Source organism: Chryseobacterium sp. CFS2, assembly GCF_036543225.1.
GTDB lineage: Bacteria > Bacteroidota > Bacteroidia > Flavobacteriales > Weeksellaceae > Chryseobacterium > Chryseobacterium culicis_A.
Window position 1 is genome coordinate 634,387 of record NZ_JAZHQU010000001.1, and the last position, 57,671, is coordinate 692,057.

General features: G+C 36.0%; 55 protein-coding genes and 1 tRNA gene (2 of these 56 only partly in view). 38 read left to right on the forward strand and 18 right to left on the reverse strand.

Features of this window, described 5'->3' with window-relative positions; all coding sequences use genetic code 11:
• Both dnaG and ODR02_RS02795 read right to left on the reverse strand, forming a co-directional pair.
• On the reverse strand, positions 1-1,713 hold the 5' portion of the coding sequence (gene dnaG / locus ODR02_RS02790) for a DNA primase (protein ID WP_309511551.1). The gene continues 276 nt to the left of window position 1, outside the view; 1,713 of the gene's 1,989 nt are visible here — the first part of the coding sequence; the start codon lies at positions 1,711-1,713; the stop codon falls past the left edge of the window.
• A gap of 125 nt (positions 1,714-1,838) precedes the next feature.
• Positions 1,839-2,159 (reverse strand): hypothetical protein, encoded by a 321-nt coding sequence (locus tag ODR02_RS02795; protein ID WP_309511552.1) that lies wholly within the window; start codon positions 2,157-2,159, stop codon positions 1,839-1,841.
• A 172-nt stretch (positions 2,160-2,331) separates the two neighbouring features.
• Between ODR02_RS02795 and tsaE the strand changes: the two genes are divergently transcribed.
• From tsaE to ODR02_RS02840, 9 genes are all read left to right on the forward strand, one after another.
• Positions 2,332-2,739, forward strand: coding sequence for a tRNA (adenosine(37)-N6)-threonylcarbamoyltransferase complex ATPase subunit type 1 TsaE (gene tsaE, locus ODR02_RS02800; protein WP_309511553.1), 408 nt, complete (start codon positions 2,332-2,334; stop codon positions 2,737-2,739).
• A gap of 67 nt (positions 2,740-2,806) precedes the next feature.
• Entirely contained in the window at positions 2,807-3,997 is a 1,191-nt protein-coding gene (locus ODR02_RS02805) for an alanine dehydrogenase (protein WP_114821220.1), read from the forward strand.
• Entirely contained in the window at positions 3,997-4,368 is a 372-nt protein-coding gene (locus ODR02_RS02810; protein ID WP_209785484.1) for a DUF4258 domain-containing protein, read from the forward strand. The genes ODR02_RS02805 and ODR02_RS02810 overlap by 1 nt, the downstream gene beginning before the upstream one ends.
• Positions 4,369-4,387: 19 nt before the next feature.
• Positions 4,388-5,161: a histidine kinase gene (locus ODR02_RS02815; protein WP_209785485.1), complete on the forward strand. Its 774-nt coding sequence runs from the start codon at positions 4,388-4,390 to the stop codon at positions 5,159-5,161.
• The gene (locus tag ODR02_RS02820; protein WP_309511554.1) at positions 5,136-5,846 is read left to right on the forward strand and encodes a LytR/AlgR family response regulator transcription factor; all 711 of its coding nucleotides are present in this window, start codon (positions 5,136-5,138) and stop codon (positions 5,844-5,846) included. The genes ODR02_RS02815 and ODR02_RS02820 overlap by 26 nt, the downstream gene beginning before the upstream one ends.
• Positions 5,847-5,956: 110 nt before the next feature.
• Complete coding sequence (locus ODR02_RS02825; protein ID WP_309511555.1) at positions 5,957-6,346, forward strand: hypothetical protein; 390 nt, start codon at positions 5,957-5,959, stop codon at positions 6,344-6,346.
• Positions 6,347-6,442: 96 nt separating this feature from the next.
• A complete protein-coding gene (locus tag ODR02_RS02830) occupies positions 6,443-8,731 on the forward strand; it encodes a cation:proton antiporter (RefSeq protein WP_309511556.1) in 2,289 nt (762 codons plus the stop codon).
• 103 nt (positions 8,732-8,834) lie between these two features.
• The gene (locus tag ODR02_RS02835; RefSeq protein WP_309511557.1) at positions 8,835-9,326 is read left to right on the forward strand and encodes a hypothetical protein; all 492 of its coding nucleotides are present in this window, start codon (positions 8,835-8,837) and stop codon (positions 9,324-9,326) included.
• Positions 9,327-9,353: 27 nt separating this feature from the next.
• The gene (locus ODR02_RS02840; protein WP_209785489.1) at positions 9,354-9,896 is read left to right on the forward strand and encodes a hypothetical protein; all 543 of its coding nucleotides are present in this window, start codon (positions 9,354-9,356) and stop codon (positions 9,894-9,896) included.
• An 8-nt stretch (positions 9,897-9,904) separates the two neighbouring features.
• Here ODR02_RS02840 and ODR02_RS02845 read toward each other — a convergent pair whose 3' ends face one another.
• Positions 9,905-10,552: a hypothetical protein gene (locus tag ODR02_RS02845; protein WP_209785490.1), complete on the reverse strand. Its 648-nt coding sequence runs from the start codon at positions 10,550-10,552 to the stop codon at positions 9,905-9,907.
• 446 nt (positions 10,553-10,998) lie between these two features.
• On the opposite strand from ODR02_RS02845, the gene ODR02_RS02850 reads away from it, so the two are divergent.
• The 12 genes from ODR02_RS02850 to ODR02_RS02905 all read left to right on the forward strand — a co-directional run bounded on the left by ODR02_RS02850 (position 10,999) and on the right by ODR02_RS02905 (position 22,469).
• The gene (locus ODR02_RS02850) at positions 10,999-12,021 is read left to right on the forward strand and encodes a LysM peptidoglycan-binding domain-containing protein (RefSeq protein WP_309511559.1); all 1,023 of its coding nucleotides are present in this window, start codon (positions 10,999-11,001) and stop codon (positions 12,019-12,021) included.
• A gap of 1 nt (position 12,022) precedes the next feature.
• Entirely contained in the window at positions 12,023-12,874 is an 852-nt protein-coding gene (locus tag ODR02_RS02855) for a DUF4280 and LysM peptidoglycan-binding domain-containing protein (protein WP_309511560.1), read from the forward strand.
• Positions 12,875-12,877: 3 nt separating this feature from the next.
• The gene (locus tag ODR02_RS02860; protein ID WP_309511561.1) at positions 12,878-15,586 is read left to right on the forward strand and encodes a peptidoglycan-binding domain-containing protein; all 2,709 of its coding nucleotides are present in this window, start codon (positions 12,878-12,880) and stop codon (positions 15,584-15,586) included.
• Positions 15,573-16,475, forward strand: coding sequence for a hypothetical protein (locus ODR02_RS02865; RefSeq protein WP_309511562.1), 903 nt, complete (start codon positions 15,573-15,575; stop codon positions 16,473-16,475). Before ODR02_RS02860 ends, ODR02_RS02865 begins: the two co-directional genes overlap by 14 nt.
• A 116-nt stretch (positions 16,476-16,591) precedes the next feature.
• On the forward strand, positions 16,592-17,008 hold the full coding sequence (locus ODR02_RS02870; protein ID WP_309511563.1) for a hypothetical protein: 417 nt from the start codon (positions 16,592-16,594) through the stop codon (positions 17,006-17,008).
• A 65-nt stretch (positions 17,009-17,073) separates the two neighbouring features.
• Positions 17,074-17,925, forward strand: coding sequence for a hypothetical protein (locus ODR02_RS02875; RefSeq protein ID WP_309511564.1), 852 nt, complete (start codon positions 17,074-17,076; stop codon positions 17,923-17,925).
• A complete protein-coding gene (locus tag ODR02_RS02880) occupies positions 17,926-18,549 on the forward strand; it encodes a hypothetical protein (protein WP_309511565.1) in 624 nt (207 codons plus the stop codon).
• Positions 18,530-19,705 carry a hypothetical protein gene (locus tag ODR02_RS02885; protein WP_309511566.1) on the forward strand — a complete coding sequence of 392 codons (1,176 nt, stop codon included), beginning with the start codon at positions 18,530-18,532 and terminating at the stop codon, positions 19,703-19,705. The genes ODR02_RS02880 and ODR02_RS02885 overlap by 20 nt, the downstream gene beginning before the upstream one ends.
• 43 nt (positions 19,706-19,748) lie before the next feature.
• Entirely contained in the window at positions 19,749-20,306 is a 558-nt protein-coding gene (locus ODR02_RS02890; protein WP_309511567.1) for a hypothetical protein, read from the forward strand.
• Positions 20,307-20,328: 22 nt separating this feature from the next.
• Positions 20,329-20,781: a hypothetical protein gene (locus ODR02_RS02895; protein WP_309511568.1), complete on the forward strand. Its 453-nt coding sequence runs from the start codon at positions 20,329-20,331 to the stop codon at positions 20,779-20,781.
• 45 nt (positions 20,782-20,826) lie between these two features.
• Positions 20,827-21,381 (forward strand): hypothetical protein, encoded by a 555-nt coding sequence (locus ODR02_RS02900; RefSeq protein WP_309511569.1) that lies wholly within the window; start codon positions 20,827-20,829, stop codon positions 21,379-21,381.
• A gap of 245 nt (positions 21,382-21,626) precedes the next feature.
• Positions 21,627-22,469 (forward strand): prephenate dehydrogenase, encoded by an 843-nt coding sequence (locus tag ODR02_RS02905; protein ID WP_309511570.1) that lies wholly within the window; start codon positions 21,627-21,629, stop codon positions 22,467-22,469.
• Positions 22,470-22,580: 111 nt separating this feature from the next.
• Here the strand turns inward: ODR02_RS02905 and ODR02_RS02910 are convergent, their stop codons facing one another.
• Positions 22,581-23,999, reverse strand: coding sequence for an L-serine ammonia-lyase (locus ODR02_RS02910; protein ID WP_309511571.1), 1,419 nt, complete (start codon positions 23,997-23,999; stop codon positions 22,581-22,583).
• A 179-nt stretch (positions 24,000-24,178) separates the two neighbouring features.
• On the opposite strand from ODR02_RS02910, the gene ODR02_RS02915 reads away from it, so the two are divergent.
• Complete coding sequence (locus ODR02_RS02915) at positions 24,179-24,757, forward strand: Crp/Fnr family transcriptional regulator (RefSeq protein ID WP_309511572.1); 579 nt, start codon at positions 24,179-24,181, stop codon at positions 24,755-24,757.
• A gap of 59 nt (positions 24,758-24,816) precedes the next feature.
• The gene (locus ODR02_RS02920) at positions 24,817-25,440 is read left to right on the forward strand and encodes an FMN-dependent NADH-azoreductase (RefSeq protein WP_309511573.1); all 624 of its coding nucleotides are present in this window, start codon (positions 24,817-24,819) and stop codon (positions 25,438-25,440) included.
• 159 nt (positions 25,441-25,599) lie between these two features.
• On the opposite strand, the gene ODR02_RS02925 is transcribed toward ODR02_RS02920, so the two are convergent.
• The 6 genes from ODR02_RS02925 to ODR02_RS02950 form a co-directional block, all read right to left on the reverse strand.
• Complete coding sequence (locus ODR02_RS02925; RefSeq protein ID WP_209785508.1) at positions 25,600-26,943, reverse strand: ammonium transporter; 1,344 nt, start codon at positions 26,941-26,943, stop codon at positions 25,600-25,602.
• A 109-nt stretch (positions 26,944-27,052) separates the two neighbouring features.
• Positions 27,053-27,694, reverse strand: a complete 642-nt coding sequence (locus ODR02_RS02930; protein ID WP_209785509.1) for an alpha/beta hydrolase — start codon at positions 27,692-27,694, stop codon at positions 27,053-27,055.
• A gap of 98 nt (positions 27,695-27,792) precedes the next feature.
• Complete coding sequence (locus ODR02_RS02935; RefSeq protein ID WP_105683938.1) at positions 27,793-28,419, reverse strand: YceI family protein; 627 nt, start codon at positions 28,417-28,419, stop codon at positions 27,793-27,795.
• Positions 28,420-28,497: 78 nt separating this feature from the next.
• A complete protein-coding gene (locus ODR02_RS02940) occupies positions 28,498-29,064 on the reverse strand; it encodes a YceI family protein (protein WP_047377096.1) in 567 nt (188 codons plus the stop codon).
• A gap of 143 nt (positions 29,065-29,207) precedes the next feature.
• Positions 29,208-30,257 (reverse strand): glucokinase, encoded by a 1,050-nt coding sequence (locus tag ODR02_RS02945; RefSeq protein WP_209785510.1) that lies wholly within the window; start codon positions 30,255-30,257, stop codon positions 29,208-29,210.
• A 116-nt stretch (positions 30,258-30,373) separates the two neighbouring features.
• Complete coding sequence (locus ODR02_RS02950; protein WP_047377098.1) at positions 30,374-30,937, reverse strand: membrane protein; 564 nt, start codon at positions 30,935-30,937, stop codon at positions 30,374-30,376.
• Positions 30,938-31,324: 387 nt separating this feature from the next.
• Between ODR02_RS02950 and ODR02_RS02955 the strand changes: the two genes are divergently transcribed.
• A complete protein-coding gene (locus ODR02_RS02955) occupies positions 31,325-32,707 on the forward strand; it encodes a DUF1800 domain-containing protein (protein ID WP_309511574.1) in 1,383 nt (460 codons plus the stop codon).
• A gap of 166 nt (positions 32,708-32,873) precedes the next feature.
• The gene (locus tag ODR02_RS02960; protein WP_309511575.1) at positions 32,874-34,058 is read left to right on the forward strand and encodes a DUF1501 domain-containing protein; all 1,185 of its coding nucleotides are present in this window, start codon (positions 32,874-32,876) and stop codon (positions 34,056-34,058) included.
• Between the two features lie 377 nt (positions 34,059-34,435).
• On the opposite strand, the gene ODR02_RS02965 is transcribed toward ODR02_RS02960, so the two are convergent.
• The 3 genes from ODR02_RS02965 to ODR02_RS02975 all read right to left on the reverse strand — a co-directional run bounded on the left by ODR02_RS02965 (position 34,436) and on the right by ODR02_RS02975 (position 36,054).
• Positions 34,436-34,573: a hypothetical protein gene (locus ODR02_RS02965; RefSeq protein ID WP_165791691.1), complete on the reverse strand. Its 138-nt coding sequence runs from the start codon at positions 34,571-34,573 to the stop codon at positions 34,436-34,438.
• A 66-nt stretch (positions 34,574-34,639) separates the two neighbouring features.
• Positions 34,640-35,659, reverse strand: a complete 1,020-nt coding sequence (locus tag ODR02_RS02970) for a helix-turn-helix transcriptional regulator (RefSeq protein ID WP_309511576.1) — start codon at positions 35,657-35,659, stop codon at positions 34,640-34,642.
• 59 nt (positions 35,660-35,718) lie between these two features.
• The gene (locus tag ODR02_RS02975; RefSeq protein ID WP_105683933.1) at positions 35,719-36,054 is read right to left on the reverse strand and encodes a HopJ type III effector protein; all 336 of its coding nucleotides are present in this window, start codon (positions 36,052-36,054) and stop codon (positions 35,719-35,721) included.
• 741 nt (positions 36,055-36,795) lie between these two features.
• On the opposite strand from ODR02_RS02975, the gene ODR02_RS23560 reads away from it, so the two are divergent.
• From ODR02_RS23560 to ODR02_RS02990, 3 genes are all read left to right on the forward strand, one after another.
• Entirely contained in the window at positions 36,796-37,596 is an 801-nt protein-coding gene (locus ODR02_RS23560; RefSeq protein WP_408914927.1) for an RtcB family protein, read from the forward strand.
• A gap of 106 nt (positions 37,597-37,702) precedes the next feature.
• A tRNA-OTHER gene (locus ODR02_RS02985) sits at positions 37,703-37,814 on the forward strand.
• A gap of 243 nt (positions 37,815-38,057) precedes the next feature.
• Entirely contained in the window at positions 38,058-39,812 is a 1,755-nt protein-coding gene (locus ODR02_RS02990) for a hypothetical protein (RefSeq protein WP_309511578.1), read from the forward strand.
• 408 nt (positions 39,813-40,220) lie between these two features.
• On the opposite strand, the gene cobC is transcribed toward ODR02_RS02990, so the two are convergent.
• Both cobC and ODR02_RS03000 read right to left on the reverse strand, forming a co-directional pair.
• Positions 40,221-40,775: an alpha-ribazole phosphatase family protein gene (cobC, locus tag ODR02_RS02995; protein WP_309511579.1), complete on the reverse strand. Its 555-nt coding sequence runs from the start codon at positions 40,773-40,775 to the stop codon at positions 40,221-40,223.
• Positions 40,760-41,542: an adenosylcobinamide-GDP ribazoletransferase gene (locus ODR02_RS03000; RefSeq protein WP_309511580.1), complete on the reverse strand. Its 783-nt coding sequence runs from the start codon at positions 41,540-41,542 to the stop codon at positions 40,760-40,762. The genes cobC and ODR02_RS03000 overlap by 16 nt, the downstream gene beginning before the upstream one ends.
• Before the next feature lie 178 nt (positions 41,543-41,720).
• Between ODR02_RS03000 and ODR02_RS03005 the strand changes: the two genes are divergently transcribed.
• Positions 41,721-42,713, forward strand: a complete 993-nt coding sequence (locus ODR02_RS03005) for a hypothetical protein (RefSeq protein ID WP_309511581.1) — start codon at positions 41,721-41,723, stop codon at positions 42,711-42,713.
• 55 nt (positions 42,714-42,768) lie between these two features.
• On the opposite strand, the gene cobT is transcribed toward ODR02_RS03005, so the two are convergent.
• A complete protein-coding gene (gene cobT, locus ODR02_RS03010; protein WP_309511582.1) occupies positions 42,769-43,776 on the reverse strand; it encodes a nicotinate-nucleotide--dimethylbenzimidazole phosphoribosyltransferase in 1,008 nt (335 codons plus the stop codon).
• A gap of 248 nt (positions 43,777-44,024) precedes the next feature.
• Here cobT and ODR02_RS03015 point away from each other — a divergent pair, with 248 nt between their 5' ends.
• The 3 genes from ODR02_RS03015 (at position 44,025) to ODR02_RS03025 (ending at position 46,657) form a co-directional block, all read left to right on the forward strand.
• Positions 44,025-44,774: a nucleotidyltransferase domain-containing protein gene (locus ODR02_RS03015; RefSeq protein WP_309511583.1), complete on the forward strand. Its 750-nt coding sequence runs from the start codon at positions 44,025-44,027 to the stop codon at positions 44,772-44,774.
• Positions 44,775-44,785: 11 nt separating this feature from the next.
• Positions 44,786-45,430: a hypothetical protein gene (locus tag ODR02_RS03020; RefSeq protein WP_309511584.1), complete on the forward strand. Its 645-nt coding sequence runs from the start codon at positions 44,786-44,788 to the stop codon at positions 45,428-45,430.
• A 132-nt stretch (positions 45,431-45,562) separates the two neighbouring features.
• Positions 45,563-46,657, forward strand: coding sequence for a nucleotidyltransferase domain-containing protein (locus tag ODR02_RS03025; protein ID WP_309511585.1), 1,095 nt, complete (start codon positions 45,563-45,565; stop codon positions 46,655-46,657).
• 100 nt (positions 46,658-46,757) lie between these two features.
• Here the strand turns inward: ODR02_RS03025 and ODR02_RS03030 are convergent, their stop codons facing one another.
• The gene (locus ODR02_RS03030; protein ID WP_209785523.1) at positions 46,758-47,099 is read right to left on the reverse strand and encodes a TfoX/Sxy family protein; all 342 of its coding nucleotides are present in this window, start codon (positions 47,097-47,099) and stop codon (positions 46,758-46,760) included.
• A gap of 167 nt (positions 47,100-47,266) precedes the next feature.
• On the opposite strand from ODR02_RS03030, the gene ODR02_RS03035 reads away from it, so the two are divergent.
• The 6 genes from ODR02_RS03035 to ODR02_RS03060 all read left to right on the forward strand — a co-directional run bounded on the left by ODR02_RS03035 (position 47,267) and on the right by ODR02_RS03060 (position 55,298).
• Positions 47,267-47,782 carry a DUF2975 domain-containing protein gene (locus ODR02_RS03035; protein ID WP_209785524.1) on the forward strand — a complete coding sequence of 172 codons (516 nt, stop codon included), beginning with the start codon at positions 47,267-47,269 and terminating at the stop codon, positions 47,780-47,782.
• A gap of 1 nt (position 47,783) precedes the next feature.
• Positions 47,784-47,987: a helix-turn-helix domain-containing protein gene (locus ODR02_RS03040; RefSeq protein ID WP_002980904.1), complete on the forward strand. Its 204-nt coding sequence runs from the start codon at positions 47,784-47,786 to the stop codon at positions 47,985-47,987.
• A 226-nt stretch (positions 47,988-48,213) separates the two neighbouring features.
• Positions 48,214-49,086, forward strand: a complete 873-nt coding sequence (locus ODR02_RS03045) for an ABC transporter ATP-binding protein (protein ID WP_309511586.1) — start codon at positions 48,214-48,216, stop codon at positions 49,084-49,086.
• Between the two features lie 2 nt (positions 49,087-49,088).
• Entirely contained in the window at positions 49,089-52,313 is a 3,225-nt protein-coding gene (locus ODR02_RS03050) for a M1 family aminopeptidase (protein WP_309511587.1), read from the forward strand.
• A 120-nt stretch (positions 52,314-52,433) separates the two neighbouring features.
• The gene (locus ODR02_RS03055; protein WP_209785527.1) at positions 52,434-52,874 is read left to right on the forward strand and encodes a MarR family winged helix-turn-helix transcriptional regulator; all 441 of its coding nucleotides are present in this window, start codon (positions 52,434-52,436) and stop codon (positions 52,872-52,874) included.
• Between the two features lie 6 nt (positions 52,875-52,880).
• Positions 52,881-55,298: a TonB-dependent receptor gene (locus ODR02_RS03060; protein WP_309511588.1), complete on the forward strand. Its 2,418-nt coding sequence runs from the start codon at positions 52,881-52,883 to the stop codon at positions 55,296-55,298.
• Positions 55,299-55,449: 151 nt separating this feature from the next.
• On the opposite strand, the gene ODR02_RS03065 is transcribed toward ODR02_RS03060, so the two are convergent.
• A protein-coding gene (locus ODR02_RS03065) for a polyribonucleotide nucleotidyltransferase (protein ID WP_209785529.1) crosses the window boundary here: on the reverse strand, positions 55,450-57,671 show its 3' portion. It continues 37 nt past the right edge of the window; the window shows 2,222 of its 2,259 coding nt (coding positions 38-2,259); the start codon falls outside the window, past its right edge; the stop codon is at positions 55,450-55,452.

Genomic DNA, 57,671 nt, shown 5'->3' on the forward strand with positions numbered 1-57,671 from the left:
CTCATCCAACGGAATTAAAGCATCTACAACCTTCGTGGTAATCTCTTCATCCATAAAAGATACAAAAAAGTTTCCACTTCTCAACTCATCTTTTTGAATTCCTTCTCTCACCTGAGTGATAATGATTTCATTGCCTTTAACTAAAAATGCATACTGCTCTTCTTCAAAATGATGAAGTATTTCTTCAATTACTGTAATCTGATATTCTTCACCTTGTTCATTTCTACGTTTCAGAATAATATCCCCAAATGCCAGCATGTGTTCTACAAGCTTATTCTCCATGAACAATACATCATACAGAAAAGGATCTTCTTTTTCCTGATTCAAAGGAACAATCTCCATCTTGGGAGCGGCTGCTTTCTCCTTCTGCTGTTGCTGTACATGATGCGTCTGATTCTGCGTAATCTGCTTCTGAACATCCAGTTCATTGAAAAGACTCTGCTCGGAAAGTCCGAATTTGTTGGAAACCTCTTTAAGATACACCTCTCTTTTCAGGGCATTCTGTACAAAAGAAACAGATTTAACAATATCTCTGATGGCTTCAGCCTTTTTGATAGGATCATTTCCGATATCCTTTAAAAGAATTTCCGCTTTAAAGTCGATGAAATCCATCGCTTCATTTTCGATATACTTTTCAACGTATTCCTGCGGATGTTTTCTGGCAAAAGAATCCGGGTCATCTCCATCAGGGAAAAGTAACACACGGATATTCATTCCTTCAGTCAAAAGCATATCAATACTTCGGAAACTGGCTTTGATACCGGCATTATCACCATCAAAAAGAATGGTTACGTTTTCCGTAAGCCTCTTAATCAGTTTGATCTGCTCAGTAGTTAAAGACGTTCCGGAACTTGCCACCACATTTTCAATTCCGGACATGTGAAGTGAAATCACATCCATATATCCTTCCACCAAAAGACAGCCATTCTTTCTTGAAATGGCCTGTTTACTCTGGTTTAATCCATAAAGGACATTGGATTTATGATAGATCTCCGTTTCCGGCGAGTTGAGGTATTTTGCAGTCTTTACATTATTCTTAAGAATCCTTGCTCCAAAACCTAAAACCCTTCCTGAAAAACTATGTATCGGGAAAATAACCCTTTCCCTAAAACGGTCTACCCCTGCAGGTGTATTTTCAGGAAAAATAGAAAGTCCGGATTTTTCAAGAATTTCTTTGGTATATCCTTTTTCCAGTGCATACGCTGTGAAAGCATTCTTTTTCTCCGGAGAATATCCCAGCTGGAATTTTTTGATAATATCGTCCTTAAGCTCTCTTTCTTTAAAATAAGAAAGACCTATACTTCTCCCTTCATGATCATCCCAAAGAATCTCCTGAAAATAAGTATTGGCTACTTCATGAATCTTATACAACAGATCTTTTTCGGTCTGTGCATGTTTTGCTTCTTCAGAAATTTCACGCTGATCTTCCTCAATTTCAATTCCGTACTTTTTGGCAGCGTGGCGAAGTGCTTCAGGATAGGTAAAGTTCTCAATTTCCATAAGGAAAGAGATGGCCGTTCCTCCCTTTCCTGTTGAGAAATCTTTCCAGATCTGCTTACTTGGTGACACCACAAAACTTGGAGACTTTTCTTCATGAAACGGACTGAGTCCTTTAAAGTTAGACCCTGCTCTTTTCAACTGCACATATTCACCCACAATCTCTTCAACGCGGATTGTGGAGAATATCTTATCAATGGTCTGTTTGGAAATCATGCTGTAAAATTAAGTATTTTATGGAGAAGTTGGAAGGGTTCTAGGAAGAGAGTCGGAGGGTTTGAGAGTTTGGGAGTTTTGGGAGTCGTGTTGTGTTTGGTTTGAGAGTGTTCGAGATAAGAATTTCAACATTCGATTTGCCAAGTTTTGGGGTTTGAGAGTACGTATTGAGCTTCCAGCCTCCAGCTTCTGGCTTCCAGCTTGCAACCTCTCATTTCCAGATATACGAATTCGGTTTCAGATTTGTGATGTAGGTTTCGAGTTGATGGTTTTAGCATTTGAAGTAAGAGTTTCAAGATTCTATTTACCGAGCTTTGTGGGTTTGAGAGTACGAATTGAGCTTCCAGCCTCCAGCTTCTGGCTTCCAGCTTGCAACCTCTCATTTCCAGATATACGAATTCGGTTTCAGATTTGTGATGTAGGTGTCGAGTTGATAGTTTTAGCATTTGAAGTAAGAGTTTCAAGATTCTATTTACCGAGCTTTGTGGGTTTGAGAGTACGAATTGAGCTTCCAGCCTCCAGCTTCTGGCTTCCAGCTTATAATTTCTAATTTCTAGCTTCTAACCTCTCATTAAAGACTCATAAATCATTATTTTTGCAAAATAAATTTGGTAATATATGCAATTCACTATAGATAAAATTGAAGACTGGCAGGAAGTTGTCGACACCATCATTCCGGAATTAAAACATAATATCCTGTTACTAAAGGGAAATCTGGGAGCAGGAAAAACCACTTTCACTCAATTCCTGCTTAAAAGTATGGGCAGCAAGGATGAGGTAAACTCTCCTACCTACTCTATTGTGAATGAATACAATACGGAAAAAGGAAAAGTATACCATTTTGATCTTTACCGCTTGAAAAACATTGAAGAAGTGTATGATATCGGAATTGAAGAATACCTGGACAATTCTTTTTTATGCATCATCGAATGGCCGGAAGTGTATGAAGAGGAGCTTTACGGCCTTAACTACCACGCAATGAGTATTGTGAATACGGGTGAAAAAAGAGAAATTTCATTCGATTAAATATTATGTATCTTTGTTCATTAATTGAGTGTAAAAAACAATCTGTAAGACATAATTTAATTTAAGGATGAGTACAAATATTTTTACTCCTTTCACAGAAGAAGAATTAATGCCGAAAGAGGAAAAATTGGAGGTTATAAAAAAGGGAAAACAGTTCAGTATTGGTATTCCTAAAGAGACCTGTCTCAACGAAAGGAGAACCTGCATCACTCCTGACGCCGTACAGGTGTTGGTAGAGCACGGCCATGAGATCATTATAGAAGCCGGGGCCGGAGAAGGTTCATTTTTTACAGATTTACAGTATTCCGAATCTGGGGCGAAGATCACCAATGATCCTAAAGAAGCTTTCGGACAGGATCTTATCCTGAAGGTGAATCCACCTACAGAAGATGAGATTGAGTACATGAAACCGAATACTTATCTGGTTTCTGCACTTCAGATCAATCTCCGAGACAAGGATTATTTCTTAAAGCTTGCAGAGAAAAAAATAAATGCCATCGCTTTTGAATTTATCGTTGATGAATATAAGCAGCTGGCATTGGTAAGATTAGTAGGCGAAATTGCAGGAACTGTTTCTATCTTATATGCTTCGGAATTATTGGCCTTATCAAACGGATTAATGCTTGGAGGAATTACAGGAGTAAGACCTGCTGAAGTAGTAATCCTGGGAGCTGGTATTGTAGGGGAATTTGCTACAAAAGCAGCCATTGGTTTAGGAGCCAGCGTAAAGGTTTTTGACAACTCTTTATCCAAACTGAGAAGGCTTCATACAATTGTTGACAGCCGTGTTCCTACTTCCATTATAGATCCTAAAGAACTCAGCAAAAGCTTGAGACGTGCTGATGTAGTGATTGGAGCATTACCAAGATTAAATATGACTCCTATCGTTACCGAAGATATGGTCATGAAAATGAAAAAAGGCAGTGTCATTATTGACATCACCATAGATAATGGTAAAGTGATTGAGACTTCTGAACTTACTACCATGGAAGATCCTTATATTATCAAACATGGTGTCATCCATTGTGGGCTTCCCAACCTTACCTCAAGAATGCCGAGAACCACTACTAAAGCTATCTCGAATTTCTTCCTTTCCTATATTTTAAATTATGACGAAGAGGGCGGCTTTGAAAATATGCTGATCCGCAAAAACGAAATGAAGCAGAGCTTATATATGTACAAAGGAAGACATACCAAGAAAATCATCTGCGACCGTTTCGGACTTACGTACCACGATATCAATCTTTTAATTTTCTAATGAAAAAACTGAAATTTTATGCAATAGGCTTCGTTCCGGGGCTTTTACTCGTATTTTTTATTTTAAACAAAAAGGGCGCAAGCTGCAGCGGATATTTACCAAACAGCCGTGTGATTGCTGAAAGTCTTTCCAAGGAATTCAAATATTCTGAAGAGGCTAAAAATGCAATGACTGCCTATAAGATTGATGAGAAATTTATAAAAGATAGCATCATTACCAACGGAAAAGTAGATTTTGACCGTAGCCATGCCCAGAAAAAACCTTGCCCAAGCTATCTTATTACCTATCCTGAAAAAAATCCGTCTTACGAGATCACTTTTGAAAAGTGTGAAGAAACTGTAACGGTAAACGGTCTTAAGAAACTTAAATAGTTTTCAGCAACTACAAGCTATGGAAGGCAATTACTACATGATTCATGATTACCTGATATTCTTCGGAGTTTTTGCCATTTTCCTTTTTCTGACCACCAGTATTTATCTCTTCAGCCAGAATCAGAAACTGAAACAGAGAAATACCAAGCTATCGGAAACCAACAAACTTATTGAACAGCGTCTGAATGAAGTACGTTTGGAACATATCGGTACAAAGCTGAATCCGCATTTGTTTAAAAACATTCTCAATTCCGTACAGTCTCATGCCTATCAGACCTATATGTCACTGGATAAGCTGGCCAATGTACTGGATTATATTTTATATGAAAGCAACAATAAGTACGTTAGCCCGAAAGAAGAGCTCAATTTTGCTTTAAGCCTTATTGAGATTAATAAAATCAAGATCAATCCCCTTTTTGACTTCAGGATCAAATCAAGGATTAATAAATCTGATGCTTTGTATGAGGAAAAAGTATTTGCTCCGCTGATTTCTGTGGATCTTATTGAAAATGCCTTTAAACATACAGATTTCCTGGCTCAGGATTCTTTTATTTCCATTTATATGGAGCTTGAAAATGGTATTTTCACCATGAAAGTAAGCAATAAAGCTTCGTTAAAAAATATTCTGGAAAAGGAAAAAAGCGGTTTTGGAAGCCAGTCTTTTGATCAAAGGCTTAAAATGATCTACAGCACGTACTACCAGCTGGAAAGAAGTACAAAAAACGGAGTCTTCACTGCAGAATTAAAAATCAATTTAGGAGAATTCTATGATAAAATGCGTTATTCTGGATGATGAATTATTGGCCATCAGCTATTTAAAACTTCTATGCGAGCAAATCGACAATGTAGAAGTGGTAAAAGCGTTCAATGATCCTAAAATCTTTCTGAATGAAATAGATAACCTTGATTGTAATCTTTGTATTCTGGATATCGAAATGCCGGGAATGACAGGACTTCAGGTGGCCGAAATTATTTCCGGTTCCAAGAAAATCATCTTTACTACCGCTTATAAAGAATATGCAGCCGAAGCTTTCGACCTGAATGTGGTGGATTATGTAAGAAAACCGATCAAAAAAGAAAGACTGATTCAGGCCTTCGAAAAAGCTAAAGAACTAGTGGAAAATGCACCTAAAAAGGCTTTCATCGAATGGAACACCAATATCGGAAAAACGGTTATCTTCACAGAACAGATTTCTTATATCAAAACCTCTGAGATAGACAGCAGAGATAAAGACATCATCCTCAGTGACGGCACTACGATCGTATTAAAAAACCTGAATTTTAAAAACCTTCTGGAAATGCTTCCGGCAAAAGATTTTGCCCAGGTCAACAAAAAAGAGATTATTGCTCTTTCTTCCATTAAAGTATTTTCAACCAACGAAATTATTACTACCATTCCTACAGAAGATCACACTTTCCTGAAACTTCAGATTGGAGATGCTTATAAAAATTCATTGATGGAACTCTTCGGAAAATAGGTCTTTTTCAAATTTTTCCGGTTTCATTACAGAAATTAAGTCCTTCATTACAACTCCCCTTTTTCAGTAGGTAATCCCTTTACTTTTGCATAGAATTAATTGATTTTATAATGAAAAACTGTTTCTATGCTGCAGGAATTCTCATATCCGGCTTGTGTTTTTCCCAGGAAACACCTTCAAAACTGAAGGTCTCATTTTTCGACGGAATAGCAGTAGCCGGATATGTAGATAATGGTGCTTTTATCAACTTTACCGGTCCCAATGTAAGCCTTACCCACAAAAACGTAAAATTCGTATTGGGAATGCTTCCTTCTCTTAGAATTAAAGAAGACCATTCTTCCGGAACTAAAAACAGTCCTATTATGCCTACTTTAGGTGCGGGTCTTACTTTTGTATATAGAAAGATAGCCCTTCAGATCCCTGCTTACTACAATACCAAAACGGCTGATCAGAATGGCAGCTGGAAAATAGGAATCGGGCTTGGCTATTCTTTCAGATAGATTTTATTACATTTTTTAGAACATTCATTACATTTTAAAAAAAAGAATATTTAACATAACTATATTCTTATCAAATTTGCATAAAATATTGGAATCATGAATTTGGGGAAATACAAAAATATTATCTTTTACATCAGTACCATTGCTTTCTTTTCCTGCATTATGTACTGGTTTTTTATTCAGGGTAAAACACTGGAAATAGGAGAAAATATCACTCCGAGCAAAGCTACAGGAGCTACAATGTGGGAAAATTTCGTAGATTCTTTTCTGACAAACCTTCATCATCCTTTAGCACTTCTTCTTATCCAGATCGTGACCATTATTCTGGTAGCTAAACTTTTCGGATGGATCTGTATAAAGCTGAAACAGCCTTCTGTAATTGGTGAAATGATTGCGGGTATTGTTTTAGGACCGTCACTTTTCGGATTGTATTTCCCGGAACTTTCTGCCTTTATTTTCCCTAAAGAATCGCTTCCTAATCTACAGTTTTTAAGCCAGATCGGCTTGATTCTCTTCATGTATATTGTGGGAATGGAACTTGATTTGAGCGTTCTTAGAAAAAAAGCCCATGATGCCGTAGTGATCAGCCATGCAAGTATTATTTTCCCTTTTGCATTAGGGGTTGGGCTATCTTATTTTATTTATAAAGAATTTGCACCGGAAGGAATTCAGTTCAGTTCCTTTGCTTTATTTATAGCAATTGCAATGAGTATTACAGCATTTCCGGTTTTGGCAAGAATCGTTCAGGAACGAAACCTTCACAAAACAAAAATAGGAACCGTAGTAATCACCTGCGCCGCCGCTGATGATATTACAGCATGGTGTATTCTGGCAGCAGTAATTGCGGTGGTAAAAGCTGGATCTTTTTCAGGATCAGTATTCGTTATCTTAATGGCCATTCTGTATGTATTCATTATGATAAAGGCGGTAAGGCCATTCCTGAACAGAATTGCCGAATCACAAAAAGGAAAGGGGTTCATCAACAAATCGCTGGTTGCGATCTTTTTCCTGATTCTGATTATCTCTTCTTATGCAACAGAAGTTATTGGTATCCACGCTCTTTTCGGAGCATTTATGGCCGGAGCAATTATGCCGGAAAACATAAAATTCAGGAATCTTTTCATAGAAAAAATAGAAGATGTTGCACTGGTTTTATTACTGCCTCTGTTCTTCGTCTTTACGGGGTTAAGAACCCAGATCGGGCTATTGAATGATCCTCATCTTTGGAAAATCGGCGGACTGATTATTTTAACAGCGGTTACCGGGAAATTTGTAGGAAGTGCACTCACCGCAAGATTTTTAAGAATAAGCTGGAAAGACAGTCTCACAATAGGTGCTTTAATGAATACCCGGGGGCTTACAGAACTAATCGTTCTCAATATCGGTTATGATTTAGGAGTGCTGGGGCCAGAGCTTTTCGCGATGCTGGTGATCATGGCGTTATTTACAACGTTTATGACAGGGCCGTGCCTGGATTTTATCAATTACCTTTTTAAAGGAAAAAAATCAATGATTGAAGAAGATGAACAAGAGGATAATGATACAAAATACAGAGTTCTTCTCTCTTTTGAGACGGCAAAAGCAGGAAGTAAACTGTTGAAACTGGCAGATAATTTCACCCATAAAATGAACGGGAATAAAAGCGTAACTGCGATGAATATTGCTCCTGTAGATGAACTTCACGCCTTCGATATAGAAAATTTTGAAAAAGAGCAGTTTAAAAATGTCATTGAAACCTCTCATGAGCTTCAGCTTGAAGTAACTACCCTTTTCAAAGCTTCTACAGATGTTGAAAGTGACCTGACCAATATTACCAATAAAGGAAATTATGATCTTCTTTTGATTATGCTGGGAAAATCTATGTATGAGGGAAGTTTACTGGGAAGATTATTAGGATTTACCACCAAAATCATTAATCCTGAAAAATTATTGAACACTGTAAAAGGAAAAGGGAATATTTTCAATACCTCTCCTTTCGATGATCTGACGCTTCAGGTTTTGGATAAATCGACTATTCCTGTAGGTATTCTTGTTGATAAAGAATTTATAACAGCGGACAAGATCTTTGTTCCGATCTTTAACCTGAGTGATTTCTATCTTCTTGAATATGCAAAAAGGCTTATCAATAACAACAATTCACAGGTTATCATTCTGGATGCCGCAGGACAGATCAGGAACAATATTGAGGTGAAAGAGCTTATCAGAAGTATTGAACAGGTAGCACCCAATCATATCACCCTGTACAATGAGAAAAAGATTGAGAAAGAATTTTTGAACTCTCAGGATCTGATGCTGATCAGCAGCAAAAGCTGGAAAAACCTGATTGACACAAAAAGTCTCTGGCTTTCTGATATCCCATCCACCTTAATAATATCAAATCCATAACACAATAGCACACCGATATTTCTATTTCTATTTGAAGCTGTAAATATTATTCGTTGTCTGTAAAGAAAAAACGGGTATATTTATAGCTTCAATTTTTTGGGACATGCTGATTAACAGTGAAAATGGAGTTATAGAGCTTGAAACCTTCAATACAAGGCTCTATCGTGGAATGAGTCTTGATCAGCTGAAACAGACTGATTTCTATAAAGAAAAGTATCATTCGATTTGGAATGTAAAAACCGGATATTTTTGGTATTATTTTAAGAGTATAGAAATTACAGGTTATCAGGTATCTTTCAGTGTATGTTTTTTCGGAAATCATTTGGATATCATTCATATGAATACCTGGGAAAGCAGTGATGCCAAAGACTGGAAGGATTGGACAGAAGAAAAAGAAATGAAGGTATTCCACAGGAACAACACATTTCTGACACAGATTCTTGAAAGGCCGCCCACCCAAAAAAAGAAAATACCTTACCCAAGCTGCACCTTCAACTTTTCCTGGGGAAATGTATGGTCGGTCTACGATCCGAGAAGTGCCAGCAGCCTAATGGGAATCAATTGGAATGAAGAGGAAAAAACAAATAAAAAATAACTTATAACCAAAGAATAAGATAATACTATGTGCCGATACTCCATGATGGTTTACAAAGGTCATTATGCCTGTTTCAACTGCCAGAAAACATTCAAACGACGCCTCTTAGCAGATGCGAACCGAGATTCTAAAACCTCGGTAGAAGCCAAATGTCCGGAATGTGGAAACCTGATGGCCAATATGGGACTTGATTTTAAATCACCGGCAAAAAATGATGATAAACAGTGGGCTCATATCAGGGATTTGTATACTGTGGGAATCACGTTCCATTCCTGCGGATGCTCTGGCCCGGGATATATTCCTCAGGATCGCAAGGCTATTATTACTTATCTGGAAAAAATCCGTTCCGAATACATGCATGCTCTGGTATTCTGGAGATACCGTATAGAGCCTGAAAATAAAAAAGAACGGGAACTGGATTATCAAAAAAACAGCTCACACCTATGGGCAGTCAGCCGGAATGCTTTTAAAGAAACGGTGACCAATCAGGAAGGAATTAATTATTGGCTCAAAAGAATCAATGAGGTTGAAGAAAGACTTAATATTATCAAAGCTGATCAACAGAAATAAGGTAAGTATTATTCAGCCAGTTTCAGGAGTCTTTTAAAATCCTCTGTTATACTTTTCTCTTGTTCGGCCGGATAGTCTGCACTGATAGTAAATCCGCGCCCCGCAGTATTATTGATCAGAATTATATTTCCGTTTTCAAAATAATTCCGGGTTAAAGTAATTTCTGACTTCTTAAAATCAAAGGCTTCCGTATCCTTATTCTCTTTCATTGCTTTGGTATCATAAAAAAGCGGTCGGTTATACCTGTATTCTTTCTCCAAAACAAAAGATAACTGTCCATTCAACAGATAATATTCTATCAGTACCTGCCCCATTTCTCCGTAATGTCTGGCGATCACTTTTTCCAGGTTTTTATGGGTGTAATAAAATACAGCTTCCCCTCCTTCTGCTGATTCTCCTTCAATACTTCTATTTTTGACAGAAGTCCATTTTGTCATTGAGTTGATTCTTTTAAAATTGGCCTGAATAGGTTTCAACCGGTCTTTTAAATCTTCAGTTTTGGCAGTATCATTTTCGTTAAATGTTTCTTTAATTTTTACCGTATCTTTTGCTTTAGTGGTAAAAAAAACAGAAGACTGCTCTCTAAATTCCTGAGCATTTCCCAAACTTAAACCAGTCAATACAATGAAAACTCCGTATAAAAATCTATTCTTCATATTTGCTTTTTTACAGCTTTAAAATTAATAATAACTTTTGTTTGTATGGTATATCATGAAACCACAAAAGTCACCAAAGTTTCTTATTTGCTTATTTTAAGTTACAACTCAAGCTTTAAAAACCATTATAAGAGCTGAGATTTCTACGGAATGGCAAACTGTATGGATAAACCATCATTCCAATTATGTCATTCCGTAGGAATCCAGCCGCATTAAACCAATAAGAAAGCATCAACAAAAACTCCCATCCTGACTAGCATCACAACTGAAGACGTAAAAATTCCCCTTCTCTGGAGGGGGGCGAAAATTCAAAGAATTTTTGACGGGGTGGTTTTGCGTGTTTCTTAAAATTAAAGTCGTAATTCTACTACAATTTCTAAAATTTAACCCCTAAAATTAATTTCAAATTGAGTTTTTTAATAGCTTTATAGGATAATTCACATTGAATGGAAATTGATTTCTTACAATATCAGGTACGAAATGGAGACACGCTAACCTCTATCGCTTCCCGGCTGGGCATGACCAGTGAGGAGCTAAAACTCTTTCACAATTCTCATTGTCAAAAGATGGATACAGTCTGGTTTGAAAATCTTAATGATGTTAAAAAAATCTATGTTCCTACTGATTTCAAGACCGAAGCACAAAAGGAAAAGAAAAGGAAAGAAAACCTTCCTGCTCAGCTGTCAGATTCTTTTTTTGCTAAGACCTATACTGTTCAGGAAACGTTTGAAAGTCCATTTGAATCTCCGGTTAACATTCATTATACTGTTCACCTTGACCTTCACAAAAACAAAAATACGGATCAGTACATCCTGAGCTATCTTCAGAAAGATTTTACCTGTAATGAAAATACGCCCGATGATAAAGTAAGCAGTCTTTCTATTGCGTGTATGCAAAGCATTATGCCTCTTGAATTTATAATGAATAAACAAGGCACAATCACAGGATTTGCAGACCATAAGAAAATGGTAGAAACATTTTCCGGACAGCGCAAAGAACTTGAAGAATTTTACGTAGGCGAAGTTGCTCAAAACTATATGAATATTTTTGAAAGTGGTATTCAGGATGAATTATTTTTATTGCAGCAATTCAAGAGTACGCTCTTATTTCAGACGTTATTTCCGAAAACAGACTGGTTTCAGAAGAAAATAAAATGGAAAGAACCTTTTTATCTTTTACAAAACTCATTTCCTATACAGTGTGAAATCAATACTGATCAGGAAAATGAAGATGAAGATTCTGTTTTGACCATTTTAAAGGGTAAAATCATTGAATTATGTACGTCACAAGAGATCATGCGGGGCATTAAACTTCAGAAACCGGCTTCTGAACCTGCATCAGGAACTATTATACTGGAATACATCACTCACAAAAAAAATAAGAATCTTCTTCAGGCTAAAGCTTCGGTGTTACTCAGTCATGAAGAAGAGTTGATACACCAACATCACATCAATATAACACAAGGATAATATGAAAAATTATGTCACACAAAAAGGCGATACATTCAGTTCGCTGGCCCGACAGTTTAAGCTGAAAAATGAAGGCATTTTAAAAACCTATCATAATCTCCACTGCCCGCCGGAAGACGTTATGCAGGAACCTGTTCCCGGAAAAACCATTCTTATTCCGGAAGATCCACAGCTTATGACAAACGAAACTCAGAATCAGGATATTTCAGATTCTTCACAGGAAGAAACTACAGATGAGATGAGCTCCGGCGAAGAAAATCCTTCAGAACAGCAAATAAACAAAGAAGAGCAATCCTCTGAAAAAACGGATCAGCAATCCGATAAAGAGAAAAAGAAAGATACAAAAGAAGACAGCGGCTCCACTCCTCATGAAGGAAAATATTTCATTGTGCAAAAAGGAACAGTACAGTGTAATCAGGGTTTCAAATTTCCAAAATTTAAAGTTACCAGCCACCAGAAACATTACTGGAATGATGAAGAAGGAAATGCCGATTATCTGGCAGTAACAGAGGATGATCTTCAGCTTGATCCGGCTGCACAACCGTTTGGACAATGTAAACTAAAGCCCACTTCCGGCGGATATCTTCCCTGCGCCTATGCTCCTGCAGGAAAATGGCAGAAAACGTATGAGAAAGTAAAAGTCATGGGAAAAAGCTGCCTTACAGAGATTTCAGAACTGATGTGCAGCACGGGAGGGAAAATCACCATTCTCAAACATGGCCAGCAAAGTGAAACCAGCAAAAGCCAGGTTCGGAAAGCGAATACACAGGAACAGCAAGTCTACAACCCTGTTGTAGATTTTGATGCATTCAAGGAAGATACAAAAGGTACAGACGAACTTTATTACAGCTAAGCCATGACAGGAAATATTATCGGGAATCAGAATCCTATGGTAGGAAAAACCTATCCCTACGAAATACAACCTTCCGGCCTTTCATTCGGGTTGAAAGGAGAATATGAATGGCATCTTTATAAGAAACAAAAAAACGGAACCTGGAAAGACATTACCAGCCAGCCTAAAAAGGGAGAAAAAGTAAACTACAAATTTGGAGAAATAGCACTGGGAATAGAATTTCAGATGAAAGTCTATGAAAATAAAAAAGGGATTTTACCCGGACTTCCTGCTACCAAAGAACTGGCGGGTACTTTTATACTGATTCCTACCAGTGATAAAGTTTCAAAAATAGATAAAGTAATCCTTTTTAACAGAGGGGCAAAAGATGTCAATAAAGCCAGCTATCGTGATACTCTTATTGCACAGGCTCACTGCATCGCCATGTTCAATAAGGAAATAGAATTTCACCTTTGGGAAGATGATGCTCCAGGTAAAGGCCATGATCCGGTCATCAATAAAAATAACCGTCATACCCGCAGCTACAAAGCACGGGTAAATGAAAAAGGGATTGCAGAAGTGTCAATTCCTCTGATGTCTGATGAAAAAATTCTTCGTCAGATGGCCAATCAGTTTCTGATGAAAGGTGACAGGAATGAAGGCGCCAATCATGAATATTATGTTACAGCAACTTACTCCGGGAAAATCCAGGGAGCCAGCCAGGTGAATGTAGATGTGGCCAATCCGGATGATAAAGGACAGCCTCAAAATCAGCCCAAACCTAAGCCACAACCTGAGCAACACACTCCAAAGTTCACGCCCGCACAAGGAAGAGGTCCCAAGCAGCCCGATCCTAAAGGGAATATTATAGAAGCTGTTTTCATTGATGATACCGGAAAAGAGCTTTCCAAAGTCGCTGTAGGAGATAAAGTGAGGGTAAGAATTCACTCCAAAAATATGTTGGGGAAACACATCCAGTATGTAGTTTGGGAATATGACACTACTTCCAACGATGAAGTTTACAGAAGTGGAAATATTAAAATTCCTGCCGATGTATGTGACACTTCAGGGTTTATCATTAGCAAAGATATTTTTGGAAAAGGAATAGACTCTCGTATCGGCGATCCGGATGCAAATAAACAAAACTATTTTATAGAAATTATCTCCAAAGAACTATCCGCAGAATCTCAGAAATTTGGGGTAAATTCGGAGGGCTTGATGGAAGTGGAGAAGGTGAAGAGTGCGGCGGGGGTGCAGAAGCCACCGAAAGCAGACAAAGGATGTGGTGGTAAATATTGTATTGATAAAAACTCCCCTCCTAGCGAGCTCATTAGAGAAATAAATATTCGCTTAGCCGGTTTTGGAGGAAATGTACCTACAGATAAATTTACAGACAGAACTGAAAAAATGGTTAAGCAGTTTCAGAAAGATTATATGAAGGTCACAGAAACTGGAAAAGTGTGTGGCAATGTTTTGAGAGCTATTGATGAATTTACAACAAAATATCCTGTTAATATTAATGAAGGAAAATGCCCATGTGGTCAATGTTCTGGATTTGGGAATGGTTTATTTCCTGAACAAAAAAATAATTCTAAAATATCTGAGAAAACTAGAAAATATGAATATCCAGGAATCCATAGATCTTTATTATGGGTAGAAAAAGCAATAAAATTTTATTTATCAAATCAAGAGAAACAAAATGGTTTAAAAGTAGGATTAATTTTTTCTGGGTATAGATGCAATGCAAATAACAAAAAAAATAGAAGGAGTAGTACTAATCATATGGGTAAAGCTCTTGATCTTCATATTTATAAACTTTCAGATAGCATCAATACTGAAAAAAATGCAGATAAAGTAAGAGATCTTCTTGTAAAATATACAAATGCAGAATATAGATGGGGAGGAAAAAATGTTTTTGCCTTAGAGCCAAGTTCAAGAAATAGAATAGAGACGGAGTTTATTGCTACAACATGGGTACATTATGATGTAAGAACCTTCCATTTAGATTACCTTAAAGATGAATTTTTCGCAAAAAATAATAATGCTGTTAATGGAGAAAATATTATAGCTTTAGCAAATCGTCTTGGATTTCAAAATACTTGTTTATGTAATAATAGTATTTCTCAATCGAATAAAATTGAAGGAAATAGCAAGAGTAAACAAAAATGGTCTCATAGTGAGTTTGGTAATCTAATTGCAGTGCGTGAATCAAGTGATGATTATAATAAATGTAATCAAACTAAAGGAGGTCTCAAGGTTATCAATAATGTAAAAGTTATTGAACTGACAATAAAAGAAATCCAAGACAAACAGTCAAACAGAGACATTTTCGCTGTGGGTAGATATCAATTAATTCCAAATACTTTAAATGATGCAATAACAAAATTAGAATTAGATACCAATCAAAAATTAGATAAAGAAATGCAAGACAAGATTTTCGATGAATATCTAATTAAAATTAAAAGACCTAAAATCATTGCATATTTAGAAGGACAAGGAAGTGTTGAAGATGCCATGTATGATTCTGCAAAAGAATGGGCAAGTATAGGTGTTGAAAAGGGAAAACGAATAAGTGATAAAAAAATCAAAAAAGGGAAAAAAGTTATTTCAATAATTAAAAGATATGCTAAAGGAGGAGAGTCTTATTATGCTGGTGATGGTTTAAATAAAGCACATATAACTCCAGAACAAATTAAAACCGTTTTAATAAATTCAAAGAATGCAAATAAATAAAATTCTATTAGTAATTATCCTATTATCCATGATTGGATGTAAAAAGGATCCCCAAAAAACAACACCGAAAACTTCGGAAGTTCAATCAACTCAAAATATTTCAAACCCTCAAAAGACCAAAACAGAAAATAATAAATCTTTTGTTATTAGCTGCGGTTCTGGTTGTGCGATGACTTATACTGCTGAAAATATTTTACAGAATGGGACTGCTTCAATAAAAGTTAAGTTCAAAGTAGAAATGTATACTGATGAAAAGTTATCAGATACATATTATGAAACCTATTTTTTTTCCTATAGTAAAAATAAAGAAATTGAAAAAATAAGCCTTGAAGGAAAAAATGAAAACATTCTAAGCAATCTTATGCCCGATGCACAAGATTCTTTTAAAGAGTTTGCTACTGAAATTATCAAGGATAAAAATATTGATCATTCACAAATAAAAGAGGAAAATAATATATCTAATAATCAAAAATATAATTTTTGCGCTCTTCCTTTCGATTTTGATAATTACTATTCTATCTGTAATGAAAATGAGAGTGAGTGTCAAAATAGGTATCCTTCATACAAGTATCCTGAAAATAAGAATATTTTGGAATCATTTGGCATTAAAGATGCTCCAAGCAGTTATTTCCTACTTCCAAAAATCAATAATTTTCAGCCAATAATTCTCGCTTATACTGATTCAGATGTTGAAGGCTATTATTTAAAAGTTGTTGAAAAAAACAAACTAATTTCATCTTTACAGATAGCTAAATTTGATGGAGAAACAGTTGAAGATTTTGTAATCACAAAAGATTTTGAAGTTGAATTATATACAAGGAAAGATGCAAGTGAAAAAAGGATTTTAAAAAAGAAATATAAAATACAAGAAGATGGTTTTATCAAATAATTCTTATATCGATCACTAGTAAATATACCTTCAACGAGATGATGAAAAACTTTTTAATTTTATTATCATTCATATTCATTTCGTGCACAGATAATCAAAAAGGAAAAGACTGTGTATTGAAGAAAGAAAAAAAAGATGATCTTAATACTCAAGTTATTGAATCTGATTTACAGAAAATTGGAGGAAGTATTTCATCATCAAAACAACAGATTTCTATCCCATCAGGAGAATATTTTGCTACTAACGAGAAGTTGGATGATTATGGAATTTCATTAAAAATTGAGAAAGATTCTATCGTTTATACAGAATCTGGAAACATGGGGAAAATGTATAATCAATACCTACTTAAAGAAGATAAGACTATTGATGGAAAAATCTTTTTAAAATATTCACAATTAATTAATGGATATACAGGTGATGCAGATAAACCACTTTATTTTGGTAATCTTCGATATGATAAAGGTAAATTATTATTTGAAAGTGAATACACGGAGAAAAGATACGGATTAAAAAATCTAATATTAAAAAAATAATTATTAAAATTTAGTCTATCTAGGGAGTGTACCATTCTAATAAGACTAAAAAATAAACACAAATAATGAAAAACTTTACGGCTTTACTACTTTTTATATTCTTCTTTTTCAGCTGCAAAGGCCAGGATAAAGATGAAAAAAAGAAAATAGATACAAAAGTTTATGTTGCCAACTGTAAAGGCGAATATTCTACAAAAGAAAAATTAACTGAAAGAGACAAAGCATGGTCTCTCAATAATAATGATATTGAAAAAATCATGAATTTATCAGTTCCTATTACTGAAGAAGAATGGCATTTTTCATATCCGATTACACCATGTAATATTAATATAAAAGGTTATTTATATAAAGGAAAAAAATATGACTTACAAATTAATGGAGGTTCATATATTTCTTTTTTTGATGGAAAAAAAACACAAATCTTAGGATGTGAACTACCGGAATGCAAAAAATATTTTCTCAAATCTAAAGAAAATATGGAAGAAGAAGATCTACCCTCTTCTTCTAATTCAGAATCTACACAAACTAAAAATTATAGAGTTAACTTTAATAAAAGTGATAAAAATGACATCGTTTTTATAGAAAAAAATATAAATGACTATACTTTAAAAGCACAAACTGATAATAAAGTATTTTTTACCAAAAACATTAGCTGTGATTTTATAGAAATAGATACTAATACAAAAAACAAACAAGCTTTCAATTTAATCTTGGGTTACACTGATCAATATCAAAATACGTCTCGGAAAATAGTTATACCAGTATTTTTCAAAAATAATGATTTATTTATTGAAAAATTATTCATTGCAACGTTGGGAACGAGTGCTAAAACAGGCGAGGAAGAGTGGATACAAAAAGAGATTTCTGAAAAAACATCCCTTAAACAACTTGATTTGGATAAAATCCTATTAGAATAAATGAAAAAAATAATTCTATTATCCTTACTTTTCTTTATTAACTGCAAAGAGAATAATGTAAAAACTATCGATACAATTGAATCACAATGTGAAACATTATACTTTGATGATGATATTGGGGACAAAGCCGAAGCTAGGGCGAAACAAAATTCAGAACTCTCAAGTTTTATTTTATCCATCTATTTATCTTCTTTGAACAAAACGGTTGAAATCCCCATTATAAATAATAGTATTCTATATAACAATGCTGAATCAGATTATTATTTAAGTGATCCTATTATTAAAAATAAAATCATTACCATTCGAGTAGATTATGCAGATCTAGTTACAAAACCAAATATTTCTGGAGAAAGAAAAAATCTAATTGAAAAAATAAAATTTAGATATGATTCTAAAAACAAAAAAATACAGGTTATTGGATATGATCTAAACTATACAAAAGCTAGAAAAAAATACTCCAAAACATTTAATTTTATTACAGGTAAGTTTTATTCTTCATCATCCTTTGATGGTAAAAAAGAAGAGACATCTGGTTGGGCTTCAGAACTTCAAAACATATATATAGAAAATTGGAATAGTGATTTTATCGGTAAACTTTTACTATATGGAAATGAAATTGAATAAAAACACAATGATGAAACCCTTTTTAATTCTATTATCACTTATATTATTTTCATGTTCAGACAAGCAGAAAAACAAAACAGCCGAAAATATAAATAACGATATAGATTTAATAAAAAAACATATGAAGCTTCAAGAAAAAATTGAGCTTTCTGAAAATGATACAAATACATTAAATCAGTATAAGCTAACAGATAAAGACCTAAAATTAGGTGGAGAATTAACACTGCAAGGATTGAAAGAAAATGGCTATCAAGTTCCTGAAAAGAATTCTTTTTCACAGCAAATTAAAAATATTTTTGAAACCCAGGAAGATTGTTCTTGTACCTCAATAAAGGAGCATCAAAATTTCACTACCTATTTTGTCAATCCATCACAGGAACAAAATATTAAACAAACAGAATTTGATTATACTTATGACCATATATATGTTTATTCAAATCTTAAAATTTTATCTGATCTACCTCTTTTAAATGATATTGCGGAAATAAAGAATAATAATTTAAAAATAAATTTAAATCAAAATATTATTGCTAGAAACAAATATTTATTTAATAATAGTAAAGGAGACTTAGCTTGGTTATTAATTCATGATAAAGATTTCTTGAAAACATTACTTATAAATTTTGGTTTTGATAAAGAAGAAAAAATAAATGAAATAATTCTAAATGATTTATTTCAGGAATATTCCAAAGAAACACCGGAATCTTCTCAAAAAATAGGAAATATTTTATTTGTAAAAAATTGTGAAGGAAAACTAAGCATTAGAAAAAATTTACTTAAGTATATAGAAAAAAATACATCTAAAAATAATGATAAATACATCTCTGCTTTATCAAATTATGTAATTGATATACTTTATAATGATAGTATAAAATCTCCATTTTCACCTGATGAGAAGGCTGAGATTGTAGCAAATATCTCCAATATAGAAATTCCTGCATTCAATCAATACAAAGGATTAAGCACAGATTCTTGGAACTCACAAGCTACTACCCTATCCTATCTTCAAAATAAAAACACTATGAATCACCCTGAAGTACTAGAGATTTTAAAAAAACACAACTATTTTGGTTATCCATTTTTAAAAAAATATGTTGAAAGTGGTGACCTACAAAATGAGAGTACAACTCCACCCCAAGATAATGATTATCAATAACATTATTTAAATTATTAATAGGCAATTTGTACTAACAAATCAGATGATGAAAAACTTTTTAATTTTACTATCACTCATATTTCTATCATACTCATGTGAACAGAAAAAAGAGAAAGAAAGCATAACTGCAAAAGATAAGACAGAAATAAACAGAGTTAACTCTTTAATTTCTCAAAATGAAAATCAACCATCAACAGTAGTAAAAGAAACAGATTCTATAACCCTATCCAAATCCTCCATTTGGTCAACAGACTGCAATGCTGATAAATTTATTAGTATTAAGACAGATATTAACAATATACAATTTACAGTCCCAGGTAGATTTTCTATGAATGCTCAATTAAAAAAAGTAGGCAATAATAAATATGAATTTTACTTTACCGATTTTCCTCCGATTATTCCTCTTCCTGATGAAATGCAAAACTGGGAAAATTTAGATAACAAAAAGGCCGTTGGTTACATTCAAATAATTGATGAATCTAAAATAACCTTAACATGGTTTGGCTTCTATAATAAAAAAAATAAGAAAAATATACAAACTGAAAATCCTTTCAATAAGGAGCATAATTTTTCTGCAAACCTTATTAAGTGTTCTGAATAATATAAAATATTTGTAGTAAATTATGAAACACCTTTTAGCCTTTATATTTTTCTCAATTGTACTTTTTAGTTGCGAAAAGAAAATTGAAAATACGAAACCAAAGATTCAAAATATTCAGCAGACACAAAAAATTTCTACAACAACGAAAAATAATTCTGATTTTTGGACAGGAGAATATCATTTTGAAGCTTCAAATAGAGACGAAGCAAAAACAGTTTTTGATATAACGATAAATTCTTTGGAAAATATTTCTGTAGATGTTACTGAAGAAGGAACAACAAATAAATATTCTAAATTAAAGGCTGAAGAAGTTAATCATCAAAAAATTAAAATAAAATATGATAATTCTTCTGAAGATATGGGAGTTATTTACATTGAAAAATCTGATAACAATTATTTTATTTCAGGGAATCCAATATATTTTATCAATCCGGGAAATAATGAAATGCCACTACAAAAATTAAAAAATAAATAATTCTCTTTTTTTTAACGTTTGAAAGGCAATATTAATAAACACCAAATGATGAAAATCTTTTTAATTTTATTCTTTCTTATCTTTTTCTTTTATGGTTGTAAAGGTCAAAAAGAGAAAAATGATTACATAAATTTTCTGGATACTAAATATCAGTCAACCGGTTTTTTCATTCCAGATATCTCCAATCCCTATCCAACATACACTTATTCAGATAAAAAAATGGGTGTTTTCAGTGTAGATTTTATCGGGAAAAGTAATGAAACTCAATATTTTTGGAGCCCTAATAATTCGAAAGGTTTTTTTTCTAAATCTACTAATCCTGAAAATGATGCCCAAAATTCAAAAGCCATAAAAAACCTCATTAAAGAAAATGATTATTATGTAGTTGCTTCTTATTTACCTAGTGAATTCATCACTTATACAGGTGGAGAAGATGGAGAATTTGAACCAAAACAAAATGCAAAAACAATGTTCTATTTATATGAAAAGAATAAATGGAAACAAATAGGAGAAATTGAGACTTCAAAGATTCCAGAAGATATTTTATTGTTCGAAACCAACCTTGTTCAGAAATTTCAAATTCTCATTAATAAAAAATAAGCTGTTAACCCCGAATAGCAAGGCTAAAACCTAAACCCACACCACCAATTAATACCATCTATATATAATTTAGAAAAGAAATTTCGTTTCATTTGAAAAATATTTTTACCTTTGCCTTGTGAATTTTAACAACGGAACATATTATTATAGAATTTTTACCTCAGCTCTGGGATAGGAATTCTTATGAATATAATTTAAAACCTCGTCCTAGGGACGAGGTTTTTTTATTTTAAAAATGTAAAAAGATGAAAATAAGTATTATTGGAATAGGATTAATCGGAGGTTCGATGGCTTTGAAATTAAGAGAGAAAAACCTGGCCAGCTTCATCTACGGAATCGATAACAATACACAGCATATCAGTGACGCCTTAGAACTGAAAATAATTGATGCCGGGGTAGATCTGGAGCATGGAATTAAAAATTCGGATCTGATTATTCTTGCCATTCCTGTAGATGCTGCCAGAAAATTATTGCCTACTGTTTTAGACCTTGTGTCTGATCAGCAGACCGTAATGGATGCAGGCTCTACCAAAGCAGGAATTGTAAATGCTGTGAAAGACCATCCGAAACGCTCAAGGTTTGTAGCATTTCACCCGATGTGGGGAACAGAAAACAATGGTCCGAAATCTGCCATTGCAGAAAGTTTCTCCGGAAAAGCAGGTGTGATATGCAACAAAGAAGAATCTGCAGGCGATGCATTGAGTACTGTTGAAAAAGTAGTCAATGCCCTTGACATGCACATGATTTACATGGATGCGCAAGATCACGATGTTCACACTGCTTACATCTCTCATATCTCCCATATTACGTCTTATGCCCTTGCCAATACCGTATTGGAAAAAGAACGTGAAGAGGAAACTATTTTCCAGCTTGCCAGTTCCGGTTTCTCAAGTACGGTACGTCTTGCCAAGTCGCATCCTGAAATGTGGGTTCCTATTTTTAAGCAAAACAAAGAAAATGTATTGGATGTGTTGAACGAACATATCTCCCAGCTTAGAAAATTCAAATCTGCCCTTGAAAAAGAGAACTATGAATACCTTGAAGAGCTGATCACCAATGCCAACAGGATCAGAGGAATTTTAAGATAAAATCTCTTTATACAATACTAAAAGCCCAGTGGTTTTTACTTTTATTTTATTAAGAAACCCTTAGTCAGTAATGTCTAAGGGTTTTATATTTTTAAAACGGTGTTATTTCTATTAACATTCCGGAACGTTCACCGCAATGGCTAATCCACCTTCCGAAGTTTCTTTGAAACGGTCACTCATCGACTGAGCGGTTTCCCACATCGTCAGAATCACCTCATCCAATGTTACTTTAGCTTTGGTAGGATCACTTTCTAGGGCAATATTCGCGGCAGTAATGGCTTTCATAGCTCCCATGGTATTTCTTTCAATACACGGAATTTGTACCAATCCTTTGATAGGATCACATGTTAATCCAAGGTGATGTTCCATGGCAATTTCTGCTGCCATTAATACCTGCCCGACACTTCCACCCAGAATCTCTGTAAGTCCGGCTGCTGCCATTGCAGAGGAAACTCCAATTTCAGCCTGACAACCTCCCATTGCAGCAGAAATGGTTGCATTTTTCTTGAATAATGTCCCGATTTCTCCGGCTACAAGCAAGAATCTCACGATATCATCTTCATTGGTAAATGGGGTAAATGCCTGAGCATACATCAATACTGCCGGAATTACTCCACTCGCTCCATTGGTAGGCGCCGTAATAATCCTTCCGAAACTCGCATTCTCTTCATTCACTGCCAGGGCAAAACAGGCAATCCATTTGTTAATATTGGTGAAGTTCTCCTCAGTATCTACCACCTGCTGGAACCATTCGTCTTTATTTTTATAAATTTTGTCTCCCAGCAGCTTTCTGTTGATTCCTGCAGCTCTTCGGGTAACATTCAGTCCGCCCGGAAGAATTCCTTCCTTATTTACGCCTTTGTAAATACATTCTTTAATCTGCTGCCAGATGTAAAGCGCTTCCTGTCTCGTTTCTTCCTGAGTCCTCCAGCTTTCTTCATTCATGAAAATCAAATCTGAAATTTTATCAAATCCCAGTTTCTCACAATATTTTGCAATATCCGAAGCTTTATGACAAGGATATAATGTACGAACACACTGTTTCTGAATAGAGTTTTTTTCCTGGCTGGCAATAAAACCTCCTCCTACAGAATAAAAATCTTGTACAAGTTCAGTTCCGTCTTCAAAAACAGCTCTGAAAATCATTCCGTTGGGATGAAAATCAAGGCTCTTTTTCATATTCAGAATCAAATGATGTCCGTAAACAAACGGAATCACCTTCTCCCCTCCCAGATTAAGGGTTTGAGTACTTTTGATGTATTCTATTTTCTCATCAATTTTTGAAGTATTGATCGTCTTAAAATCTTCTCCATTCAAACCAAGCATTCCTGCAATATCAGTTCCGTGCCCAATCCCCGTTTTTGCGAGTGAGCCAAAAAATTCAAGAAAAACCTCTTTAACTTCTTCGATTGATCTTTCTCTTTTTATAATCCTGATAAATGCTGCAGCAGCATTCCAAGGTCCCATCGTATGCGAACTGGAAGGACCTATTCCTACTTTAATAATTTCAAAAACCGATATTGATTCCATAAATGATTCGTCATTTTCCTCAAAAACAAAGATACATGATAAATCTCTAAAAAAAGCATAGCTGCACTCCAGAATTATTGAGTTTTCATAAGCACTGAAATGAATTTATGACAAGTATTTTGTACATTAGCCTATATTGTTGAATCTATTGTTTAAGTGGTCTTCTTTAATCATTTTGAATGGAAACATTAATTAAAAATATTTCACAACACATTAAATTAAGCCCGGAAGAAATTTCCATTTTTAAAAGCTTCTGGACGGAAAGAACACTTGAAAAAGGAGAGTTTCTTTTAAGGAACGGGGAAATATGCCGCCATGATAGCTATATTGTTTCGGGTGTATTGAAAGCATTCTGCATCAATGCGGATAATGGAAATGAAGAAATTCTTTTTTTAGCGATTGACCATTGGTGGGCAACAGATATTGCCAGTTTTTCAAAACAAAAAGCTTCCATCTACAACATACAGGCTGTCGAAAAAACCCGCCTTTTACAGATCAGCCATCCGTCTTTTCAAAAAATGCTGAAGGAAATTCCATCTTTAGAAAAATATTTCAGGATTATTCTGGAAGGCTATCTCGGAACACTCGAGAAAAGAGTGGTATTTAATCATATGTACAAAGCTGAGCAAAAATATTACGATTTCCTGGAAACCTATCCCAATATTGCATCCAGAGTTCCTCAATACTTGATTGCTTCTTACCTGGGAGTATCTGCAGAATTTATAAGCAGAATTCGGAAAAAAAATAAATCCTCTTGAACTAGATCAATTTCCATGGCATAAATAATCAGGAATTTTGCTGGTATAAATGATAGCAAATGAAAATACTGATTATCAATGCAAGTGTAAGAAACGAAAGATCTTATAGCAGAAAACTCACCCAGTTATTTGTTGAAAACTGGAAAACCAAATATCCTCAGGATACATTTACCTGGCGGGAGACCGGAATTGACACTATTCCCAATATTGATGAATCCTGGATTGCAGGGGCATTTAAAAAACCTCTGGACAGGACGGAAGTCAGCCAAAAAGCTTTGCAACTCAGCAATGAACTGGTACAGGAGCTTAAAGAACATGATGTATATGTCATTGGAACTCCCATGTATAACTGGTCTATTCCTTCCGGGTTGAAAGCTTATATCGATCAGGTAATGAGGATCAATGAAACCTGGAAATTCAGATCAGGAGTTCCGGATGGAGATTATGTAGGGCTTCTAGAGCACAAGAAAATGTTTATCCTTTCCACCCGTGGAGATACAGGATATGGAGAAAATGAGAAAAACGGCCATATCAATTTTCAAACGACTTATCTGAAACATATTTTCGGAATTATGGGAGTAAATGATGTTACCATTCATTCCTTAGACAATGAAGAATTTGGTGGTGAAGTTTTTGAAAATTCAAAAAATAAAATCTTTGAAACGATCCATTCTATTCAATAAATCATTTTTGATCTGAATATATCCCTCAGGAGACTATCTTAAAAGTTCGATTATTTGGCATCTGTCATTCTGACGAAGGAAGAATCTTATTAATAACCAGACGCATAAGATTCTTCATTTCATTCAGAATGACATTTTTGAGAAAGCCTCCTGTTTTTATCAACTGAAACTTTCCTCATGCTGAGACAGATCAAGCCCTTTGTTTTCAGACTCTTCAGAAACTCTTAAGGTAATTATTGAATTGGTAAGTTTATATAAAATGAATGATCCAAAAAATGTAAAAACAGAAACCAAAACCAAGGCGGCCATATGATGAAGAAAAACATCTACTCCTCCATGAAGCAGACTGGCATTTTCCCCATGAGCAAAGACAGCCGTAAGAATCATTCCCATAATCCCTCCTACTCCATGACAGGCAAAAACATCCAACGTATCATCTATTTTCTTTAATCCTTTCCAGTTGACCATCACATTTGAAACGATAGCCGTAATAAATCCGATAAAAAGACTCTCCTGAATGCTTACAAAACCACATCCGGGAGTAATGGCCACCAGTCCTACTACAGCTCCGATACAGGCTCCCAAAGCCGAAACACTTCTCCCATTGATTCTGTCAAAAAAGATCCAGGTCATCATTGCTGAGGCAGAGGCAATAGTAGTTGTTCCAAAAGCTGTAGCAGCAGAGGCAGAAGCGCTCAAAGCAGATCCTGCATTGAATCCGAACCATCCGAACCACAACATTCCCGTTCCTAAAAGTACATACGGGATATTGGAAGGCTCATGATGCGGATTTTTTCGGTTTCCTACTACCAAAGCTCCTGCAAGTGCGGCAAAACCGGCACTCATATGCACCACCGTTCCGCCTGCAAAGTCTTTTACTCCAAAATATTTGTTTAAAAGACCATCAGGATGCCATACCATATGACAAAGCGGTGTATAAATAAAAATGCTGAAAAGAACGATGAACAGTAAATAAGAGATAAAACGAACCCTTTCCGCAAAAGACCCGGTAATAATAGCAGGAGTAATAACCGCAAACTTCATCTGAAACAAAGCAAACAGGATAAAAGGAATCGTAGGGGCCATCAACTTATGAGGTAGATTTCCTACTCCGCTAAAAAAGGGATAGCTTAACGGATTTCCGACAATCCCATAATGTTTTCCGGCAATGGTAATTCCCAGAGACTCACCGAAGGATAAAGAAAAACCGACTACTACCCAGACCATAGAGATGACTCCTAAAGCAATAAAGCTCTGCAACATCGTAGAAATCACATTTTTCTTCCCCACCATTCCCCCATAAAAAAAGGAAAGTCCGGGAGTCATCAGCAAAACAAGTCCAGCTGCAGCCAGAATCCAGGCTACATCGGCACCTACAATTTTATCTTCGCTTAAAAATTCTCCTGTATCAGGAATATTGGCAACCGGATTCCAGAACAAACCTCCAATGGCAACCAGTGTGATAACAGAGAATGAAACCATCCATTTTAATCCTATTTTCATAAAATTTATATTTAACCCTATCAAATTTAAATATAAATTCCATAAAAACTACATTTTAAAACAAAACACCCCTAAAAAAAACTCTATTTAATAAATAATATTGAGAATTTTAACAAAATACCTCTTTCAGTATTTTAGAAACTTCTTTAGATTTTGTAGCAGGAAAAAGATGGGTTCCTCCCTTCACCACATAATCCGGATGGGAATAACGGATGGGGAAAACGATGTCTTTATCACCAAGAATCTGAATCACGTCAGGATTTTCTTCAAACTTCCATTCAGAAACTTTTTCTACAGACCATTTCAGGTAATAAGGATCTCTTACTTTGAAATATTGTAACAGTTTTGGATTTTTGGGATCAAACAGCTTTCGGACAACAGCATATACATTGGCTGCTTTATCATTGAACAAACCTACAGGAAGTATCCTCGGGATTTTGGTCATCTCCCCGGTTTTTATGAATTTGGACTTTTCCTTATCGGATTTTATACTTCCAAGGATTACTACTTTCTCTGCTGGCTTTAATTGATTAATCTCCTGTACAATAATTCCTCCAAAAGAATAACCCAACAGGCAGAACGGCTCTGAGTCATCTACTTTCTCTGCCATTCTTTTAACATAGGCATCGAAAGGCTCATTTTTTTCAGGAATAAGCCAGTCTATAAAAATCAATTCACAGTGTTCGGGAAACTCTATTCTTTCAAGTACCTTGAAGTCTGCTCCCAGACCGCTTACGATATAAATTTTCATACTACTAATTTATAAAAATACCGGGAAACAGAGAATAGCTGCAAAAAAAATGAGACGTTCCCGGGAACATCTCATTTCTATATTGATCATATTGGATCTTATTTTTTCTTCTTCTGAATTCTATTTTCGTTATCCAGCATTTCAGTAGTCACTTTGAACTGAATATCCATTTCGTTCTTAATGAAATAATCTTTCAATGAAGACTGATAGAATACTTTAAAGTCTCTTCTGTTCAGAGAGAACTTTGCAGACTCAATAGATGTGGTAAACTGAGTAACGTATACATTCGCAGGGAAAGAGATTGTTTTTCTCACTCCTTTAAGGGTAAGGTCACCATATACTGTTGAATTGTATTCACTGTTTGCTAAAGGAATAATTTTAGTCAAATGGAATTTTGCAATAGGGAATTTTTTTACTTCAAAGAAGTTCGAGCTTTTCAAATCGTTAGTAAGCTTGATTTGATCTTCGTCAGAAACATCTCCCGCCATCATACTTCTCATATCTATTACAAACTCTCCATCTACCAGAACCGTATGGTCAAAGTTGAATTTTCCGCTTTTTAACTTTACTGTTCCTGAGTGGGAAGTTTCTTCGGTTTTTACCACTTTATACCCCCACCATCTGATCTCTGATGAAGTCACTTTAGCCACCTTATCAAATTTCTTTTGGGCAGAAACAAATGATATGCTTGCGCACACCATAGCAAACAATAGTAATCTTTTCATTCTTTTTTATTTACAATTCAACAAAAATAAAAAAAAGTGTAGAACTTCTACACTTTTAATAATCTTTTTTTGATTAATTTATTGAGCAGTTACCTTTACAAGCATATCAATATCATCTTTCACAAAAACATCCTGCATGGTAGACTTGTAAGCTACGTCAAATTTTTGTCTGTCGAAAGAGAATTTGTTTGATACTAAACTTACTACTCCTTTGCTGTAAGAAATCTTAGCAGGGAAAGAGATTGGGCTTGTTTTTCCTTTTACAGTAAGGTTTCCTGTTACAAGAGAGTTATACACTTTATCGTTGTTTTTCTTTACTCCTGTAATTTTGAAGCTTGCAGTTGGGAATTTTTCAACTTCAAAGAAGTCACCGTTCTTAAGGTGTCCGTTTAATTTTTGCTGATATTCTCCTGTAAGGTCAGTAGAGCTGATTGAAGTCATATCCAATACGAAGCTTCCGCCTACCAATTGGTTTCCTTTCATTACCATGTCTCCTGACTTTACTTTTACAGTACCATCGTGAGAGCTAGCCTCAGATTTTGCTACTTTGTATCCCCACCAGTGTACATCAGACGCTACTACTTTTTTTGACTGTCCGAAAGCTAAACCACCAGCTAAAACTGCTAATAAAAATATTTTTTTCATTGAATAGAGTTGTTTACTTATTTAACAGTACAAAGGTAGCATCTTATTCAATAGATTTCATTGATGTATATCAATAAAATTTATTATTTTCATGAATAATATCATCCCATAAAAAAACTCCGGAGAAATCCGGAGTCCTTATTTTATAGCTGATAGTAAGCAGTATAAAGCGCTATACCATTTAATGCTGTATGATTTTGCTTGACCAGATAGATGGGAGTATTTTTAAGCATCTCCTCCATTTTATCACTGATCTTGAATTTCTCATAGAATTTCGCTTTGTCTATATATTCTGCGATCATCTGTGGAATATCTCCGGCAATCAGTAGCCCTCCGGTAGCTTTTAATTTTAAAGTTAAGTTATTCGCTTCTCTTGCCAGAAACTCAAGGAAAGTATCTAAAGCGATTCTGCAGATCAGTACATTTTCCTCTACAGCAGCTTTATATAATTCCTCCACGAAATTTCCCTGTGCAAGACGTTCTCCCAGCCATTCCGGTTCAGGATGTCTTTTTACATCTCTTAAGAATCTGTAGATATTGAATAATCCTGATTTCGAAAGTACATTTTCCCAGCTTACAATACCATAGATATTATTTAAGAACTGGTAAAACTCAACTTCTACGTTGGTTCTTGGTGAAAATTCCGAATGTCCTCCTTCTGTTGCGAAAGGTCTCAGGTATTTTCCGTCAAAGAAATATCCGGCTTCCCCTAATCCGTTTCCGGGAGCAAGAACCGCTACATTTCCTTTTTCAAGATGTCCGCTGGTATAAATAGCTTCAAGATGATTATCTTCAAGAAGAGCCATTCCGTAAGCAGAGGCTTCCAGGTCATTCAGCATTTCTACTTTTTCAAACCCGAAATCACGGGCATATTCAGCTACATCTAAATTCCAGCCCAGCCTTGCAGGACTGCTTTTCCCGTCAAGTACAGGACCTGGCACTGCCATTCCCAGACGTTTTACGTTTTCCAGCTGATTATCCTGAATAAACTTCTTTAAAATATCCGAAAAAGAAGCATACTCTTTGGTTGCAAATTTATTTTCTACTTTTATCTCAAGACCTCCGTTACCGGAAACAAAATAGCCTAAGATTGTTATATCTTCACGAAGACTTGCTCCAATGATAGAAACATTATCATTATTACTGTTCTCTACTCCTGGTAAATAAAGTGGAAATTTTGGATTCAGAATCATAACCTCAAATTTTACCAAATATAATAATTGTTTTTGTAAATCCTGCACAGAACAAAAAAACCTTTCCACTTTCGTGAAAAGGTTTTGGTTAATAATTGTTTATATATTAAATCTAACTACTTTCCTAATGGAATATTGTAACCGAATCCTACACCGATATTCCCCACATTATAGTCCTGACCCGGCAAATCTCCTTTTGTCCCTACAAAAACCTTTTGGTATTGTACGAAGAAATTCCAGTCTCTGTTGTGATATCCGATCTCCGGTTTAAGGTAAAAACCTCCGCTTGCTCTTTCAACATTGGTGTTTGATGCCACTGTTTTGTCTCCAACAAGGAAACCATATCCTAAGTCTGTTCCGAAATAGAAACCTGTTTGTTTAGGATAAATTCTGATTAAAGCTGCTACAGGAACTACTCCTACATCATTATTTTTATATCCGTTGTTTTCTTTTCCAAAATAGTGAGTATATCCTGATGCAATACCTAATCCGAATCCTGGTGTAATCAGGTTCTGGTAAGCTACATCCACTCCTACTGCAGCGGAAAGATTATCTGCGGGAACTGCTAAACCAACATTTGCACCTACCTTGATCATATTATTCATTTGAGAACTTTGGGCGCTTGCGATACCTGCTGTTAAAATACCAGCCAGTACTATTGCTTGTTTAAACATTTTCATAACTCTAATTTTTTAATTTTACTAAACAAGAGGATGTAAAAATCATGCCAAGCACGGTTTTTTCTTTGGTTTTAACATTCAAAAAACTCATAAAACAATGAATATCAAATGATTATTTTTTAACAAAATTTAAATATTTGTTTAACAAAAATTATCAAAAAATGATAGCTAAAAAGTGAATTAATTAAAGGATGGAAAAAAGGAAGCTGGATACCGGAAGAAATACAACTCCATAAAGTCAACTCTAATTCTACGATACAAAACTTTCCGACCTCAATCTTCCTGCCTCCTGCTTCCAACTTCCAGCCTTAAAAACAATATTAACAAACATTAACCCGTTATTATTTTAACCTTTTTCTTCGAAATACATCAAAAAATAAATTCTTCATGATGGCTGATTCATTATTAAAAAACAAGCATCTTCTTTGGCGTGCAGGTTTTGGTGTTGGTATTCATCAAATTGATGATTTGAAAAATAAAAACATTAAAACGTTAATGAATGAATTATTTAAAGAAGAGCGCTTCAGCGAAATTACTTATGATACTCCTGATCCGGTTTCGGTGGCTGATTACATGAGCAGTACCACTCCTGCAGATAAGAAAAAAGAAATGCAAAGGATTAACAGGGAGCAGAATAATGAACTGAATCTGAACTTTCTGAATTCCATTGTTAACAGTAAGGAACAGATGAGGGAAAAGATGGCGTTCTTCTGGCATGGGCATTTCGCATCAAGAGTGATCAATCCAAGGTTCAATAAACAGCTTTTGAATACGATCAGGAAAAATGCACTGGGAAATTTCAAAGATCTGCTTTTTGAAGTAAGTCAATCACCAGCCATGCTTAATTTCCTGAATAATCAGCAGAATAAAAAGGATCATCCTAATGAAAATTTTGCCCGCGAAGTGATGGAACTGTTTACGATGGGCAGAGGAAACTACACTGAAAAAGATGTAAGAGAAGGCGCCAGAGCCTTTACAGGATGGAGTTATGATAAAGAAGGGAATTTTAAAGAAAGAAAAAATCTTCATGATGAAGACTTCAAAACTTTTTTAGGAAAAACCGGAAATTTCGATGGAAATGATGTTCTCAATATCATTCTGGAACAGAAAGCTACCGCACAGTTCATTACCACAAAGATTTATAAGTTTTTCGTCAATGAAAAACCAGATCAGGATATTGTCAATACATTGAGTGCCAATTTCTACAATTCAGGATACGATATCAAAAAACTAATGACGGAGATCTTCTCAAGCTCATGGTTTTATGATCAGAAAAATATCGGTAATCGTATAAAGTCTCCTGTAGAATTGATGGCAGGGATTATGCGGATTCTTCCTATGCACATCCAGAATCCGGAAAACCTTATTGTATATCAGAAATTATTGGGACAAATGCTGCTTTATCCACCTAATGTTGCGGGATGGCCTAGCGGAAAATCATGGATAGACAGCTCAACACTGATGTTGAGACTTCAGGTTCCGCAGATCTGGTCCGGACTTCGCCCTTTGGAATACAGTCCGCGACAGGATGATGATATTGACATGGGAATGAAATCCCGTGAAACTGCTTTAAATAAAAGTTTTAAAAATCCGAATATTACCATCGACTGGGATCGTATTGAGCAACTTTTCGCCAATAAAAACTGTGAAGACTACCTTCTCATGAGCACTCAAAGCCTTGATATGAACTCTGTAAAGAATTTTTCCGATAAGAGTATAAAAATGAATGTCATCAACCTGATGTCTACCCCGGAATACCAGTTGAGCTAGGTAGAAGATTTTTAGGTTGCAGGTAGCAGGTAATAGCTGTCGTAGTATAGCTTAATTACCATTTACTTATCTTTTACTGTTATAAAAATAAATGCCAGTAAAAATGCAGCCTAGTCCTACAACCTGCTACCTATCATCTGCCACCTTAAACCCTAAAAACAAAATTATGTTAATCAAAAGAAGAGAATTCCTCAAAATAAGTTCATTGGCTTCCGCTTCTATGCTAATGCCCAATTTCTTAAAAGCAATGGCGTTGGATGAAGCTCTGAATCCCAATCAGAACATTCTGGTGGTTCTCCAATTTACAGGAGGAAATGATGGCTTGAATACTATTATTCCAGCTAAAAATGACATTTATTTCAGGGAAAGGAAAACGTTGGCCATTCAGAACTCAATACCGCTTACCGATGAAGCAGGCATCAATCCTTCACTCTCTTATTTTAAAGAGCTTTTTGACAATGGGGAACTTTCTGTAATGAATAATGTAGGATATCCCAATCCCGACAAATCCCATTTCCGAAGTATGGATATCTGGCAGTCGGCAAGCAGAAGTGATCAGTTTCTGGAAACAGGCTGGCTTGGGCGTTTTCTGGATGAAGAGTGCTATCGTTGTGACCATCCTACCCAGGCATTGGAAGTGGATGATATGCTCAGCCTTGCTTTAAAAGGAGAAAACAATAAAGCTTTTGCATTTAAAGATCCTAAAAGACTCTACCAGACCAGTCAGGAAAAATATTTTAAATCACTCTACAACCATCATCATGATGATGAAACGGTATCTTATCTTTATCAGACATTAGGTTCTACTATCAATAATGCCGATTATATTTTTGAAAAAAGCAAAGCTAAAAAGACGGAACAGATTTATCCCAACTCCTCATTAGGAAAAGATTTTAAGACGGTAGCTTCTTTAATAAAATCTGATATCAATACTCAGGTGTACTATCTTTCTGTAGGAAGTTTTGATACCCATGTCAATCAGAATGACCGACAGAAAAAGTTGTTTGACGATATCAATGAAGCCGTAAAATCATTTGTTACCGATATGAAAAGTAATGGACTGTTCAAAAATATCCTTCTGATAACATTTTCAGAGTTTGGCCGCCGTGTTGCACAGAATGCCAGCAATGGAACGGACCACGGAACTGCCAACCAGATGTTTTTTATCAGCGGAAACCTTAAAAAGAAAGGTCTGTTGAATTCACTTCCTGATTTACAGAACCTGAATGAAGGCGATCTGATCTATAAAGAAGATTTCAGAAAAGTATATGCAACAATTCTTAAAAACTGGCTTAAGGCAGATTCCTCCAAAGTACTGGGATGGAAAGATGGAGTCTACGATTTTGTGTAACTGTAATTGAACCACAAAAGTCACAAAGTATTTAAATGCTTAAGTTTATTTAAAGTAACTACTAAATATTAAAAAGTACACTTAAGATTTTTAAACTATAGTAAACGGATATTTAGATTCCTGTGAATGACACCATTGTGATGGCAGTTTATCATTCCATAAGAATCCAGTCATCTTTTTTCCAAAACTACAATCCTAACCAATATCCAACTGAAGGTGTGAAAATTCACCTTCTCTGGAGGGGTGGCAAAAATTCAAAGAATTTTTGACGGGGTGGTCATGAAACATCATACCTCTCCATCATCCACAAAAAAAGAGACTGTACATCTTCATGACAATCTCTTTTCAATAATTTTAAATTTTAACTACTTTTACGTTTAAGCTGTAATCTGCTTTTTTTCGCTCTCTTTTTCTTCTTGTTTTTTATCTAATTTCTCAGATATTTTTTTAACAATATATTCTATTGCTATGGGTGCTATGATGGCAATTAATGCTTTAAATATTCTTGATTTCATAATATTATTAGGTATTGTTAGGTTATTAATACAATTTCCAAGCCAAGATAAAAATAGACAAAAAGTTTAGTTTTCATCCGGAACAATCAGGCTCTGGTAGTTTTTACTTCCGGCACTGAATTTTTCCTCCATCTTCACTCTTAATTTTCGGGGTTTATGAACAATCAGGCTATCACCAAATCCAAGCAGTAATCTTTCCAGTTCAAAATTGATCTGAACACAAATTTTAAAGAGGGTACCTTCAGGATCTTCCTTAATAATTTCCTGACTTTTATGCAGCGGCTTTGTTTTCACATAGGGTGCATTTCCCGCATCTACCCAGAAAATCACATTCCTAGGATCCATTGATTCTGAGACGGTAACTCCTACAATGTCCTTAAAGTATTCATCTCCATCCAGATCTTTATCAATATACTGAAGGCTGTCATCTGTTTCAATACGCTCCATTCTGTCCAGCGCCAGATTGTACATTTTCTGTTTGTAAAGGCAGATCAGAAACCAACGGTTGTTGAATTCCTTCAGCAGCTGCGGATGTACCGTAAATACATTGGATTCTCTGGCCGTAAAGCTTTTGTAAAGAATCTTCAGTACCTTTTTATTGGCAATACTTTCATACAGGATATCAATATGTTCCAGCCCTTTTAACTGTTCATTTTTATCTAAATGAATGATAGATTTTTGGTTGGTAGCATGAATAGAGTCTTCCAGTTTCTGAATAACACCGTTCATTTCTTTGAACATAGAAAAGTCCTTGAACTGTTTCAGAATCTGAACCGCATTATTCATAGCCTTCAGGTCACTTTCATTCACAGAGATATTATGAATACTGTATTCCGGATCTCTGTAACGGTAGTATTTTCTTTCGTAGACTTCAATAGGAGCTTCATATCCGAATTTTTCACTCCGCATATTCTGAAGATCAAGCTGAACGGTTCTTTTACTTACATAGGACTCTTTTCCCTCAAATTCAAATAATGCTTCTGAACATTCATCAATGAGATCTTCCAGCGTATATTTCCTGTATTTGTTTTTAAGACATTTATCTAATGTTTTATACCGGATCAGAGCATTTTTATTGGATGACATACCTTAGTGTTTAATGATGTGGTGTTTTTTAAATAAGAAATTTACTTTTTCCTTAAAAATTATTTTTCTTTTAAAGCGTTTTCGTCAAAAGTAATTCCTTCCCAGCCAGATTTCATGAAGTTTCGGATATTCTGGTGATCAGTTCCATCAGGATGTTTCAAAACATCATCTCTGTAATACTCACCAAAAAGCCAAAGAGTCTCCTCTTTTGTCAGATCCTGAATACTTGCGAAGCTGAACACTTTACACGAACCATTGTTCTGCCCTGCCTGATTGGTTGTATCACCGTTCTGAAAAGCGGTAGGAGTAAATTCATAATGTTCATCAATATGAGCGATAACATCATTAAACTGGATTGTTTCCGGGAAATGTTTTAATTGTTCTAATAATACCATGAGCCTTGTTTTTTTTAAGTTATAGAGTATTTTTACGAATCTGCAAAGCTGCTTTTCGTCTTGTTATTAAACTTTTTGTAAAAATAATTAAAATTTCTTTATCTACGCAAAACTATTGCGCAATAATGATATTACTTTGCATCATCAAAATGAAACAACATGGAATTTAATGGAAATCATTTAATCGAATTAGGATATAGACCCGCAAAATGGTTTAAAGATGCCATTAGCTATATCAACGAGAATAATCTGGGTGAACATGAGATCGCAGAATATCTGGTACAGTTCAAACAGCCGGATATTATTCCGCTTCATGAAACGGCTAAAGATTTTATGATCAACATACGAGCGGAGCATGAAAGTGAAAATGATAATGTGGAAAAAGTAATCAAAACGATGAAAGTTCTGATGAAAACCCCTACTCTGGTTGGCGGAGCTTTAATGCCTGATGCCTGCCCGACAGGTCCTGAAGGTCAGATTCCCGTAGGAGGTGTGGTAGTAGCACAAAATGCCATTCACCCGGGATTCCATAGTGCAGATATCTGTTGTTCTGTGATGCTGACAGATTTTGGAAAAACAAATCCTAAAGAGGTACTGGATGCAGCACATGCTATCACCCACTTCGGATATGGAGGAAGACCAAGAGGTGAACAGATGCCGATGTCTCAGGAACTGATGGATGCTTTCAGAGAAAACGAATTCTTAAATGATGAAAAACTGATCAGCATTGCCCGTTCTCATATGGGAACTCAGGGAGACGGAAACCATTTCCTTTTCGTGGGGATTTCTAAAAATACAGGAAATACCATGATGGTGACACACCACGGATCAAGAGCTCCCGGAGCTGCTTTATACGATAAAGGAATGAAGGTTGCCAACCGTTTCAGACAGGAAATCTCCCCTGAAACATTGAAAGAAAATGCCTGGATTCCTTATGATACTGAAGAAGGTAAATCCTATTGGGAAGCCCTTCAGTTAATAAGACAATGGACAAAAGAAAACCATACTTCCCTTCATGATGCCGTGCTGAATAAGCTGGAAATGGAAAAGGAAAACAGATATTGGAATGAACATAATTTCGTTTTCAAGGATGGAGATCTTTTCTATCATGCAAAAGGAGCCACTCCACTGGATGATAAATTCATGCCTGATATTACGGGACCAAGACTGATTCCGTTGAATATGGCAGAACCGGTACTGATTGTTCAGGGAAAAACAAATGAAAGAAACTTAGGTTTTGCACCGCATGGAGCCGGAAGAAATTTCAGCAGAAGCCAGCATAAAAGATCTTTGGCTCATAAAACAACCGAAGAAATTTTCAATGAAGAAACAGAAGGATTAGATATCCGTTTCTATTCCAATGAAGTTGATATTTCTGAGCTTCCGAGCGCTTATAAAAGTGCTAAGAATGTGAGAGCACAGATTGAAGAATACGGACTTTGCGAAGTTCTGGATGAAGTAATGCCTTACGGGTGTATCATGGCCGGAGATGTTGAGAAGAATGCACCATGGAAGAGAAAGAAGAAATATAGAAAAGCATAATTCTTAATTTAATTAATAAACCTTAAAGGTTTTCAAAAAAACTAATAACCAAACCTTATGGGTATAAAAGCCTGTAAGGTTCATGAAAACGTTTTTCATAACGGCAGGGGCAGTAGCTCAGATGGTAGAGCAACAAGAATTACTTTTCGCTGCAGGCACATAAAGTTCCTATAAATCACCAGGTTTGTGGGTCACAGGTTCGAGTCCTGTCTGCTCCTCAAAACAATGAAAATGTGTATATTCACCTATCAGTCATTTTCATATGTTAAAAAATTAAAGGCAAAGAAAGTTCCTATATTTTGGACCTACTTTCCGCTTTTTCACTCATTATCAGGCAAAGGGAGTTCCTATATATTTTTTGATAAACTACTCCCCGCTTTTATAAACTATAGGTAAAAGGAGTTCCTATACCCTTCACTTTTAATGAATATACTCCTCACTTATTTTTTAAACTTAAAACAATGAAAACACTACAATTATTCAATGCTGTATTGGCTAGAAAATCTGATGAAAAGCCATTTATTTCTGATGATGGTTTTATCATTGAATCTGATGCTGTATGGGCAAAAAATGAAATCATCTCCTATTATGCAAAGGAAAAATTAAATGGAAATGATTTGAATAAAACGTTTCATAAGTCCTGGGCGAAAATAAAAAACACCTCCAGAATAGACTTATTGTTTGAACAGTTCACTCATTATATTTCAACGTACGGCAGTAATTTCCAAAGTGAAATGTATATTCCTGAAGAAATATTGAATGTTCCGGGTACAAAGTTGATTTTTAAAGTCATCAAGGCTTATACTGTGGAAGAAATGCAGGAAAAATGCCTTTCTCTTTTGAGATCAGGAATTGCTTTAAAAGAAGAAACCGTTGACGACTTGCTTTCTATTTTACATACAGAGCTGGAATACGATTTTACAGGAAAAGAAAACATCAGAAATAAAGAAGCGGTTATAAAAATAGCGGATCTCTATGATGTCTATCCTGAAAATCCGGTTGAGTTTTTCCGTTATGTAATTTATAAAACAACCCATACAACACTTTTAATCAAAAATGATGAACTGATTGATTTAATCAAGCAAAGTAAATTCAATCCAGCGTATTTATTTGAGAGTTTTGGGCAGGAGAAAATGGCGGAAATTTTCAATAGATTTAAGCCTCTATTCCTTGCTTATAAAAACAGAGCTCCGAAAGCCATTAATAAAATTTCGAAGCTGTCTAAAACACATCATAAACCACTCATTTCAAACCCATTGAATGATGCTACCAATACATTACTGGAAAACAGTGATTGGCATTGGCTGGAAAATGCAACACCGTTTGCATTATTCAAAGCATTGGCGGCATGTCATTCAAGAATGTATGGTCAGGATACTTTCGTGTATAGAGTCAGAAATGGAAAATCATGGGCTAAAAAAGGTAAGGAAACTTATGTAAACCAGTACAACTATGAATTCATTTTGGATTATCTGAAACTGAAGTATGAAAACTTATCCGGAAAGAAATTCTATTTCCCTGAGAATGTAGAATTTGCATTACCGACCTCTGAGAAAATGTTTGTCGGGAATATTCCTACCGGAACCCGTTTTTATGGTGACCGACTGGCTGTAGGTATTTACTGGGAAAACAAATGGGGAGCGAATGACCTTGACCTTTCAGGATTGAACATCGCCGGAAAAATAGGTTGGAATGCTGCTTATAATTATGGTAACGGACAATTGATGTACTCAGGAGATATGACTTCTGCTCCTAATGGTGCTGTGGAATATCTGTACGCTGATAAAGGACTGACTACCCCAACTCTTATTATGAATAACGTTTTCAGCGGTGATGCAAATTGCGGATATAAAATCATTGTCGGAAAAGGAGATCATATTTCCTACGACTATATGATGAATCCTAATCAGCTTTTTGCGGAAGCCAGATGTAATTCGGTTCAGAAACAAATGATCCTGGGAATGCTGATCCCTAAAAACGAAAAACAATGTTTCGTACTATTGAATTTCGGAGCCGGACATTCTCATGTTTCGGGGAATAGCGAAGTTTCCACCATGGCAACAACCGCATTGTATCAGCAATGGTCTGAAGCCATGTCTTTCAATGAGCTTGTAAAAGAGCTTGGTGCAGAGATTACCACAGAAAAAGCGGAAGCTGATTTTGATTTTTCATTGGAAAGTCTGGAAAAAGATAGTTTTATCAGGGTTTTTAAATAAATTCCATCACGTCATCTGATTGTATCGGGTGGCGTTTTTTTGTGGAATGCTTTAGGAAAAATGTTGGATAACCACCCCGTCAAAAATTCTTTGAATTTTCGCCACCCCTCCGAGGGAGGGGAATTTTATCGTCTTCAACTCAAACAAAGCCTTCCTCATACAGTTTGTCATTCCGTAGGAATCCAGCCTCCAAAATTTAGAATGAGCATAGATATTCCATTATAATATAAATAACATAAGTTTTGGCTAAAGCCTATTGAAATTTTAATCCTTATCAAACGGACTAAAGTCCGTTCCTATTGAATATTAACATGATCCAGATTCCTGCGGAATGACAATCTAGAGGGACAAACTATCCTTACAAGGGTGTCATTCCGGAGTTTAAAAAACTTTTATTCTTTACTGTTATTAACCATTCACCTTTTTAACAGAAAATAGTCCTTCATTCTCATGAATGATCACTTTTTTTCCATAATCAATCTGGATACTGAACATATTTTCCAGCGGAAACTGAAGCACAGCCTGAAGGATCAGACGAATCACTCCGGCATGGGCGATGATGAGTATTTTTTCCGCTTCTTTTTTCTGAATCAGTTCGTTCCAGAAACGGAGAACACGAGTCTGCATTTCAAGCAGATTTTCTCCTCCTGAAGCATTGATATTAACAAAATCTTGATACCAGGGATTGATTTCTTCTTCCGGAATATCCGCCCATTTTTTCATTTCCCAGTTCCCGAAATTCATTTCCCGAAGTCTTTCATCCGTTTGATAATTGAAATTAAAATAGTCAGCTAAAAGGCAGCAGCGCTGGGAAGGACTTGAGATAATTAGATCATAATCATCCTCTATATCCACTGTTGTAAAATCTTCAGGAAACTCTTTTCTTAAAGGCATTTCAGCAAAACCATAACATAGGTTTTCCGGATTTTCTACAGCAGTATGACGAATTAAATGAATTTCCATGCGATCATTGTTCCTAAATAAAATAAAACTTCACAAACCTGCTGTACAGATCCCAGGCAGTCTCCCGTATAGCCGCCGATATGTTTTTTAAAATACCAGCCCATATAGATTTTCCCTAAATATGCCAGCCCAAAAGCAAAAATCAGCCGCCAATCCGGAATCAGGACGAAAGCCATTAAAACACTGACGAATCCTATCAGTAAAGCCATTCCGTCTAATGGTTTATTGGCTAAAGGCTTTGATTTGCTGACATCAATATCAGTAACATACTGATGGGTATAAATCATTGTTCCTGAAATAAACCGGCTTGATGTATGAGCTAAAATAATGATCCCTAAAACTTTCAATGGATCCATAACTCCCAAAGCCTGGATGCTGTAGAATTTCAGAGCGAAAAGCAGGATAATACCAATGGTTCCGTAGGCTCCTACCCTACTGTCTTTCATAATAGTCAGAATTTTTTCTTTCCCATATCCGCCTCCAAAACTGTCACACATATCCGTAAAACCATCTTCATGAAAAGCTCCGGTCAGCAAAACACTGGCGATCATCATTAAAACAATCCCTATTTCCAGGTTAAAAAGCATTGTGGAAAGGTAAAGAATCACTGCATTAATCAGTCCTATTACCAGCCCAATCCACGCGAAATATTTTTGAGATTTATTCATGATCTCACTGGAATAAGGAATGGTAAACGGAACCGGAATTCTTGTAAAAAACATCAATGCCGTTGCAAAGTAGATCAGTTCATTTTTGAGGACTTTCATCTGTTCGTTTTAATATAAAAACTGGATTAATCAATTTCTGTAAAAATAGGAAAGCTTTCAACAATGATAAAGGGATCGATTGAAAAAATACAAAACATGAATCTTATCATTTTAAATTTATCCTTTTATTTCCGGAGTATTTTTAGTTTTGCACCATAATAACCATGAAAAAAATCAAATGAAAAAAACTTATTTCGTTGGATTATGTCTTATATCCATAATAAGCTGCTCAGCTCCCGGCGATGAGCTGGAAACTGCAAATGAATCACAAGCCTTACATGCATCCGGCAAAAACATGCTGGCAAAAGGAGGTTTCAGAGACAACCCTGATACACCAACTCCTCCTCCTGCAGGAATCTGGTCTAAATCTTTTTACTTAACGAATCCTATTTACGGTTTCTACAGTGATCTTACCAAAAAACATCTGTACAATACCTCTCCTTTACCATCCGAACTTCCTAAATCCTATCCTGGATTAAGCTATTATTTTCAGGAAAGATTATTAGGATCTGCAGATGGGCCCGGCCCGGTAATCACAAGATGGTTTCACACAGGAAGTAATGATCTGGTATTAACAACAAATCCGAATGAGCTTGTAGGACAAAGCTACTGGGAGAAAAGAGATCTCGGAACCAGTTATAACGGTGATGAGCCGGGAAGTTTTCCTATTTACAGGTATTTTAATGGTGATAAAAAAACTCACTTTTATACCAGGGATAAGAATGAGCTGGGTGACGGGAAAGACGGCTATGTTTATGAGGGAATTGCTTTCTATTTGAAAGATTCAGAACCTAAAGCGTATCGGGTTCGTGACGGACAGTTTTTCCAGGATAATGCAACAGGAGCTTTATACATTGTATTTGAAAGTACCCTAAGACGTATTGAATCCTTTTCAGTGATCAATCATCTGTTTGCTGTTCAGGGAAAGGCTTATCTGGTTTATAAAGTGAATATAGAAGATTACACAGGGGAAAGAGGAGCTGATATCACTTCAGGAACTCAACTGGTACGAAACAGCAATACCGGAAAACTATATTTGGTAGATGATGGTTTATACAGGTATATCCCAACCATGCAGATATTTAATTCATATAAACTCAATGAAGATGCTATTCAAAATAAACCTGTAAGAATGATGTTTACAGGTAAAGATGTAGCGCATACTTACTAATTGTATTGAATGTAAGATAAAAAGGGGCTTTATTGCCCCTTTTTTATTTTATAAACTAAGATGATTTATTCGAAATATGAGCATCTTCAAAGCTTGACATTTCATTCAGGAAATTAACGGCACTTTGAATAATCGGATAAGCCAGTGCACAGCCTGTTCCTTCTCCCAGGCGCAGATTGAGATTGAGAATAGCTTTTTCTCTCATCAGTCCCAACAGCTGAGGATGGGCATTTTCATTGCTTACATGACAGAAGATACAATTGTTCAGAATTTCAGGATTCTTTTTCCAGACGGTGGCTACCGCAACAGTGGCTATAAATCCGTCTACCATGATCAGCATATTGTGGTTATAAGCTTCTTCTATAGCCCCAATCATTTGTGCAATTTCCAATCCGCCGAAGGTTTGAGCAATTTCATCTTCACTCATTTCAGTCGGATATTTTTCAATCGCTTCCGTTAAGATACTGATCTTATTCTGCAGCTGATGGTCATTCAGTCCGGTTCCGCGTCCGATACAATTGGTAATCGGAATATCAAACAGTTTGCTCATCATCAAAGAAGAAGCTGAAGTATTCCCAATTCCCATTTCACCAAAACCAATAATATTACAGCCTTTCCTGGTGATCTCAGATACTACAGATTTTCCGTTTTCAAGAGCCTGCTGATATTCTTCTAAAGTCATGGCTGGTTCTTCCAGAATATTACGGCTGGATTTTCTGACTTTTTTATCCATCAGATCCAGCCCTTCCGGAAAATCAAAATTGACTCCGGCATCCACAATTTTTATCCTGATACCATTCTGTCTGCAAAAAACATTGATGGCAGCCCCTCCACCCAGGAAATTCATCACCATTTGGTAAGTGACTTCCTGCGGATAAGCACTTACTCCTGCAGTAGCAATCCCGTGATCGGCTGCAAAAACCACCATATGAGGATTCAATAAATGTGGTGAAGTGGTTTTCTGAACCATTCCGATTTTGTGAGCAACGTGTTCCAGATGCCCTAATGCGCCCAGCGGTTTTGTTTTAAAATCAATTTTATGCTGTAATTCTGATGATAACATGGATGTTTGTAGTTATGTTAAATGGAAAAATGCAATATTAGTGAAATGAGAAGGATTTTGTATGGTGTACAATGTAAAAAGTAAAATGTATTGATGATATATGGGCTGGAAGTTGGAAGCTTGAGGCTGGAAGTTAGACTCTCACCCTCAAACTCTCCCCTCTCTTACTCTCAAACTTTCAAACACAAAAATTCTACGTAAGAACATTGCGCACCTCATCTTTTACTTTGCCTTATAAATCAATAACAATGACACCAAAAATACTTGAAAAAATAAAAGAAGTTGAGGCAAGCCGTGGCGTAGAAGTCCTCCTTGCAGTAGAATCAGGAAGCAGAGCCTGGGGTTTTGCCTCTCCCGACAGTGATTATGATATACGTTTTATATACCGCCATGAAAAAGACTGGTATCTTTCCCCCTGGGACAAGGATGAAACGATAGAATTTATGACGGAAGATGATCTTGACGGCTCCGGATGGGATCTGCGAAAGACCTTCCACCTATTGCTGAAATCGAATGCGGCATTGCTAAGCTGGTTCTATTCTCCTATCGTTTACAAAGCGGACGAAAAGTTTGTAGATCTTTTCAGGCCTCTGGCAGATGCCTGTTTTTCTCCGGTAGCCGTGTCTTATCATTATTTAAGCATGAGCAAAAAATATCTGGAAGCCTGCAGAAGTGATGAAGTAAAATTAAAAAGTTACTTCTATTGCTTACGAACGACCTTAACAGGAAAATGGATCATAAAGAAAGGAACAGTTCCTCCTGTATTATTCAGTGATCTGCTTGTTTTAACCGATGACGAAACCAGACGGAAAATAGAAGGCCTCGTTGCCTTGAAAGCCACCAAAGGAGAATCTTATTACCATCCGAACGATTGGGAACTATTTGATTTTCTTGAAAAAACAATCGCGGAAAATGAGGAAAAATCGAAAAGTTTATCAGGTGGAAAGGCCGATAAAGGTGAGATGGAGAGGGTTTTTAGGGAGATATTAGCACTATAAATCAAACCAATATGAAACAATTATCTGAAAGAGCATTACTTTTTATTGAAAAAGCCGGAAGAAACAAGGAATATGAAATTGATTTAGGAATTTTAGAAAATCATCTTAGATTTTATCATCTTCAAAATTCTTCAGAAATTATAAATTTTCAGGAAAAATCTTCAGGATTAAATATTTATGATACTGTACTTCATATTTTTACACCCAAACAAATAAAAGAAAATAAAGGAGTAAATACCTACCATTGGAAAGGGCAAACTTTGTTTTCGATTAATGATAGCTTATATATTGCTGAAAATGGTGAAGTTTTCATAAGAGATTGCGGTTGTGAATCTTGGGATTTTTTTTCTTATTTTGAAAGATTTGAAACATTTATTGAACAACAGGCTTTTTTTGAAGAATACAGATACTATATGAAACTTCCAGGGCTTGGAAATAATTGGGTTGATCCTATTGATTTGCTTTCAGATTATTTCTCAGATTATGAATTTATTGCTGAATGTTCTGACAAGTACCATCGTATTTGGAAAAACGAAATAAATATAATTCACGCAAGATTATACCCTGAGGGATGGAGTCTTTTTATTGATGGTATATCTGAAGATGAACGGCATGAATTAATACATAAATTAAAAAAAGAGAAAAAAATCACATGAAAAATATCACTGAGAAAGCATTGGATGTAATTGTGAGCAACTTTATTGAAATTTAAAATTATTCTTCTATAGTTCTAGTTTTTAATTTTCCAATAGCAATCCATATTTTACTTTTCAAAAAAAACAATTAAAATGACCCTCCAAGACCTAAAAAACAAAAACCTCCTCCTCTTCGAAGCCATTTCCGGAAGCCGTTCTTTTGGGCTGGCAACGGAGAATTCTGATACGGATATCCGTGGGGTGTATTATCTGCCGAAGGAAGATTTCTTTGGCCTGAACTATATTCCGCAGATTTCCAATGAGACGAATGATATTACGTATTATGAAATCGGGAGATTTGTAGAATTGCTGCAGAAAAACAATCCTAATATTCTGGAAATTCTGGCAAGTCCAGAAGATTGTATTCAGTATAAACATCCGTTGATGGATCTATTGAAAACCGAGGATTTCCTGTCAAAATTATGCAAAGATACTTTTGCAGGATATGCTGTTTCGCAGATTAAAAAAGCGAAAGGTCTTAATAAAAAGATTCTAAACCCTATTGATAAAGAGAGAAAATCGATCCTGGATTTCTGTTTTATTTTGGAAGGACAAGGTTCTGTACCATTGAAAAAATGGCTGCATGAATTCCATTCCTCTGGAGAACGGGGTGGTTTATCACAAGAGAAATGCGGATTGGTAAATATTGATCATACAAAAGGAATGTATTCGTTATTTTATGATGAATCAGGAAGGTTGGGCTATAAAGGTGTTATTCATCATGAAGAAGCGAATCAGGTTTCCGTATCATCCATTCCTAAAAATGAAAAACCTGTTGCTTACCTGTTTTGTAACCTTGATGCCTACTCTGTGTACTGCAAAGACTACAGAGAATACTGGAAATGGGTAACTGAGCGTAATGAAGACCGTTACAATGTCAATCAGACCCACGGACAGAATTATGACAGCAAGAACATGATGCACACCATCCGGTTGCTGCAGTCCTGTGAACAGATTTTTAAAACCAATTCACTGACGATCCGTATAGAAAATCGTGATGAACTCTTAGACATCAAAGCGGGAAATCAATCGTATGAAAGTGTAATGCAAAAGGCAGAAAACCTTATAGAATCAATAGAAAAACATTATTCCACATCAAATCTTCCTGAATATCCGGATTTAGAAAAAACAACAAAAATCCTGATTGAAATAAGGAAAAAACTGTACGATAAGAATGATGAATTATAAATGATGAGTGATGAATGTGGGACTGTTAAACTCCAACACTCCCACTCTCAAACTCTCTTACCCTCAAACTCTCCCACTCTCAAACCCTACAACCCAAAACTCACTTCTTCGAAGCTTTTGCCATCGGGTTATAATCAAGGCAGATGGTTATCCAGTATTCAAAATCTTCTGCTTTTTGAAAACCAATGGGTTCTACATAACAATATCCATTTAACTGTTTCCCTTTCATGATCATCGGCAGAAAGCCTTTCTTTTCCGAAACTTCATCTTCCAGCTCAGGATTATAACGGCACATCAGATTATCGTGGCTGATGTTGATGCACATCTTCCCGTTGACAAGAAAAGACAGTCCGCTGAACATTTTCTTTTCTTCAATCTCAATATTTTTCATTATTGAAAGCCGTTCACGTACCCGGTCGGCCAGTTCAGTACTGTAAGCCATGATTTCAATTTTTTTGTTATTTAAAATTAATTAAAAACAATGATTATCACACTATTCCATTGAGATTCCTGAGAGATCTTAATCTGAAAAAATAAAATTTTATTTAAATTAATTATTGTTTTACGATAATTAATTATACATTTGCAATATCAATTATGCTTCATACCATGAACCAGACTAAAATTATTTCAAAGATTTTATTTTATATCTGCTCCTTACTTTCGGCCGGATATCTGATCACTTTTGTGTATGCTTTATTCTGTCTGAGCAGCGGATTTGCAGTTACGCCCTATAAAAACGGAAAGTTCCTTCATATCAATTATCCGTTTACGGAACAGCCGTTTCTGAATATCGAAAACAATTATCCTTATATGATTTTTTCCTTTATGTTGGTACTCATCACTTATGGAACCTTTTTCTGGTTATCAGCCAAAGTTTTCAAAGTATTTTTCCAACAGAAGCTGTTTACTCAGGAAAATATCAATCAGCTTAAGCAATTTTACCTGTATAATATTTTCATTCCTCTTCCACTGGTGATTATCGCAAGTTTCTTTGTGGAAGTAGAAAGTATGATATGGGGACTGGTGTTTATTCACTTTATGCTTGGAATTTTCTGCCTGTTTCTTGCGAATATCTTTAAGCAAGGACTACATTTGCAAAACGAACAAGACCTATTTATTTAAAATGCCAATTATAGTCAACTTAGATGTGATGCTTGCCAAAAGAAAAATGCAGAGTAAAGAATTGGCAGAAAAACTGGGTATCACACCCGTAAACCTCTCTATCCTGAAAACCGGAAAAGCCAAAGGTGTCCGATTTGATACCCTTGAAGCCATCTGTAAAATCCTGGAATGCCAGCCGGGAGATATTCTTGAATTTAAAGAGTAGACGGGATTCGGGTTTGAGTTTGAGCGCCGGAGGATTGGAGGGTTTGAGAGTGTGAGAGTTTGAGTGTAAGAGTGTTTGAGCATGGTATCTGAAACTTCCACTTCTAACTTCTAACTTCTAACTTCTAGCCTCCTGCCTCCTGCTTCCAGCTTCCAGCCACTAATTTCTAACTTCTAAAATCGCTGCCGAAAGGCCGCCTGTCCTTCTATTCCCCAAACACAACGTTATGAATACACTATCCATCAACAACCTCAGCCTTACCTATAGAAATGGTTTCCAGGCTATTAAAAACATTTCACTGGACATCAAAAACGGAATGTTCGGACTTTTGGGTCCCAACGGAGCCGGAAAATCTTCTTTGATGAAAACCATTGTCGGACTTCAGAAACCGACTTCCGGAACCCTGCTTTTCAATGAAGTAGACATCATCAAAAATCCGGATTATATCAAACAGAATCTTGGATTTCTCCCACAGGATTTCGGGGTATATCCGAAAGTGTCTGCCTATGACCTGTTGGAACATATTGCCCTATTGAAAGGCATTACTGATAAAAACAAACGTAAAAATCAAATTCTGAATCTTCTTGAAAAGGTCAACCTTTCTGATTTTGCTAAAAAAGAAGTCCATACTTTTTCAGGGGGAATGAAACAGCGTTTTGGGGTTGCTCAGGCTTTATTAGGAGATCCGAAAATCATCATTGTAGATGAACCCACAGCAGGATTGGATCCGGAAGAGCGCAACCGTTTCAATACGCTGCTCAATGATATCAGCCAGGATGTAATAGTTATTCTGTCTACCCATCTTGTTGAAGATGTCAGAAACCTCTGTTCGGAAATGGCAGTGATGAATAATGGACAAATCCTCAGACAAGGAAATCCCGGAAAACTTATTGCAGAACTGGAAAACAGAATCTGGTCAAAACCCATTCACAAAGACGAACTGGAAACCTATGGTTCCAGCTATGAAATCATCAGCAGACAGCTTTTGGAAAGAGAGCTTCACATCACGGTATTCTCTGAAGAATATCCGAAAGACTTCAGTTCCGTAACTCCTTTGCTGGAACACGTTTATTTCCACACACTCACCCAAAAACCTTAATCATGAACACTTTATTTTTATTCGAAGCCAGACGCAATACCAAGCACTGGCTCACCTATCTTGTGGCCTTACTTTTGGTGGGTCTTGGCATGTTCTGCGGCAGTCAGTTCAATCTTTCAGTAGGAGATGGAATTTACTTAAACTCACCGTATACCATTGGTTTTATGATGGGAATGCTGAGTCTTGCCGTTATTTTTTTCGCTACCGTGTATGCATTACAATTGCTTTTTAAAGATCAGGATTCAAAATTTGACAGTATTCTGTTTTCGTTTCCTTTTTCAAAATTCACTTATCTGAAAGGAAAGTTCTGCACCTATTTTCTACAGACGTTTTTAAGTTTTTCTTTCTTAATAACAGGGTTTCTCATCGGGCAAATTATGCGTACCGGAAGCGAAATGCAGGAAGGCGTGAATATCATTTACTACATCTACCCTCTATTAATTTTTGGTCTTATCAATAGCCTGTTTGTCTGTAGTTTTCTGTTTCTCATTTCTTCTGTGATAAAGAGAAAATTGCTGGTAGTAGTGGGCGGTCTGCTTTTGTATGTGTTTTATATGATTATTTTGTTGTTTTCCAATTCACCATTTATGGCGGGAAGCCTTCCCCAGCCATTGGAAACACAGCAATTTTCAGCTTTGATAGATCCGTTTGGATTGTCATCTTATTTCATGCAGGCTCGTGACATTACGGCTCATCAGAAAAATATGCAGATTGTTCCTTTTACAGGATACTTTTTGTTCAACAGACTTTTATTTTTCATCGTATCAGCTGGGCTTCTCTTCATTTCATACAGATTATTTTCTTTCTCCAACACTTCCGGACGAAAAGTAAAAACATTGGGAAACACTCATCCCTTATCTGAAACAAATACCTCCGAATACTCCATTGTGACCCCAAGTTTCAATGGGCAGAGCTCATTTCGATCTGTGATCTCTTTTACGAAAACGGATCTCACCTATCTGTTCAAAAGTATTGCTGTTCCTGCTGTTTCTATTATTTTACTATTTTCTGTTGGAATGGAAATGTATGCTGAAATTGAAAAGGGAATTCGTCTTCCACAGAAATATGCAGGTTCGGGACTTATGGCAACAACCATCTCAGAAAATTTTCATCTGATAGGTCTCCTTATTTCAGCGTATTTTCTAAACGATATGTACTGGAGAAGCTCATCTTCAGGATTTTTTCTGATTGAAAACAGCACTTATTTTTCAAAGAACAGGTTGACTGGACATTTTATTTCAATCAGCTTGTTATTGTTTTTCTTCACTGGAATTCTAATTATTCAGGGAATAATCTTCCAGGCCGCTTATCAGTATTTTCATATAGACTGGAAGGCTTATCTGGGTGTTTTCCTTTTCAATACTTTCCCGCTGATTCTCTTTTCCGGATTTATCCTTTTGATTAATGACCGGATTCCCAATAAATTCATTGCACTGGGGATTTCCATTCTCTCAGTTTTTGTATTGTCAGGGCCGGTTTCCGGAAAGTTGATCTCCTACCCGCTTTTCAGAATATTTTCTGATTTTAAAGGGACTTACAGTGATTTTAACGGGTATGGAATCTATGAACAGGCTTTTGCACAAAGACTTTTGTCTGGAGCAGGCGTGATCAGTATTTTATGGATACTCAACAGCCTTGTAAAAATAAAAAAAGTACCAATTATCGCTTCTGGTATTGCTGTTTTTCTGTTGATCTCAGGAATCTTTGCCGGAATATTATTTATGAAAGGATATCTGCCTAACAATGAAGACCAAGCTATCTTAAGCTCCGCAGCATATGAAAAAAACTATCGGAAATATGAACATCTTCCACAGCCTGATATTTCTGATATTACCACAGAAATCAAACTCTTTCCTTCTGAAAATGCTTATCAGATCATAGGGAAATATACCCTTAAAAACCAAACCAATCAGCCTATCAGTAAGGTTCTGATCAATTTCAATGAGGATTTACAACTTGAATCTGCTGCCATAACCTCAGGAACTGAAACAACAAAGATTCATAAGAACATCACGGAAGTTTCATTAAAACAGCCTCTTCTGCCTGGTAAAACAGCTTCACTTGATTTTACACTGTCTTACCATTGGTTTGCCGTAAATGGCCACCAGTCTTTTAATGCCATTATTGAAGACGGATCTTTTATGAGAATCAGCAGATATTATCCTGTGATTGGCTACCAGAAAGATGATGAAATTCAGGATGAAAAGCAACGTAGTGCATTCAAACTGGGAAAGCTCACTGAATTGAAGAAACCGGAAGCCCCTGAAGTGGCAAAAAAAGATTTTATCGACCTCCATATGATTGTTTCTACAGAACAGGGACAGACAGCGATAGGAACAGGAGATCTTGTTAAAAAATGGTCAAAATCCGGACGTAATTATTTTGAATATAAAGCAGATCAGATTCCGTTCCGGTTTGCAGTTTCTTCAGCAGATTATAAAAATAAGAGCTTTAATTATAAAGGAATTACCATCAATATTTTTTACCATCATAAACATGCTGAAAATGTGAATCATCTTCTTGAAAATACCAAACTCACTCTGGATTACTGTCAGCAGAATTTTGGAAAGTATCCTTTTAAAACCATCAGTTTTGCAGAAATTTCTTCTTTTACGCGAGGTTTTGCGGCTACAGCTTACCCATCTGCGGTCTTTATGCCAGAAGACATGGTTTTTCATGCTAATATTCACGCAGACAAAAAGCAGGATGTCATCAATGAACTGGCCGGGCATGAGCTTTCACATCTTTGGTGGGGAAACAGCCAGATAAATCCCGATGACAGAGAAGGTTCTGTGATGCTCACTGAAACACTGGCGATGTACACAGAAATGATGCTCTACAAAAAAATGCATGGCAAAGAAAAAATGAGGGAAAGAATTGAAGTACACCAACAGATCTATGACAATGAAAAAGGGTTATCCGAAAATGTCCCGATCTATAAAGCTACCGGAGATGCTCCACATATTTCGTATTCCAAAGGTGCTGCAGCCATGGTGGAATTAACTAATTTGATAGGTGAAGACAAAGTAAACAGGGCATTGAAAAATTTCCTTACCCACAATCAGTATCCCAAGAAACCTACTTCATTAGATCTGATCAATGAGTTTTACAATGTTGCCCCGGATGCTTCCGACAGAAAAGAAATCGACAGATTATTCAAAACCGTAGAAAATATAAATTTTAATTCAGGTTCTACAAGCGCCTCAGCAAAAGCAAATATCAAATAATCAGGCTGCATTTTTAATGTATTTTTGAAAATATTTTTCAGGAGTTGTAACAAAGTAAAGTGATGATTTACTAATTAATTGATATATCAATAATTGACACATCATTTTAAATTTGAAAGTATGGAAAAATTAAATTCAATTATATTCTACAACATAGACAAAGCAATCAGAGCCTACAGAAACTATGCTCAGCGCCAGCTGAAAGCCCATGGTTTTACAATCACAATTGATCAGTGGCTCATCATCAAAGCCATTCTGGAAAACCCGGGAATTACCCAGAATGAGATTGGTGATCTTGTTTTCAAGGACAATGCTTCTGTGACAAGAATTATTGATTTAATGGTAAAATCCGAATATATCACAAGACATGTTCATCCTGAAGACCGAAGAAAAACCCATCTGGAAGTGACAGATTCGGGGGCAAAAGTAATCAAAGAGGTTCAGAATATTGTAGAGAAGAACCGTACAACTGCTTTAAAGGGAATCAGCGAAAAAGAAATGGAAGTGATGTATTCAGCTTTACTGAAAATTTCAGAAAACTGTCTCACCCCTAAAAAGTAAAACGCTATGACCAGAATATTTTTACTCTTATTGGTCTGGATACTGATGGTATGTACCAGCAGGTTTTCCGCCCAGCAGACCACGCAGAGTTTGTCTTTGTCAGGAAATATAAAATCCGGCAATGCAGAACAGATGGAGATCAATCTCTTTGATGCAGATCAGAAATTAATCAAAACAGAAATTGCGGATAGCAATGGTAAGTTTAATTTTAATGAGTTAAAAGAAGGAACGTATCAAGTAAAAATTAATAAAAACGGTTCAGAAGTCTATCATTCGGAAAATATTTCACTGACCGAAAACAATACTCTTACAGCCATCGATTTGAGTGTAAAATCCATTGAAGGTGTTACCATTACGAAAACCAAACCTTTGATTGAAAGACAGGACGGGAAAATGATCATGAACGTTGAAAACAGCATTGCCAGTACCGGAAATTCTGCTTTTGAAGTATTGGAAAAAGCTCCCGGAGTGAATATCGACAACAACGATAATATCAGTCTGCGAGGGAAAGGAAATCTCCTGATTCAGATAGATGGTAAAAACACGCCCATGAACGGAAGTGATCTTGCCAATTATCTAAAGGGAATTCCTTCTTCCACTATTGAAAAGATAGAGTTCATTACCAATCCGTCTTCAAAATATGATGCATCGGGATCTGCAATCATCAATATTAAACTTAAAAAAGAGCAGAGAAAAGGAACCAATGGAAGTATTTCTACGTCTTTAGGAACAGGTAAATACGTAAAAAACAACAACAGCTTCAGCATCAATCACCGAAATAAAAAAATCAATGTTTTCGGAAACTACAGCTTTGCCTACAGAGAAGCTTATAACGGTCTGGTACTGGACAGGAATTTCTATGAAAACAATACTTTTAAAAAAGCCTATGTACAGGACAATTATCTGAAATTCAAGTTCAACAGTCATATTGCCAAAGCGGGAATGGATTATTATCTGAATGATAAGAATGTACTTGGATTTTCCGTAGGATTGGTTTCGAACAAATTCAACATCAACGGTGATAATTCCAATGTGACACTGGGCAGCAGCCATCTTCCTGAAAGCTCATTCACCACCGTCAACAGATCGAATGACCGCTGGACCAATCTTTCATTCAACCTTAATCATAAGTATACGATTGATTCTTTAGGATCTGATATTTCTACGGATTTTGACTACATCAATTACGCCAATTCTTCTTTACAGAGTTTTGATACAAGAACCCATCAAATCTCCAGCGGCACAGACAATCTGGATATTATCAAAGGGGATATGGATGGAAAACTGAATATTTATTCTTTGAAATCTGACCTTACCAAAAACTTCAGCAACGACTGGAAGCTGGAAAGCGGGGTTAAAACAAGTTTTGTAAAGACAGATAATGATCTGAAATTCTTCAATGCAACTTCCGGTACTCTCATTCCTGATCTTAATAAAACCAATCATTTTATTTATGAAGAAAACATCAATGCAGTGTACGGAAATGTCTCAAAAAAATGGGAAAAACTGAAAGCTACAGCAGGTTTAAGACTTGAAAACACCAATGTAAAAGGGACTCAAATTACCACCAATCAAATCAATAAAAGAAATTATACCCAACTGTTCCCAAGTGCTGTTTTTGCATATGATCTGACGGATAAAAGCAACCTTGAAATCAATTTCAGCAGAAGGATTACAAGACCTAGCTACAACCAGCTGAATCCTTTCAAATTCTATCTTGACCCGACTACTCTGAGAGCCGGAAATCCAGATCTGAACCCGCAAATCACAATGAATTATGAGCTGACTTACAGCCTGAATAATAAGTATTTTGCCACATTAAGCTACAGCAAAACTTCCGACAACATTACAGATATCTTAAAACCTGTAACAGAAAACGGACAGATAGTAACGGTACAGACGATTGAAAACCTGAGTTCTGCTTCTTATTATGGCTTAAATCTGATCGCTCCGGTAAAAGTGACGAAATGGTGGGATATGAACAACAGTGCCAATTTCTACTATGGTTCCTATACCGGAAATGTTTCCGGAACACAGATTAATAACCAAGGGAATTTTACCTTCAGTATTAACAGTATTAATTCCTTTAAATTAGGAAATGGCTTCACTGCTGAACTTACCGGAAATTATAAGGCAAGGGAAGTCTATGCCTATCTTAATGCAAGCGCGAACTGGTACCTGAATATCGGGGCGCAGAAGAAGTTCAAAAACAACAGTGTACTAAAGCTTTCTTTCACCGATGTATTCTTCACCAGTAATCTCAAAGGACAGACGGTTTATAATGATTATATCGAAAACTTTGCCGTAAAAAGAGATACGCGTGTGGCAACCCTCTCCTATACCTATAATTTTGGCTCTTCTAAAAACGGACAGCCTAGAAAAACAGGCGGTGCTGAGGATCTGAAGCAGAGAGTGGGAAGTTAATAACTATTATCATTGCGAGCCGAAGGCGAAGCAATCTCAATTTTGAAAATTTGAATAATGAGATTGCTTCAATGCTCTGCATTTCGCAATGACAAAAAAAACAAAAATCCCTCAAAATTGAGGGATTTTTTATGTTTAAGAATGAATCTTATTAAGCTTCGTTAGAAGGAGTTTCGTTTTCCACTGGTCTTTCACCTTGTGGCTTTTGTCCTTCAGGTCTTCTTTGTCCCTCAGGTCTTCCTTGTCCTTCCGGTCTTCTTTGACCTTCTGGTCTACCTTGTCCTTCTGGTCTTGGAGGTCTTGGTAAAAGAACTTTACGGGAAAGTTTCATTTTCTTACGGTCATCGTAACCCATGAACTTCACTTCTACTTCATCACCTTCTGCATAAGGAACTTTGTCCAGACGAGCCCATTCAATTTCAGAAATATGAAGAAGACCTTCTGTTCCTTTAGCAATCGCTACGAATGCACCAAAGTCCATTACCTTCACTACTTTACCTTTGTAAACTTCACCGATAACCGGTACGAAAGTAATTTCGTTAATTCTTGCAACAGCAGCATTGATTTTCTCTCTGTCTGTTCCTGCAATCTCGATACGTCCGATCTCACCTAATTCTTCAATAGCAATAACGGTATCCGTATCTTTCTGCATCTGCTGAATAATTTTTCCTCCAGGCCCGATTACAGCACCAATGAAGTCTTTTGGAATCTCCATTACCACCATTTTCGGAGCGTGAGGCTTCACGTCTGCTCTTGGTTCAGAGATTGTTTCAGTGATTTTATTTAAGATGTGTAATCTTCCGTCTCTAGCCTGCATCAAAGCTTTTTCCATGATATCCATAGAAAGTCCCTGGATTTTAATATCCATCTGACAAGCTGTAATACCATCTGCAGTACCTGTTACTTTAAAGTCCATATCTCCAAGGTGATCTTCATCTCCTAAGATATCAGAAAGTACAGTGAATTTACCTGATTTTGCATCTGTAATCAATCCCATTGCAATACCTGAAACAGGTTTTGTAATCTGTACCCCGGCATCCATTAGTGCCAGTGTTCCTGCACAAACTGTTGCCATTGAAGATGAACCGTTTGATTCAAGGATATCAGAAACAATTCTTATTGTATATGGATTTTCTTCAGGAATTACGGCCTGTAATGCTCTCTGAGCAAGGTTCCCGTGTCCTACTTCTCTTCTTGAAGTTCCTCTTAAAGGTCTTGCTTCACCTGTAGAGAATGGAGGGAAGTTATAATGTAAGAAGAATTTTTCGTCGTGCTGCGTGATTACGCTGTCTACCATGTTTGCATCTTTCACAGAACCTAAAGTTACTGCTGTTAAAGACTGAGTTTCACCTCTTGTAAACACTGCAGAACCGTGAGCTCCCGGAAGGTAATCAATTTCTGACCAGATTGGACGGATCGTTTGAGGATCACGGCCATCAAGACGGATATTGTCTTCAAGAATCATCTGACGCATAGCTTCTTTCTCTACATCATGATAATATACTTTTACGAAAGGTGTTACTCTTTCCAATTCTTCTTCATTATCAGCATATTGAGCAAGGAATTCTTCACGAACCGCTTTGAATTTCTCACCTCTCTCCTCTTTTCCAGATGGAGTTCTTGCTACTTCATATACTTTATCGTAAGTTTCTTTCCATACTTTTTCACGAATTTCTTCGTCGTGAGTTTCGTGAGAGTATTCTCTCTTAGGGAAAGCTTTACCTACTTTTTCTGCTAATCTTTCCTGAGCTTCAATTTGCTTTTTAATTTCAGCATGACCAAAATTGATAGCTTCTAACATTTCCTGCTCAGAAATTTCTTTCATTTCTCCTTCTACCATTACGATGGAGTCTTTAGTAGCTCCCACCATGATGTCTAACTCAGAATTTTTCAATTCTTCGTAACTTGGGTTGATAGAAAGTACTCCGTCAAATCTTACAACTCTTACTTCAGACATTGGTCCGTTGAAAGGAATATCTGTAATAGCAATAGCTGCAGAAGCTGCTAAACCAGCTAAATCATCAGGAATTGTTTTTCCGTCATAAGAAATTAATGAAATCATCACCTGAACTTCAGCATGGAAATCTTCAGGGAAAAGCGGACGTAATACTCTGTCCACCAAACGCATCGTTAAAATTTCCTGATCGGAAGGTCTTGCTTCTCTACGGAAGAAGTTTCCAGGAATTCTTCCACCTGCATAGAATTTTTCTCTATAATCAACGGTTAATGGTAAAAAATCTACACCAGGATTTGCTTCTTTATTGGCTACAACAGTTGCTAAAAGCATTGTTCCACCCATTTTTACTACCACAGATCCATCAGCCTGTTTAGCCAACTTCCCTGTTTCAATAGTGATTTCTCTGCCATCTGCAA

Bases quoted from the DNA above. Each gene is read 5' to 3' on its own strand.
- ODR02_RS02795 (WP_309511552.1), bottom strand. From the start codon at position 2,159: ATGCTAAAACTATCAACTCGACACCTACATCACAAATCTGAAACCGAA.
- tsaE (WP_309511553.1), top strand. From the start codon at position 2,332: ATGCAATTCACTATAGATAAAATTGAAGACTGGCAGGAAGTTGTCGAC.
- ODR02_RS02805 (WP_114821220.1), top strand. From the start codon at position 2,807: ATGAGTACAAATATTTTTACTCCTTTCACAGAAGAAGAATTAATGCCG.
- ODR02_RS02810 (WP_209785484.1), top strand. From the start codon at position 3,997: ATGAAAAAACTGAAATTTTATGCAATAGGCTTCGTTCCGGGGCTTTTA.
- ODR02_RS02815 (WP_209785485.1), top strand. From the start codon at position 4,388: ATGGAAGGCAATTACTACATGATTCATGATTACCTGATATTCTTCGGA.
- ODR02_RS02820 (WP_309511554.1), top strand. From the start codon at position 5,136: ATGATAAAATGCGTTATTCTGGATGATGAATTATTGGCCATCAGCTAT.
- ODR02_RS02825 (WP_309511555.1), top strand. From the start codon at position 5,957: ATGAAAAACTGTTTCTATGCTGCAGGAATTCTCATATCCGGCTTGTGT.
- ODR02_RS02830 (WP_309511556.1), top strand. From the start codon at position 6,443: ATGAATTTGGGGAAATACAAAAATATTATCTTTTACATCAGTACCATT.
- ODR02_RS02835 (WP_309511557.1), top strand. From the start codon at position 8,835: ATGCTGATTAACAGTGAAAATGGAGTTATAGAGCTTGAAACCTTCAAT.
- ODR02_RS02840 (WP_209785489.1), top strand. From the start codon at position 9,354: ATGTGCCGATACTCCATGATGGTTTACAAAGGTCATTATGCCTGTTTC.
- ODR02_RS02845 (WP_209785490.1), bottom strand. From the start codon at position 10,552: ATGAAGAATAGATTTTTATACGGAGTTTTCATTGTATTGACTGGTTTA.
- ODR02_RS02850 (WP_309511559.1), top strand. From the start codon at position 10,999: ATGGAAATTGATTTCTTACAATATCAGGTACGAAATGGAGACACGCTA.
- ODR02_RS02855 (WP_309511560.1), top strand. From the start codon at position 12,023: ATGAAAAATTATGTCACACAAAAAGGCGATACATTCAGTTCGCTGGCC.
- ODR02_RS02860 (WP_309511561.1), top strand. From the start codon at position 12,878: ATGACAGGAAATATTATCGGGAATCAGAATCCTATGGTAGGAAAAACC.
- ODR02_RS02865 (WP_309511562.1), top strand. From the start codon at position 15,573: ATGCAAATAAATAAAATTCTATTAGTAATTATCCTATTATCCATGATT.
- ODR02_RS02875 (WP_309511564.1), top strand. From the start codon at position 17,074: ATGAAAAACTTTACGGCTTTACTACTTTTTATATTCTTCTTTTTCAGC.
- ODR02_RS02880 (WP_309511565.1), top strand. From the start codon at position 17,926: ATGAAAAAAATAATTCTATTATCCTTACTTTTCTTTATTAACTGCAAA.
- ODR02_RS02885 (WP_309511566.1), top strand. From the start codon at position 18,530: ATGGAAATGAAATTGAATAAAAACACAATGATGAAACCCTTTTTAATT.
- ODR02_RS02890 (WP_309511567.1), top strand. From the start codon at position 19,749: ATGATGAAAAACTTTTTAATTTTACTATCACTCATATTTCTATCATAC.
- ODR02_RS02895 (WP_309511568.1), top strand. From the start codon at position 20,329: ATGAAACACCTTTTAGCCTTTATATTTTTCTCAATTGTACTTTTTAGT.
- ODR02_RS02900 (WP_309511569.1), top strand. From the start codon at position 20,827: ATGATGAAAATCTTTTTAATTTTATTCTTTCTTATCTTTTTCTTTTAT.
- ODR02_RS02905 (WP_309511570.1), top strand. From the start codon at position 21,627: ATGAAAATAAGTATTATTGGAATAGGATTAATCGGAGGTTCGATGGCT.
- ODR02_RS02910 (WP_309511571.1), bottom strand. From the start codon at position 23,999: ATGGAATCAATATCGGTTTTTGAAATTATTAAAGTAGGAATAGGTCCT.
- ODR02_RS02915 (WP_309511572.1), top strand. From the start codon at position 24,179: ATGGAAACATTAATTAAAAATATTTCACAACACATTAAATTAAGCCCG.
- ODR02_RS02920 (WP_309511573.1), top strand. From the start codon at position 24,817: ATGAAAATACTGATTATCAATGCAAGTGTAAGAAACGAAAGATCTTAT.
- ODR02_RS02925 (WP_209785508.1), bottom strand. From the start codon at position 26,943: ATGAAAATAGGATTAAAATGGATGGTTTCATTCTCTGTTATCACACTG.
- ODR02_RS02930 (WP_209785509.1), bottom strand. From the start codon at position 27,694: ATGAAAATTTATATCGTAAGCGGTCTGGGAGCAGACTTCAAGGTACTT.
- ODR02_RS02935 (WP_105683938.1), bottom strand. From the start codon at position 28,419: ATGAAAAGATTACTATTGTTTGCTATGGTGTGCGCAAGCATATCATTT.
- ODR02_RS02940 (WP_047377096.1), bottom strand. From the start codon at position 29,064: ATGAAAAAAATATTTTTATTAGCAGTTTTAGCTGGTGGTTTAGCTTTC.
- ODR02_RS02945 (WP_209785510.1), bottom strand. From the start codon at position 30,257: ATGATTCTGAATCCAAAATTTCCACTTTATTTACCAGGAGTAGAGAAC.
- ODR02_RS02950 (WP_047377098.1), bottom strand. From the start codon at position 30,937: ATGAAAATGTTTAAACAAGCAATAGTACTGGCTGGTATTTTAACAGCA.
- ODR02_RS02955 (WP_309511574.1), top strand. From the start codon at position 31,325: ATGATGGCTGATTCATTATTAAAAAACAAGCATCTTCTTTGGCGTGCA.
- ODR02_RS02960 (WP_309511575.1), top strand. From the start codon at position 32,874: ATGTTAATCAAAAGAAGAGAATTCCTCAAAATAAGTTCATTGGCTTCC.
- ODR02_RS02965 (WP_165791691.1), bottom strand. From the start codon at position 34,573: ATGAAATCAAGAATATTTAAAGCATTAATTGCCATCATAGCACCCATA.
- ODR02_RS02970 (WP_309511576.1), bottom strand. From the start codon at position 35,659: ATGTCATCCAATAAAAATGCTCTGATCCGGTATAAAACATTAGATAAA.
- ODR02_RS02975 (WP_105683933.1), bottom strand. From the start codon at position 36,054: ATGGTATTATTAGAACAATTAAAACATTTCCCGGAAACAATCCAGTTT.
- ODR02_RS23560 (WP_408914927.1), top strand. From the start codon at position 36,796: ATGGGAACTCAGGGAGACGGAAACCATTTCCTTTTCGTGGGGATTTCT.
- ODR02_RS02990 (WP_309511578.1), top strand. From the start codon at position 38,058: ATGAAAACACTACAATTATTCAATGCTGTATTGGCTAGAAAATCTGAT.
- cobC (WP_309511579.1), bottom strand. From the start codon at position 40,775: ATGGAAATTCATTTAATTCGTCATACTGCTGTAGAAAATCCGGAAAAC.
- ODR02_RS03000 (WP_309511580.1), bottom strand. From the start codon at position 41,542: ATGAAAGTCCTCAAAAATGAACTGATCTACTTTGCAACGGCATTGATG.
- ODR02_RS03005 (WP_309511581.1), top strand. From the start codon at position 41,721: ATGAAAAAAACTTATTTCGTTGGATTATGTCTTATATCCATAATAAGC.
- cobT (WP_309511582.1), bottom strand. From the start codon at position 43,776: ATGTTATCATCAGAATTACAGCATAAAATTGATTTTAAAACAAAACCG.
- ODR02_RS03015 (WP_309511583.1), top strand. From the start codon at position 44,025: ATGACACCAAAAATACTTGAAAAAATAAAAGAAGTTGAGGCAAGCCGT.
- ODR02_RS03020 (WP_309511584.1), top strand. From the start codon at position 44,786: ATGAAACAATTATCTGAAAGAGCATTACTTTTTATTGAAAAAGCCGGA.
- ODR02_RS03025 (WP_309511585.1), top strand. From the start codon at position 45,563: ATGACCCTCCAAGACCTAAAAAACAAAAACCTCCTCCTCTTCGAAGCC.
- ODR02_RS03030 (WP_209785523.1), bottom strand. From the start codon at position 47,099: ATGGCTTACAGTACTGAACTGGCCGACCGGGTACGTGAACGGCTTTCA.
- ODR02_RS03035 (WP_209785524.1), top strand. From the start codon at position 47,267: ATGAACCAGACTAAAATTATTTCAAAGATTTTATTTTATATCTGCTCC.
- ODR02_RS03040 (WP_002980904.1), top strand. From the start codon at position 47,784: ATGCCAATTATAGTCAACTTAGATGTGATGCTTGCCAAAAGAAAAATG.
- ODR02_RS03045 (WP_309511586.1), top strand. From the start codon at position 48,214: ATGAATACACTATCCATCAACAACCTCAGCCTTACCTATAGAAATGGT.
- ODR02_RS03050 (WP_309511587.1), top strand. From the start codon at position 49,089: ATGAACACTTTATTTTTATTCGAAGCCAGACGCAATACCAAGCACTGG.
- ODR02_RS03055 (WP_209785527.1), top strand. From the start codon at position 52,434: ATGGAAAAATTAAATTCAATTATATTCTACAACATAGACAAAGCAATC.
- ODR02_RS03060 (WP_309511588.1), top strand. From the start codon at position 52,881: ATGACCAGAATATTTTTACTCTTATTGGTCTGGATACTGATGGTATGT.